The following is a 57,671-nucleotide window of genomic DNA, read 5'->3' on the forward strand; positions in this document are numbered from 1 at the left end:
GTAGAGTTTGCAGGAGCAGTCATAGTTAAACTAATAGCAGCTGTGTTAGCACTGTTGTAAGGTAAAATAGCTGTTTCATCATTTTCAAATGAAGAGGCTTCATTTTCAAAATCCAATTCAGCAGCACCACCAACAACTTTAAAGTGAGTTGTTCCAGAAGGAGCAGCAATTCTAACAGTTGGAGCAAAAGCTGCTAAATCAATAGAAACATCTCCTGAAGCTCTTTCGTAAGTTGTCGAGAATGGAGCAAACAATGTAGAACCTAACTTTCCATTTAAGTTAAACTCAAACCCTTCCAAAGCGCTCATATTTCCATCTTGAATGGTTCTTAATCCACGTTCATTCGTTGCATCCGTTTTAACAACTTTTAAAAGGTCGGTTGTTAATCTACTAACCACTCTTTTATCTTTTGCATTCTGCAAAAGAATACGAATTGCATTACGTAGTACTTTACCACCTTTACCTGCTCTTCCAAATTCAGAACCATTTTCACGCGTTCTTTGGAACGCAGGATCATTAGCAATTCTAGATTTGTCTACACCACCTTTTTCGCGAGCTAGGTGTCCATCACTCGTTTTGTAAAAGGAAATTCCACCAATGGTTCCCTTTAATTTAATAATACCGGTTTGTTTAGCCATAATGTTATAAATTTTAAATTCTCAACAAATGAAGCTATCTTTATAAAAGAATTAAAAAACAGGAATCCATTTAATCCATAAACAACTTTTAATACCGAAATAGGGTATAGGTTCAGTTAGGATACTAGTAGGTTAAAGTATAGATAGTGTATGAAAATTGTTAGAACGTGTATATATCCAAAAGACATTCAGTGTATAACTGGACGTAGTGAACGGTATGGACGTAAACTATTAAATACAATGAAACTTCACTTTGGGAAACAAAAGCATCAATTTATTACTTCAGAAGAGTTTGCAGAGTATAGTGGTATTAAACTTGAAATTGTGAATGAATACTTGAGAAAAGTATCATAGACCTTTTTTACATAATTTTAATTTGTATACATATTTCTCTTATTTATATGCAAAAACATATAAATAAAAACTATTTGTATAGATTATACGCTTTTACATATAATTTGCTATATTTGTTAAAAATTATATTTAATTACATATAATGAAGACAATAAAACAGTTTGTAAAGGATCGTAGAAAAGAAGTGAATTTAACTCAGGAAGAGTTTGCGGATAGGGCAGGTGTTGCTTTAACTGTAATTAGAAAAATAGAACAAGGGAAAACAAATTTAAATCTTGAAAAAGTAAATCAAGTTTTAAAAATGTTTGGACATACCTTGGTACCAATAAGTGAAAAAGAACTAAATAGTAAGCTAGATGAGACAAGCTAATATTTTTTATGATGAGGTTTATTGCGGGCTTTTAACCGAAACAAATGATGGTGATTATACCTTTCAGTATGATAGTGATTATGTGAAAAAATATCCAAAGCAATTTATCACATTTACAATGCCAGTTTCAAATACTATATACAGAGATAAAAGACTATTTTCTTTTTTTGAAGGCCTAATACCTGAAGGTTGGTTGTTAAATATTGCTTCCAAAAGTTGGAAAATAAATCGAAATGATAGAATGGGCTTATTATTGGCTTGTTGTAAAAATTGTATTGGAGCTGTAAGTGTTGAACCAAAAATTACAAGTGATGAAGAATAAATGTCTGTATTGCTATAAAGAACTTAAAGGAGAAGAAGACTTTCATTCTAAATGTAGCTTAGCTTTTTTTGGAACTGAAGTACCTCCTAAGTTACTTTATTCATTAGATCAAATGTCTGAATTAGCAAAAAGCGTAATTGAAAGAAGTGTTGCTGTTCCAGGAGTGCAACCCAAATTATCTATGACATTGATTGATGAAGAAAAGGAGAAGTCTGATAAAAGGTTAACAGTTGTTGGAGCATTAGGTGGAAACTATATTTTTAAGCCACCTTCTAAAGATTTTGTTGAAATGCCTGAAAATGAGCATTTAACTATGAGAATGGCTGAATTATGTGGAATTACAGTAGTTCCTTCGTCTTTGATTAAATTAGAATCTGGGGAATTATCCTATATAACTAAAAGGGTTGATAGAAGAGAAGATAGTAGCAAAATACATATGATTGATATGTTTCAGGTTACTGAAGCTTTTGATAAATATAAAGGCTCTATGGAGAAAATAGGGAAAGCTTTAAATGAATATTCAAGTAATACGTTATTAGATAAATTGTTCTTTTTTGAAATAACCATTTTTAGTTTTCTAACAGGGAACAACGATATGCATTTAAAAAACTTCTCAATGATTGAAGGTGCATCTGGTTGGATTTTAGCTCCTGCCTACGATTTATTAAATGTGGCAATTGTAAATCCAAAGGACACTGAAGAATTAGCTTTAACATTAGGTGGAAAAAAGAAAAAATTTACAAAAGAGGTTTTTGTTCAATTTGGAGAAATTCTTGGTTTAACATCAAAACAAATTGATAGTGTTTTTAAGCGATTTCAAAAGAATAAAAAAGGAATGAATGATTTAATTAAAAATTCATTTTTATCAAAAGAAATGCAAATGAACTACATAGAAACATTAGAAGAAAGATATTCAAGATTGTAGATTTTACATAATATTTGATATGATTTGATGTCATTTTTAGAATTGAAAGTCGTATCTTTATTCTTAGACCGAAGGTCAAAATCGATTGAATTAGTGTCAAATACTATGGTAGCTAATCGGTCAACAAAACGAAAAAGGAAAAGGAATCCCCATATTTATAGGGTTTCTATAACAAGGTTCGAATCCTGTCGCGATCACTACAACACTTATCAAACGGTGGTAAAACCTTGTAAATCCTATGATTTACAAGGTTTTGTAGTTTTAGGGCTATCATATAATTTGAGATAAAATGTCAACAAAGCGGTCAACAAAATAATATGTGGTCAACACTGTTGACCAGGTGACCAAAAAACATAGTTGATTTGACTTTCGCCTTGAACAAAGTTTAATATTAAAAAGACGTCAACTATGAAAACTTCAACCATATTTTCAATCCTTATTTGAGGTAACACTATACGTGTAAAAGATAATTTTTATCAGAAGAAGATTTACAAACATTAAAAGGTTAGAACTGGTAAGAGATTTATTTGTTTTAGCTGTTATACAGGTATTGCATATATAGATATAATGCAAATAACATCAAACCATATTTCTAAAGGTATAGTAAGAGAATGTTAAAGCGACTAGATATTGCAGAAAAGCATGTAAAATTATAAAGTAAATATTTTGAATACAATGTATGAATAGAAATATTTGATTATCTAATTTAGAATATAAAGTTTTTAAACTAGTGTTAGCTAATTAGTAAACTAAAGTGTTCTGAAATAAAAAAGTATTTTTACATTTCTTTGAATAAAAATTAGTGAAATTATTATTCAAAAAACAACTAATAAATTTTTTAAATTGTGGATTATATAGAAATAAAAAAACTTACAGTTAATGATTTTATTGAAATTTTAGGTGAAGAGCCTCAATCAGAAGGTCTGTTTGTTTATATTTCTAAAAATAATGAGGAAATTCCATTTACATTTCCATTTAAATCACCCGATTATAGCATACTACAAATTATTAAAGGTACTATAAAATTAAGAATAAACTTAATTACAAAAACCCTTTCAAAAAATGAAACCATATCTATATCTCCTAAAGATGTAATTCAAATTTTGGAAATGAGTACAGCATTACAATTTATAAATATTAATTTTTCAACTGATTTTATTTTGAAAAATTTCTTATCTAAAACAGGTGTTGAAGCTTTTGATTTTTTCACAGTTAATAATACACCAAAACTAAAACTAACCAAAAAGGAAGCAGAAACTTTTCAAACACTTACAAGGTTACTTCGCCGTTTTAACAAGTTAGAAAGCGCTATTTTTAAAAATGAAATTGTAAAAAACACTTTTGGAACTATTATGTATAGTTATGCTGAGTTGTTCAAAAGAAATTACCCTAACCTTAAAGTTGAACTTACGAGGCAAGAAGAACTAGCAGTTAGATTTTGGAATATTTTAGAAGAAAATGTTACAACCGAAAGAACAGTTCAATTTTATGCAGATGCATTATGCATAACCACTGGTCACCTTTCAAAAACCTTAAAACAATTAACGGGTAAAACTGCTTCTCAATTAATTGATGACTCGGTAATTATGGAAGCACGTATATTACTGGAAAGTCCTCAATACACTATAACCCAAATTGCAGAAAAGTTAAATTTTAGTGACCAATCTTTCTTTGGTAAATATTTTAAAAAGCATATTGGTTTATCCCCTTCTGAATATAGAAAAGAGAAAAGAAAGCAATAATTATTGTATTCGGTTTATTAAATAGAATAAAAAAAGTGAATTAGTTTCCAACATAATTAAGAATTGTTTTGTTACTTCATTTTTCTTAGCAATACATAAAAAGACCAAAAAAACAATATCGCTTGTGCTTTATATCCAAATTCTTACATAAAATAACCGATTTAGACCAATTATAGCGTATTTTGAACCTGTTGAGAAATTTAAAATAGATGGAGTTTTGCATCTTAAATTTTAAGATAATACTCAAAGGAAAATGAAAATTACAAATCTATTAGTTATAACAAGTCTTATATTTTTTATCAGTTGTTCTGAAAAAAAGAAAGAAACCAAAGAAAAGAAAATTCACAAAGTTGAAATCACCAAAATAACTTCCAACACTCAAAAAGAAATATTAACTTATAGTGGAACTATTGAAGCTGACAACACGGTTTCTTTAGGTTTTATGACATCTGGAAGAGTCTCGAACATTTTAGTTCAGGAAGGTGTAAAAGTTAGAAAAGGTCAATTATTAGCAAATATTGATGCTACTTCTTATAAAAATGCCTTTGATATTGCCAATGCAGGTTTAGAATTGGCTAACGATAACTTTAACCGTCTAAAACAATTATATGATAAAGGTAGTTTACCAGAGCGTGATTTTATTGCTGTAAAAGTAGCTGTTGCTCAAGCAAACGCTAATAAAAATTTAGCAGCTAAAAACTTAACAGACACTAAATTATACGCACCATTTTCTGGAATGATTACCCAAAAGCTTACTGAAGTCGGAGCAATTGCAGCTCCAGGTGTTCCGGCATTTACCATTATGAAAACTGATAAAGTGTATGCAACAGCATCTATCAGCGAATCAGAAATTTCAAAATTAAAAATTGATTCTGACGCAATGGTTGAAATTCCTTCAATGAAAAAAACTTTTCAAGGAAAAGTAGCCATAATCAATCACAGTGCTGATGCTTTAACACGAACATTTACGGTAAAAATTCGTTTAGACAATTCAGAAAGTCAACTACTTCCAGGAATGATTTCAAACATAAACATTAACACTAACAATATGCAAAACATTATTGCAATTCCAGCAAATACAGTGTTAAGAGATGCTAACAATATTTCGTATGTGTATGTGGTTCAAAATAATACAGCGATTAAAAAACGTGTAACAATCGGAAACTTTACAGGTAACAATGTAATTGTAACTGATGGTTTATCAACTAATGATGTGTTGGTTTCCAAAGGCTATACGAATATTAAAGATGGACAGGAAGTAACTTTCTAAATAGTGTCCTCCTTACTGTCACTCCTGCGAAGGCAGTAGTCCACAAATACTTGTGAATAAAATGGATTCCAGCCTTCGCAGGAATGACAAAAAGACAAATTAAGTAGAATTAAAAAGATACTCGCTGCCGCGAGCATAAAAATGAAAAAACATAAAATAAACTTTATAGAAGCAGCAATGAAAAACCGTCAGGTTACCATTACATTCACTGTTTTAATAATGTTCTTTGGCTTGTATGCTGTTCTTACAATGCCTAGAAGTGAAGATCCTGAAATTGTATTTAATCAAGCATTAATAGTTGCTGCATATCCAGGCGCAGACGAAATACAAGTAGAAGAACAGGTAACCGATAAAATTGAACAGTTTTTATTCAGCTATGAAGAAGTAAGAAAAGCAAATACGTATTCCAGAACTAAGGCAGGGCAAGTTGTTATTACCGTAGAATTAAACGATAATGTAAAAGACAGAGATTTATTTTGGGCAACACTTCAACACGGTTTAAACACCACTTTCAGAATGAATTACAAGTTGCCTTCAACTATGATTGGCCCAATTGTAAATAGTAATTTTGGTGATGTTTCTGCTCAAATGATTACAGTTGCTGCACCAGGAAGAAGTTACGCTGAAATTAAAACCTATTTAGACAAGTTAGAAGATGGAATTAAATTAATTCCTGAAACTTCTAAAATAAATTGTTACGGTGAACAAGAAGAACAGATTTATGTAACACTTAATAACGAAAAATTAAAGCAATATGGTTTTGACATTACAACCATTGCGCAAATAATTAGCACACAAAATTCAACATCGTATTCTGGAAATATCACTTTAAAAGACAATGATGTTTCAGTATTTGCTAAAAACCAATATAAAACGGTTGCTGAAATTGAAAACCAGATTATTTACAGTCATCCAAACGGAAAAGTAGTTCGTTTAAAAGATTTTGCAAAAGTTGAACGCAGATACGAAGAGGAAAATAGCTTTATTCAAGTTGATAATCAGCGTGTAACAATGCTTTCTGTTGAAATGCAACCTGGAAATAATATTGTAAGATTCGGAGAAAAAGTTGAAGAAACTATTGCTAATGTAGAGCAAGATTTACCAAGTGATGTTCAAATAATCACAATAGTAAATCAGCCACAAATGGTAAAAGAAAGTGTGAATAATTTTATGATAGAATTAATCATTGCAATTTTTGCAGTAATCTTTGTAGTAATTATTCTACTACCCTTTAGAGTAGCAATTGTATCGGCATTGGCTTGTCCAATAGCAATTATTATTACTTTCGGAATTTTAAATATGATGGGAATTCAAATCCATCAGGTAACATTAGCAGCTTTAATTATTGCACTTGGAATGATTGTAGACAACGCTATTGTTGTCGTAGATAATTATATTGAAAAATTAGATGAAGGAACTGACCATTGGACTGCTGCATGGCAAGCTGCTACACAGTTAATGATTCCTATCTTTTCAGCAACAACAGCTATTATTTTAGCCTTTGTTCCGCTAGCAATTTTCTTAACAGGTTTGGCTGGAGATTTTATTTTTTCATTACCAATAGCAGTAGCGGTAGCTTTATTTACATCAATGTTAGTTGCTGTTTTTTTAACACCTTATATGTGTTATGTAGTAATAAAAAAAGGATTAAAACATAAGGTAACCGATAGGCCTCCAAAACTTTCAATTTTGGACCGTTTGCAAAAACAATTTAACAACTGGTTAGATTTTAGTTTTAGATGGCCAAAAACCACCTTATTTCTTGGTGCATTATCAATAATCGCGGCTATATTTTTGGCAAGGTCTACCGAGCAAGAATTGTTTCCATTTGCAGAAAGAAATCAGTTTAATCTAGAAGTTTGGCTACCAAACGGAGCTAGTTTAGAGGAAACAGAAAAAGTAGTAAACAAAATTGAAACAAAGATTAAAGATGATGAACGGATTACTAAAATTGCCAGTTTTGTAGGTACAAGTTCGCCTCGTTTTCACGTAACTTATGCTCCTGAAGTTCCTCGAAAAAACTTTGCACAAATATTTGTAACCACTATTAATAAAGAAGCTACTATTGAATTGGCTGAGGAATATATTAAAGAGTTTGAAGGTTTTATTCCAGATGGCTATGTAAGAATTCGACAAATATCTATGAAAAGTGCATTAGCACCTGTTGAAGTTAGAATTGTTGGCGATAATATTCAAGACCAAAAAAGAGTTGCAGAACAAGTTGAAAGCATTCTTGAAAATGCTGAAGGTACCAATTGGGTTCGTACAACCTATCAAGATGATTATTATGGTGTAAAAGTCAATTTGAATGATGCTAAAGCTAACCGAGTTGGTGTAACAAACGAAATGGTAGCGCAAACTCTTGGAGCAGGATTAACTGGTTTTCCAGTTTCAACTTTGTACGAAGGTGATAAGCCAATTGATATTTTATTGCGTTTAGATGCTGAAAACCGTAACAATATTCAGGATATTGGAGAAATTTCTATTTCAACAATGTATGGAACAAAAGTACCTTTAAAAGAAATTGCAGAGATTACACCTGAATGGCATACTGGAGTTATTGCCCGTAGAAATGGATTACGAACGCTAACCGTTCAGTGTGAAGCACAAAAAGGTTTAAAAGCAGCCACTATTTTAAATAATATAGATTCAGAAATTCAGGATTTGAACTTACCAAACGGAATATCTATTCACTATGGTGGAGAGCATGAAAAATCTGAAGAAACGATGCCTCAAATGGCAATGTCATTAATGGTTAGTATAATTTTAATCTTTATGATTTTATTATTCCAATTTAAAAATTTCACAAAAGTAATGATTATCCTAACAACATTCCCTTTGAGTTTGTTAGGTTCATTCCTTGGATTAAAATTAACAGGAAATCCATTTGGTTTTACATCCTTTATGGGAATTGTAAGTTTAATTGGAATTGTGGTTAGAAACGGAATTATTTTGGTTGATTATGCTGATGAACTAGCAATTAAACACAATTATTCATTAAAAGGTGCTGCGAAAGCTGCTGGAAAAAGAAGAATGCGACCTATTTTCTTAACCTCTGCAGCCACAGCTGTTGGTGTATTACCTATGATTGTTGGTAAATCACCACTTTGGGCTCCTTTGGGAAGTGTTTTGGCTGTAGGATTACTAGTTTCAATGGTATTAACCTTATTTATAGTACCTGTTATGTATTTTAAATTTACAAAGAAGGAGTATCCTAAAAAATATCCAAAACCAGAAGACAAAGAAATTTTATACAAACCAAAAGGGCGACTTGAAAAATTAAAAATGAAGTTAGCAAAATTAACTCCTTTATTCTTTATGTTGTTTGTAATTCAATTTGCAAATGCTCAAGAATATAGTTATAGTTTGAATGATGTGAAAGCTTTAGCAAAAGAAAACAATAAACAAATTGTACAAGCACAACATAATTTAGATGCTGCAAAAGCTGCTAAAAAATCGGCTAAAACACTAGATAAACCAACTTTAGACGCTAATGTTTATGGAATTTATATAGATGAAATTCCAATGGATATTATTCCGAATTCCAATATGTATTCCTCATTAGGTGTTACTCAAGTTTTGTATGCTGGAGGAAGAATTAATTCAGGAAAAAAAATGGCTTCTAAAGCTGTGGATATTCAAACATCTCAAAAAGAATTGACAGACAGCGAAGTATTATTAAATGTTGAAACTACGTATTGGCAGTTAGTAAACATAAAAGGTCAAGTTGAATTGGCTAAAAAATATCAGAGTTTATTGAATGAATTGTTGACAGATTTAACCAATTTATACGAAGCTGGAATTATTTATAAAAACGATTTATTAGAAGTTCAAGTAGAAGCAAATCAAGCTGAATTGAACCTGACAACAGCCAATGATGCCTTCAAAATTTTAAAATTGAGTTTAGCGCAACAAACTGGATTAAAAACAATTGCTTTTGATGTTGAAGATTCTATTGATGAAGCTTCACTTTTAGTTGAAGAAAAACTGTTGGAAAGTGCAGTTAACAATCGTCCAGAAATTACAATGCTTGAAAATGCTGTTGAAATTGGTGACTTACAAACCGATTTATTAAAAGCAGAACGCAAACCTACATTAGGTGTTAATTTATCAGGTACATATATGTATGGCGACAATTTGAATGCGGCCAGTGCTGAAGACCATTTAACCAATTTTGTAGGAATAGCAAGTTTAAGCATTCCCATTTTTGATTGGGGCGGACGCAAGCAAAAAGTAAAAGAACAGCAATACAAAGTAGAAGCTCAAAAAGCGCAATTGGAAGAAACCAAAGAGTTGGTAGCAATTGAAATTCAGAATGCATATTTGGAGTTAAATCAAGCTGTAAAACGTGTTGAAATCGCTCAAAAATCGTTAGAGCAAGCGGATGAGAACCTAAAACTACATCAAGATAGATTTGATGCAGGCACTGTAAAAGGTAGTGATGTGTTAGAAGCACAAGTACTTTGGCAACAAGCAAATGCTAATTTAATTGATGCTAAAGGAAATTACCATATTAAGAAAGCTACTTATTTAAAAACAATTGGAGAACTTAAATAATTTGGATAATGACTACCGATAAAAAAAAATTAATTTTAGAAACGGCTTCTCAATTGTTTTTGAGTTATGGCATTCAACATTTGACAATGGATGATATTGCAAATGATTGTGGTATTTCAAAAAAAACAATCTATAAACATTTTCAAAATAAATCAGATTTAATTTTACAAATTATAGAAATTAAAATAACTACTTTTAGTGAAAATTTATCAGAGTTAAATTCGGTTTCTGAAAATGCAGTAAATGAACTATACTGTTTTTTCAATATTATAAATGATTTAGTTCGTTCGTTTTCACCAACCGTATTAAAAGATTTAAGGAAATTCCATTTAACTTTCTATTTGAAATACGAACAACTAAAAACAGATATTATCTTGCCTTTCCTTATAGCTAATATTAAAAAAGGAATACAAGAAAACTTGTATAAGAGTGATTTAAATATTGAAGAAACAACTCATTCAATTTTAAACATTTTAAACGTTTGGTTTAAAGAAGATTTTATTGCAGATAAAGCGTCTTTTAAATCCCTAGAGTTTTTACAAAACATATTACTCCACAGATTAATTACTTTAAAAGGTCTTAAGAAATTAAGCAAAGTAACTCAAAATTAATACAACCTGTTTATTATGCCAGTTATTAGATTTTCTATTAACTGGCATTTTAACAACACCAGATTATAATAATTACATTTGAGAATAGGTAAATTAGCTAGTTATTAGATAAATTCAATTTGTAATTAGGTATTTTTTTGCCAGTGATTTTGTGTATTCTACAATAAATTTACCGTTACATACATTTTCTAAACTTAAAGAAACAAATAATCTTAATTAATAAAGCATTTTTACATTGTAGAAATTGTTTGTGTTTTTTGAGTAAAGAAAAAATAGAATTATTTATAACCTAGTAGAATATCTAATGAATTTAAAAAAAGCATTTTTAGTAGTACTTGTCGTTTTTGGAGTAATCCCTTTTGTAGCTTGTAAAGAACAAGAAAAAAAGCAAGTTGAAGTAGTTGAAAAAACTGAAAAACCAAATATAGTTTTATTATTTGTAGATGATTGGGGTTGGGCAGATGTTGGTTATAGAAATTCGCTGTTTGAAACTCCAAATATTGATAAACTAAAAAGTGATGGTATAGATTTTACCAGAGCTTATATTCCAACACCAACTTGTAGCCCAAGTAGAGCTGCCATTTTAACTGGTAAAGAATCAATTCGAATGGAAATGCCTCGCCATATTTCAGGAAATCCAGAAGAGGAAAAATACAACTTTTGGCCAAAAGATCCAGTGCAAATGCCTTCTATAAATTATTTGCCTTTGGAAGAGATTACTTACGCTGAAAGACTGAAAGAATTTGGTTACTACAATGCATTTATTGGTAAGTGGCATTTAGGTCATGAAGCTCATTATCCAGATCAACAAGGCTTTGATGAAGTATATGGTACTACAAATTCTGGACATCCAAAAAATTATTATTTCCCATTCTTCAAACCTAAAGATGATCCAAAAGGTTTCTTAAAATCTGGTGTAAAAGAAGGAGATTATTTAACAGAGGTTTTAACGGAAAACGCTACTCATTTTATCAAAAACTACGATAAAAAAGAGCCATTTATGCTTTCTTTTTGGTATTACACGGTTCACGGACCTTCAATAGCTAAAAAAGACTTGCTAAAAAAATACCAAGATAAAGGTATGGAAGGTAAATATGCGCATCACGGAGCAATGGTTGAAGCGCTAGATAATTCTGTTGGGAAAGTTAGAAAGGCGCTAGAAGAAAAAGGAATTGCAGATAATACGGTAATTATTTTAATATCAGATCAAGGAGGAGCTTATTCAAATTTACCATTAAGTGGAGGTAAAAAAGGTGGTAATACTTTGGGTGAAGGTGGAGCCCGTGTTCCATTTATGATGGTAATTCCTGGTGTTACAAAAGCAGGAACAGAAACAAGTATTCCAGTACAGTCATTAGATTTATACCCAACGTTAATTGAAATTGCCTCAGGTAAAAAATGTGAAGATAATTGGATTCAGGGTAAAAGTTTGTTGCCAATTGTTAAAGAACAAAAGTTTGATGATAGAAAATTGTATTTCTTCAGAAGTTATGAAGATCAATATGCTGCTGTTATTGAAGGTGATTGGAAATTAGTAAAATATCACAGTGGTAAATTCCAATTGTTTAATGTTGCTAAAGATATAAGTGAGAAAAACGATTTAATTGGTACAGGTTTAGAAATTGAAAAAACATTAAAAGAAGCAATTGTTACTTGGGAAAAAGAAGCAGTGCCTGTTTATAAAAAATAAAGTATACATTATGAAAGTATTTCAGCAGAATTTATTTTTAGTATTATTTTTACTTTTAGTTTTAAGTGTTAATTCGCAAACATTGCCTGTTGATAATACTTTTTTTAATCCAACCTATGGTTTAGGTACAGCAACAATATCTGAATCTGCTGGAACAGGAGATGATACACAGTTATTTCAAAATGCTATTGATGCAGTAAACACTGCTGGTGGAGGAAAAGTAACTGTAAATCCAGGAACTTATAGGATTTTAGAAGTAGATTTAAAATCTAATGTTCATTTAGAAATTAATTCAGGTGTTACAATTCTTCCAATTAATGCTTTAGTAGGATCAAATAACACACTGTTTAATGCAGATTTAAATGCTGGAGTTGAAAATTTCAGTATAATTGGTGTTGGAGGTAAGTTTAATGTTGATATGAGTAGTCTTGCCACAACAATTCGTATTAGAGTTGTTGGCTTTGGATTTTGTAGTAATTTCAAAGTTTCTAATTTTCATATAATTGATGGAGTAACAGAGTTTTCTTCGCTGGCTTTTGGTGGTAATTTTGTTAAAACAACTATAGACGGAAATAAAAGAATTACTTCAGTTAGAGGTATTCCAAATCAAGGAATAATTGAAAATATTTCGATGGTTAACGGGCATTATGGTTATGGATTGGTACAAGTTCAAGGAGGAAAAAATATATTGTTTAGAAATTTAGATTGTACCGGTGGAGTAGCACTAAGATTAGAAACAGGTTACGATTTAATTCAATACACCGAAGCTTACGATTTTAACCTTATAAAATTGGAAAATATTTGGGGTAGAAATATAGAATGCACCAATGGACAAAGTGCATTGCAATTATCTCCGCATACATTAGATCAAGGTTATTTTAATGTTGAAGGTGTTATAGGAAATAGTTGTGAAGCTGCGGTTGTTTGGTCGTCTGGGTTTACTACAGACGATCAAGAAGCAAATGGTTTAACTCCAGGATCTTTCGATAGTACATCAAAAATTAGAAATGTTACTTCAACGTTTGGGCAAAATGCACAGCTTCATCATGTAAAAAGATTAAGATACATTCCTTGTGCTTTAAGAGTGGAACGTGTAGGAGGAATTGGTGTTTCAACAACATTAAATGTTGATGGAGAAAGTAGAATGGGACCAGCAATTGGTTCAGTAATAAGGCAAGCCGATACTCCGGGAGATTATAATTTAGATTTTCCTATTTCTGAAGTTACAGCAACAGGTTATAATATTGATGCTTATTATTTACCTCCAAAAGCATTTATTATTGATAGTTATGATGATTATGAGGTTTGTAATGAAACTATTGATGGTATTAATTTTTGGATTGCTAGTGATTATAGAAACACACCAAACCCAAGAAACCCTTTAGAAAATGGAAGCTTATCTATAAGCGATTTTAATAATTCAGAATTTAAAGTTTATCCTAATCCTTCAAATGGAATTTTAACAATTAATCTTTTAAATCCTTCAGAAGAGAGAGAAGTTAAAATAGTTAATTTATTAGGGAAAGTAGTAGCAAATTATAGCGTAAGAGAAAAACAAGAACTTAATTTAAGTCACTTAACAAAAGGTATTTACTTTTTACATGTTGAAAATGAAATTAGTAAAAAAATAGTACTTTATTAAACATAGAAATTTAGTAGAAATAATTATATAATGAGAATAATAAAGGTATTACAAATTGCAGTTATCCTATTTGCGTTGGGTTCTTGTAATGAAGTAAAAAAGGAAACAAGTGAAGTGAAAACTTCAAAAAAAGCTAAAAAATTAGACAAGCCAAATATCATTTTTTTATTAGCAGATGATATGGGTTATGGAGAGTTAGGTTCGTATGGACAAAAAACTATAAAAACTCCATTTTTAGATGATTTAGCAAGCAAAGGTTTACGTTTTACAGATTTTTATGCAGGTACTTCGGTTTGTTCGCCTTCGCGTGCGGTTTTAATGACGGGTAAACACACAGGTCATTTAAGTATTCGTGGAAATAAAGGAGATATAGATAACAAATGGGATCGTGTTCCTTTAAAAAAATCAGAAATTATTATTCCTGAATTATTGAAAAAAGCAGGGTATCAATCGGCAATGATTGGAAAATGGCATTTAGGTGTTCCAGAAGATGTGAGTACTTGGGCAAAAGGACGTGGTTTTGATTATGCCGTTCAAGAACAATGGGGAGAAGATAAAAATGGAAAAGAAATAGATGAACGTGTACATTGGGTAAACAATAATCAAGATTCTATTTTCTATAATTACAATAATTATAAGTGTTTAGATGAATTTAGAACCAATTTTGCATTGGATTATTTAGATGAAAAGGATGAAGACAAACCTTTCTTTTTGTATATGTCGTATAGAATTCCACACGCACACGAGTATTTTTTAAGCAAGAATAACTTATACGAAGATAAAATTCAAGAATGGCCAGAAATTGAACGCCGTCACGCTGCTAGAATTACAATGCTAGATACGCAAATTAAGCGATTGTTTGATAAGCTTGAAGAAAGAGGAGAGCTAGAAAACACCTTAATTATTTATTCTAGTGATAACGGACCAACAAACGAAAATCACCATAGTTATAAGTTTTTCAATAGCTCAGGAAGTTTAAAAGGGTTTAAAAGAGATGTGTATGAAGGTGGAGTAAGAGTACCAATGATTGCATATTGGAAAAATATAATTAAGCCAGGAGTTTCTAATCATCCTTCTACTTTTTACGATATAATGCCAACTTTTGCTGAAGTTGCAGGTATTGAAGCTCCAAAAAATATTGATGGAATTTCAATTTTACCTGAACTTTTAGGGAAAGAGCAAAAAAAGCATGACCATTTATATTGGGAAATTCAAGAAGGTAGAAGTGTAAAAGGTTTCCGTCAAGCTACACGTTTTGGAAAATGGAAAGCTGTTAGATATGGAAATAATTATCATACTGAAATTTACGATTTAGAAAAGGATTTATACGAACAAAATGATATTTCGGCTAAGTATCCAGAAATTGTAAAAAAAGCAAACGAAATTTTAAAGAAACAAAGTGTTAAAGATCCTCACTGGCCAAATTCTGGTGGAGTGTTCAAAAAATAATAAAAATGAAAAATAATGTATTAGCATACTCATTGCTTGTTGTCTTAGCAGTTAGCGCATTTAGTTGTAAATCTCAAGAAAAGGAAAAAGTTGAAGCTAAAAAACCAAATATAATTTGGATAATGGCTGAAGATATGAGTACCGATTTAGAGTGCTATGGAATGCCAGCAGTAAAAACACCAAACCTTAATAAAATGGCTGCTGAAGGAGTTCTTTTTGAAAATTGTTTTGTTACCAATTCAATTTGTTCTCCAAGTCGTTCAGCAATGATGATTGGTACACACCAAGTAAAAACGAACTCTCATAACCACAGAAGTAACAGAAATGTTCCACTAGATGAGCAATTTACTCCGTTTACTCAAAAATTAAGAGAAGCTGGTTATACTACCATTTTAGGGAACCATTCAGTAATGAAAAAGGGGCGGAAAATTGATGTAAACTTTAAGCACGAACCTTTAGGTGAATGGGATGGAAAAACAAAATTTGGATTATTTGATAAATACGATACTATTGAAAAAGCAGATGAGCCATTTTTTGCTCAAATTCAATTGGTGGTAACACATAGAGGTGAATGGTGGGATGACGTTAGAGAGAAATCTACACATTCAGTTGATCCAAACAAAGTTGAGTTGCCAGAATATTACGCCGATCATCCAGCAATTAGATTGGATTGGGCCAAGTATTTAGATCAGGTGGAGTATATGGACAATGAAGTTGGAATGATTTTTAAAGAATTAGAAGATAAAGGTGTTGCAGATAATACCATTGTTATTTTTATTGGAGATAACGGTCGTTGTAACATAAAAGGTAAAGGTTATTTGCACGATCCTGGGTTGAGAATTCCATACATTATTCACTATCCAAAAGGGTTAAAAGGTGGTCAAGTTAGAAATGATGTAGTTAGTTCAACAGATATTACGGCTACTATTTTAGATTTTGCAGGTGTTGAGATTCCTGAATATATGACAGGAAAACCAATGTTTGCAGAAAATTTTAAAAGAGAATATGTGTATGCTGCTCGTGATTTATGGGATGAAATTCCAGAAAAAATGAGAGCAATTACTTCTAACGAATGGAAATATATTAGAAACGATAAGCCAGAAATTCCTTTTGATGCGGGTCAGGCGTATTTAGAATTTTATCGTCCAGCAGTTCATGTAATGAGAACGCTTAAAAAAGAAGGTAAACTAACTAAAAACCAACAATTCTTTTTTGAAGATTCTAAACCTTCAGAAGAATTATACAATTTAAAAAACGATCCTCTTGAATTGGTGAATTTAGCAAATGATCCAGAGTATGCTGCTGTATTGAAAGATTTAAGAGCAAAAACTGTTGGGTTTGATAATGATTTCAAACCTGTTAGTGATATTTATGAGCCAACATCAGTTCAAAAAACAGTTGATTTGGTACAATGGATTAAGGATGAACACCCAGAAGTTCGTAAACAAATGGAAGTAGGTGTAGAAGTTGGGTTTAAAAAATGGGGAAAAGAATTTAAGAAATTTCAAAAGTTAAAAAAGTAGAAAATATGATAACATCAAATTTAAAAAGGATATTGAAAGTAGCTGCATTAGCTTGTTTTGTATTGTTGTTAAATGCTTGTGAAGAAGGTGAAGTAGGTAAGGTTAAAATTAGTTCAGATTGGAAGTTTAAATTATTGGATGAGTCATCAAATTCAGAAGATAAGTTTCACAAAATAGATTTTGACGATTCTAATTGGAATTCTGTTAGTTTACCACACACTGCAAATATTGAACCTTTAACAGTAAATGATCAATGGCAAGGAATCTGCTGGTACCGTAAATCAATAGAAGTTCCAAAAGCAAATGCCGATAAAAAAATAATATTGGAGTTTGAAGCCGCTATGAATTATTCTGAAGTATGGATAAATGGTCTACAGGTTTCAAAACATAACGGAGGTTATTTACCTGTAGTTATTGATGCTACAAAGTATTTAAGAGCTGGAGAAAATAACCTAATAGCTGTTAGATTAAATAATACAGATAATAAAGTTACAGGGCCAAAACCATTAAAAAGATTAGATTTTAATATGTATGGTGGTTTGTACAGAAATGCTTGGATTACTTATAAAGAAAAAGTTCATATTTCGCATCCTATTTTAGCAAATAAAGTAGCTGGAGGTGGTGTTTTTGTTACTTTCCCTGAGGTTTCAGCAAAAGAATCTAAGGTTAATATTAAAACAAATATTGTTAACGAAACAAGTAATACAAAATCTGTTGAGGTTGTAAATTCAATATTTTTTAATGGAGCAATAGTTCAAGAAATAAAATCTTCAGCAATAACAATTGAACCAGGTAAAGATGTAGATTTTACTGAGGTATTTGTAGTTTCTAACGCAAAGTTGTGGTCTCCTAAAAACCCTAATTTATACAATTTAGAAACAGTTGTATTGGTTGATGGTAAACCTACTGATATTGAGTCAAACCGATTTGGAATTAGAGAGTTTACGTTTAAAAATAACGACTTATATATTAATGGCGAAAAAACGTTCTTACGTGGTGTAAATCGTCATCAAGAGTATCCTTATGTTGGATATGCTTTATCTGATAATGCGCAATACAGAGATGCTAAAAAAATAAAAGATGGTGGGTTTAACTATATAAGATTGTCGCATTATCCACATTCACCTGCATTTATGGATGCGTGTGATGAGTTAGGTTTAGTGGTGATTGATGCAATTATGGGATGGCAATATTATGGAGATTCAGATGCTTTTAGAAACTACTGTTACCGTTCAGCAACTGAATTAATTAGAAGAGATAGAAACAGACCTTCAGTTTTAGCTTGGGAAGTTTCGTTAAACGAAACAAAAATGCCTATCTTTTTTATGGAAGAATTAAATAAAATTGTTCACCAAGAATATCCTGGAGAAAATGTGTATTCTTGTGGTTGGATGAACGATGTGTATGATATTTATTTACAAGCACGCCAGCATAGAATATTGCATCCAGATGATAATGATGGAACAAAACCATACTCGGTTTCTGAATACGGAGATTGGGAATATCATTCTAAAAATGCAGGATTAAATCAAGATAAGTTACCAAATGATTTAAGAGCAGAATTAAGTAGTCGTCAGGCTAGAGGTTTTGGAGAAGAAAGACTATTAAATCAAGCATATAATTTACAAGAATCGCATAACGAAAATTTAGGAATAGTTGCTTATTCAGATAGTTATTGGGTAATGTATGATTACAATCGTGGTTATCATGATGATATTGAATATTCTGGAATTATGGATATTTTTAGATTACCAAAATTTGGATATTATTTTTATCAAAGTCAACGTGATGTTGAAGATGGAACGGTTTTAAAATTGGCAACTTATTGGAATGAAAAATCACCAACCAATGTAAAAGTATTTTCAAACTGTGATGAGGTTAAATTATTTTTGAATGATAAATTAATTGCAACTCAAAAACCAGATTCAGATAAAAACTCTACAAATTTAAGTCATCCACCATTTACGTTTAAAATTCCATCTTTTGAAGCTGGAGAGTTAAAGGCTGTAGGTATTATTAACGGAAAAGAAGTTATAGAAGATGTTGTAAAAACACCTAAAAAAGCAACTAAATTAAAAGTTTGGTTAGATGAAAGTGGAAAAACTGCTGAAGCAGGGGTAAACGATGTACTATTCCTGTATATAGCTGCTGTTGATGATAATGGAACTATAATTCCAGATTTTTCTGATGAAATTGAGTTGAATTTTGGAGGAAATGTAGAAGTTATGAATGTTGAAAAAATTAAAGCTGAAGCTGGTATTGCAACTGCTTTAGTTAGAGTTGGAGAATCTTCAGGTAAAGTAAGTGTCTCAGCTACATCAAAAGAATTAAAAGGGAATTTTAACTTTAACGTTCAATAGAATAAAAGTTAAATTTTGAAAAAATACATTTTAATATTAATCTCATTAGTTTGTTTGAATACTATTCATTCTCAATCTAATGAGATTTTTTTTGCAAAAAGTTCATTCCTTTAATAAATAAAATAATGAAAAATTTAAAACTAATTCAATTTGTAATAATTGCTTTTTTTACCATCAATTTAATAGGGCAAAACGCAGCTGAAGTTCAAATTAGAAAAAAAGAAAATTTCAATAATAATTGGAAATTTAAACTAGATGAAAAAGCCACATATAGTGACGCTGATTTTGATGATGCTAATTGGAGAACGTTAAGTTTACCTCACGATTGGAGTGTTGAGAGTGATTTCAGTAAAGAGTATTCAGGTAGAAATGCTTGGCTTCCAGGAGGAATTGGTTGGTATAGAAAGAATTTTTCATTAGCAGAATCAGATAAAAATAAACATATTGAAATTCAATTTGATGGAGTTTACAGACATTCTCAAATATGGGTGAATGGTGTACATGTTGGAATTCAGTATGATGGTTATACAAGTTTTTATTTTGATATAACACCTTTTGTGCATTTTGATCAAGAAAATGTAATTGTGGTGAAAGTAGATAACTCGGTACAACCAAATTGCCGTTGGTATTCAGGTTCCGGAATTTATAGAAATGTTTGGCTCACAGTTACGGACCCTTTGCATGTTAAAAATTGGGGAACGTATATAACAACACCACAAATTTCAAAGGAAAAAGCTGTAGTAAACATTAAAACTACTCTAGAAAATTTTAGAAAGTTGCCAAGTAATGCTATAATAAGCACAGAGATATTTAATACTGAAGGGAAAAAAATCTCCTCGAATTCAGCAGAAATTAAAGCTGATTTATTAAAAGATTATGAAATAAATCAAAATTTAGAAATTTATGCTCCAAAGCTATGGAGTGTTGCTAGTCCAACTTTATATACAGCAATTACTAAAGTAGTTGTTGATGAAAAGGTTGTGGATGATTATAAAAGTACATTTGGAATTAGAACTATAGAATTTAATGCAGAAAAAGGATTTTTCTTAAACGGAAAAAATATGAAAATGAAAGGTGTTTGTTTACACCACGATGCAGGTGTGTTGGGCGCGGCTGTACCAATTGAAGTATGGAAACGTCGTTTAAAAACGCTGAAAGAAATAGGTTGTAATGCTATTAGAACAGCACACAATCCAACGGCGCCAGAATTTATGGATTTATGTGATGAAATGGGGTTTTTGGTAATGGATGAATTTGTTGATAAATGGACCAATCACGGTGATTCTTATATGAAAAAGAATGACCCAAACAATTTCTTTAACCCACAAGGTTTTGCAGATCCTTATTTTGAAATGGAATGGGAAAAGAATTATAGCGAAACTGTTAAACGAGATAGAAATCACCCAAGTGTAATAATTTGGAGCGTTGGAAACGAAAATCATAGTCCAGGCTCTGTTCAGCAAAATGTAGGATTAAAAAAATATACATCGTTTGTACGTTCATTGGATCCAACACGCCCAGTAATTTCTGGAATGGAAAGAGGTAAAGATGGTGATCCAATAAAAAAGGTTTCAGACATTATTGAATCTTGTTCGTATATGGATTTAATAGCTATGAATTATGGAGAGCAGTGGTGTAAAGCAATTGGTGAACGTAAACCAGGAAAACCTTATGTTAGTACTGAAAGTTATGTGTATTTTAATAGTACACCTGAAAAAAGGTTTCCAAATATTGAGCGTTCTCCTTGGTTAGATGTGTTGGAAAATGACCATAATATGGGCTTGTTTTTATGGGCAGGAATCGATTATTTAGGAGAGTCTAAAAAGTTTTCAAAATTAGGAACAGATTGTGCATTAATGGATATGGCAGGTTTTAGAAAAGAGCGTTCATATTTATATCAATCTTTTTGGTCAGAAAAACCAATGGTTAGAATTGCTGTGTATGAAGGTGATGCAGATGATTTTTCTACTTCTGGAAAATGGGGAACACCTCCAATGCATTCATCTTGGAATTTAGAAAAAGGAAGTAAGGTTGATATAGTTACTTATACCAATTGCGAATCGGTGAACCTTTATTTAAACGATAAAAAAATAGGAAGCAAAAATTTAGCTGATTTTTCTAACTATATAATGAAATGGAAGAAGCTACCTTATAAGCCTGGAATTTTAAAGGCTAAAGGAGTAATTAAAGGAAAAGAAGTATGTGAGTTTACCTTAAAATCTACAGGTAAAGAGCATCATTTTAATTTAAAAGTTGATAATACTTCTGTTCAAAAAGAAGGAGTTGCAATAGTTGAAGTTGAGGTAGTTGACAAAAAAGGAAACTTAATAAGTCACAAAGAAATGGATTTAACTTTTAAAGTTGAAGGTTTAGGAGAAATACTTGGAGTTTCTAATGGTAATATGTCTGACGCTACTCCATTTGCTAACAAAACTTCACGTAAAACAAATAGAGGGAAATGTTTGGTTATTGTAAAGGCTAAAGAAGCAGCAGAAAAAATTAGTTTAAAGGTAAATTCTAATACTATTAAAGAGGCTGTTATAGACTTAAATGTAAAGTAGAGTTAAAAAAAATAATCTTTTTTAAAAAGTTTTTAAAGTATAAACGTTGTTTTTTATAAAAGAGCAATGTTGGTTAAGTGTTTGAAAAACAGGTTTCTGGGTGGGGATTTACTTGTGAGTACATTTTATTTACTGCTGTATACAAATTAAACACGTAAATAAGAGAATTTTATGGTTATAAAAAATTAACCAAAATTTAACAATCGTGCTTAAACTAAAATCTAACACCTTATTTAATTACATTGCTTTTGCAATTGTTGCAGTTTCAGTTTTATCTAGCTGTTCAAAAGAAGCGACAAAGCAAGGGGAAAATGTGGTTTTCAGTTTAAATATTGCTGAAGACGCAACTCCTGAAGTTCTATCAAGAGTCTTAAAAGCTCAAGAGAAGCCTATTTCAGAAATTAAATTTGAAAAAGGTACGTACCATTTTTATCCAGATAAAGGTTTAGAGTCGTTTGAATTTATTTCTAACCATTGCGATGTAATGGTTAAAACAGCTTTTCCATTAAGAGGTTTTAAAAATATTACTATTGATGGTCAGGGTTCTACATTTATTTTTCACGGTGTAATGATTCCTTTTTTAATTGATAAAAGTAGCAATGTAACGGTTAAAAATTTATCAATAGATTGGCACGAAGCTTTTCATAGCGAAGGTTTAATTGTAGCTAATGATAAAAAGAATAAAACATTCGATATGCAAATTTCGGATGAGTATCCTTACGATATTAGAAACGGGCAAATTTACTTTGTAAAAGAATATTATGAGCATAGTTTAGGTCAGTCTATTTTATACGACCCAGAAAGAAAAGCAATTAGTTTTGATACAGAATCATATACTAATATTACTACCGTAGCAAATACTTCAATAAAAAATAATACTAATAAAATACAGTATAAATACGAAGTAGATACCAGAGAGCCTAGAATAAGACAAGTTGGAAGAGAAAGTAAAATAAGAGTAGAGCAATTAAAACCAGGTTTGGTTAGAGTTTTTGGGCATACTAAAAAAATGCCTCCAGTTGGACATATTTTAACAATGAAAGGTGGACAAGGGTTTAATAGAGTTGCACCTGCTTTTAGAGTAACACATACTACAGGATTTAACGGAACAAATGTAAATATTCACCACGCTGGTGGAATGGGAATTATTGCTGAAAATTCAGCAGATTTAATTTTAGATAATTTTAATGTTACGCCTTCAAAAGGACGTATGGTTTCAACAACTGCAGATGCTACACATTTTGTTGGTTGCAGAGGTAAAGTGGTGCTGAAAAATTGTACGTTCCAAAATCAATTAGATGATGCTTCGAACATACACGGAACTTACCAAAAAATTGTTGATGTATTAGATGAGTATAGAGTAGGTGTTAGAATGGGACACGAGCAACAACAAGGTTTTGTAGTTGGACAGTCTGGAGATAACTTAGGGTTGGTTAGATTAAGTGATTCTTTCTTTCCATACAATAAATTAACTATTAAAAGTATTCAATACTTAAATAGTAGGTACCAAATTATAACATTTAACGAAAAATTACCAAAAGAAGTTCAACCAGGAGATTTAGTGGAAAACTTAGATGGGTATCCTGATTTATTGATTCAGAATTGTAACATAAGTAATAACAGAGCACGTGGTTTACTAATTTCTAACCCTGTAAATACTGTTATAGAAAACAACTTTTTTAGTACAGAAATGGAAGCGTTGTTAATTCCTGTTGAAAGTGGACATTGGTATGAGTCTGGAAATGCTACTAATGTTGTAATAAGAAATAATACTTTTCAAGATTGCCAACACAGTGGGTTTGATAGAGGTGTAATTCGTTTTGATACTGATGATGATAATGAAAATACTGCTTTTAAAAATATTGAAATAACAGGAAATACTTTCAATCAGTTCGATAATTTAATTATAGAAATAACAAATGCAGACGGTGTAAAAATAGAAGGGAATAAAATAACAAATTCAGGTACTTTCCCACAATTACACGCTAAAAATCCAGCATTTAGAATTCTACATTCTAAAAATGTAACCTTCGATAAAAATAATTATTTAGGTAAAGCTTCAAAAGTATTAGAAGCTGATAAATCAATGCCTAATATAGTATTTAAATAAACTTAAACTCAAAATAATCAATTATGAATGAAGACCAATTTGTATTTAAAAATTCAACTTAAAAATGAAGACATTCTCTTTATTGAGAATAAGTAATATGATTTTCAAAAATTAAAATAAACTAAAGTTAACCAAATGATTTTTAAAGAATTAAATATTTCAAACAAAGTATTGAGTAAGTATTTGCTCTTTACTTTAATTGCGTTATTGCATTTTAGTGTAGATGCTCAAGCGCAAAAAATGAATGTAAAAGGAACTGTTACAGGTGCTGAGGATGGAATGCCTATTCCAGGTGCAACGGTTTTAATTAAAGGAACTACCAAAGGTGTATCTACAGATTTTGATGGTAATTATGCTATTAAGGCAAATACTGGAGATGTACTTGTGTATAGTTTTTTAGGAATGAAAAGTAAAAGTGTTTCAGTTACAAAAGCTGTTATAAACGTTTCATTAACTTCAGATGTTGCAGCTTTAGAAGAAGTTGTTGTTGTAGGTTACGGTACTGTTCGTAAAAAAGAATTGACAGGTTCTGTAGCTCAAGTAAAGGCAGATCAAATTGAAGAGTTTTCTACGCCAGATTTAGCTTCTGCGTTACAGGGGCAAATATCAGGGGTAAACATTGCAGCGTCAAGTGGTGAGCCAGGTGAAGCAGCAAGTGTACAAATTAGAGGTTTATCATCATTATTAGGGTCGAATGAACCATTATATGTTGTTGATGGTATTGCGCAAACTGGTAATCCAGGTTTAAGTCCAAATGAAATTGAAACTATTGATGTATTAAAAGATGCGGCTTCTGCTGCAGTATATGGTTCATCTGCAGCTGCAGGTGTAATTTTAATTACAACAAAAAGAGGTGAGGAAGGAAGAATGAATGTTTCAATTAACTCTAAATATGGTATTCAAACATTAGGTGATGGTATTGAATTAATGAATACAGCAGAAGAATTATTTTTTGCAACAACGCAATTAGATAATGGAGCTTCATCATATATTCCAGGTCCAGTAAAATACCCAGAATGGTTAAATAATAACAATACGTTTGATGATTTTGTTTTGGTTGATAACGCAGCTACAAATCAACATACTGTTAATATTTCTGGAGGAACAAAAAAATTCTCATACAATGCAGTTGGTGGTTATTTTAACCAACAAGGAGCAATTATAAATTCTGGATTTACAAGAATAAATGGTCGTATTACAACTTCTTATAATTCTGATAATTGGAAATTTAATACGAGTCTTGCGTTTACAACGGAAGATAGACAAAGAGTTGGAACTAATTTAATTGCAAATGCACAACGTTATTCTCCATCATATCCAATAGTTGATACAAGTTCAGATATTATTTATTCTACCGAAGATGGTGGAGATGGAGGTGTAAGAACTCCATTAGAATTACTAGCTAGAGCTTTAAAAAAGCAAGATAACAGTAAAAGAGATCGTATAAATGCTAGTTTAAGTGTTACTAGAAAAATTACAGAAGACTTAAGTTTTATTGGTAATATTGGTACTGCTATAACGGATGATTATAGAAATCAATTTCAACCAAAATATACCATTGTATTTTTAAATGGAGATCCTTCAGAAACAGATCCAGTTAAAAGTAGTGTAACTGTTACTTCTTCAAGAGCAACAACATTATCTGCCGATGGAACTTTAAGGTTTAAGAAAAAAATTGATGATCATAATTTTGGAGCACAAGCTACATTTGCTGTTAAAGAAGGAACTTACGAAGGTTTTTTAGCAAGTAAACAAGGTGTTTTAAATAACTCTGTTGAAACTTTAGATGGAACAAGTATAAACCCAGTTGTCGACGCTTTAAATAATTATAAGTATACTGAAGTTGGTATTTTAGGAAGGTTTACATATGATTATAAAGGAAAATATTTAATTTCTTCATTATTTAGAAGAGATGGATCTTCAAGATTTAGTGATAATGATAAATGGGGTATATTTCCATCTATTTCAGCTGCTTGGAATGTTTCAGACGAAGACTTTTGGAGCCCTTTAAAAGGAACAGTTAATAACTTTAAAATTAGAGCGAGTAGAGGTTCTGTTGGTAATAATCGATTTTCGGATTATGCTGCACAAAGTACTATACAAACAAATGCTAATTATATATTTGATACAACAGACGCTCAATTATCTCAGGGTACTGCTATTTATAGTTATGCAAACCCTAATGTAAAATGGGAAACTAAAACAGAAAATAATATTGGTGTAGATTTAGGTTTCTTTAAGAATAAAATTTCTTTAACGGTAGATTATTATAAGTCTACAAATGAAGATATGTTATTCCCTGTTAGAGTACCTGGTTCTGCAGGAGCTTATGATGGTGGTAATGTAAACACTATATTAAATGTTGGTAATATGGAAAACGAAGGTTTTGAAATTGCAGCAAAATATAGAACAGATATAGGTAAAAGTAAATTAAATACGAGTTTAACTTTTTCTAAAAATAAAAACAAAGTAACAAGTACTAACGGGCAGTCTATTATTTATAACACATCATCAAGAATTAATTCTCAAGATATGACAGTGTTTGCTGAAGGTTATGAAGCTGGAGCTTTTTGGTTGTATCAAGCAAATGGAGCTATTAATACAGATGAAAGACTAGCAGCTTACCAATTATTAAATCCTGCAGCCAAAATGGGTGATATGGAATATCTGGATGTTAATAACGATGGAAAGTTAGATACTAATGATAGAAAATATTCAGGTAGTGGTATGCCAGACTTTGAAGCTGGTTTTAATTTAAATTGGCGTTATAAAGGTTTCGATTTTGGTATGAACTGGTTTGCATCTATTGGAGCTGAAATTATTAATGGTAATAAAATTCAAGCTTATACATATGGTAGACACAGAGATTTATTAAATATGTGGTCTGCAGATAATCCAAATTCAAACATTCCTATTCATAGAGATGTTGGTACAAATAATTTTGAAGCAAATTCTAATTTTTGGGTTGAAAATGGAGATTATATCCGTTTAAAATTGGTTTCATTAGGGTATACAATTCCTAAAAAGTCTGTTCAAAAATTAGGGCTAAGTAATTTAAGAGTTTATTTAACGGCTCAAAACCCACTTACAATTACAGATTACACAGGGTACGATCCTGAAATTGGAGGTAGTGTAATGCGTAGAGGTTTAGATACGTCGAGATACCCAGTATCAGCTTTGTATACTGTAGGTTTAAATGTTAAATTTTAAAAAGTAATAAAATGAAAAATTATAAAAGTTATATAATAGGTTTGATTGCTTTAGTTGGTGCTTTGCAATCTTGCGTAAAAGATTCTTATCTAGAAGAGGTAAATCCAAATGCTGTGTCTTCAGATAATTATTGGTCTAATTTAACAGAGTCAGAAGAGAATCTAACATCTGTATATGGAGGTTTGTTAAATCAATACCTTTGGAATTCAGAAGTTGAAGCTTTAAGAAGCGATTTAGCATTTCCAAGAGAGCGTACAAGACCTCTTAATTATGGGTATGAGTGGCATAGTCAAAGTTTTACAAATACAATTTCAACACATTATTTTAAAAGTTGGAATGCATTGTATAGAGTTATTTGGAGAGCTAATCAGGTAATTGATGGATTAAATGGTATGGATGAAACTTTTAAAAGTCAAGAGCGTTGGACAACTCAAATGGCTGAAGCTAGATTTATGAGAGGGTTAATGCATTTTTATGCACATTCTACATATAATCATGGTGAAATTATTATACGAGATAAAATACCTACAAGTTCTGAAGAATTTTCTAAACCACTTTCAACTTCAGAAGAAGCAATTGAGTTTTTTAGAACAGATTTACAATTTGCGTATGATAACTTACCAAATACTCAAACTCAAAAAACAAGAGTATCAAAAGGTACAGCAGCAACAGTTTTAGGTAAAAGTTATTTATATACTGAAGAATATGATTTAGCAATGCCTTTATTAAAAGATGTAATTGAAGGTCCTTACGGTTATAGTTTGTTAACGGGAGATGATGTAAGCTTATTATTTACACATGCTGGAGATTATAATGCTGAATCTATTTTAGAAATTAATTATACCGATCAACACGCTAGACTTATTCAAACAACTGATTCTTGGGATGAAGAAGCTTATACTACAAGATGGGCAAGATATACTGCGCCAACCAATTTAGGTGGTGGTGGAACAAGTTATTTTGTACCTACATCATGGTTAACATATGAATATTCTAATGAACCTGTAAACCCAAATGATAGTCGTAATTATATTAGTGGAACTAATATTGCTAAAAGTGTGCCTTTACGTTGTGCGCAAATGATTGCTGTAGTTAATGATGAAGAGTCTACCTATTATAATAAAACACCAGGATATGAGGCAACAACCTTTAGTGGTACAGTATTTTCACACTTTAAAAAATTAACCAATCATGATATTGTAGGTCATGAAGATGAAGTGTTATCAACAAGTTGGGCATCAGGTAAAAATATGATTGTGTACCGCTTAGCAGATGTTTACTTAATGTTAGCTGAATGTTTAATTCAAAAAAATGATATTGATGGAGCTTTAGGTTATATCAATGCAATTAGAAATAGATGGGGATTAATGCTTTTAGGTGCAGATGATGGTACAGGAACTTTTAACGATGTAACTTATACAAAAGAAACTTTAATGGATCATTTAATGTATTTAGAAAGACCTTTAGAAATTGGATTAGAAGGGTATGCAGAAAGAGCAAATGATTTAAGAAGATGGGGTGTTACTAAGCAACGTTTTGAAGCTTTAGCAGCAAAAGAATATAATGTTGTAAATTACAATTATACAAAAGCAGATGGTACTACTGGAAAAGGTAGTTTAATTCAAGAAGGACCAACTGTAAATGTAAAAACCGACGTTAATACAGAATTTGATGATGCAGCTGTAAACTTTATAGAATCTGTACATGCTTACTTACCGTTGCCAACGGATGAATATTTATACAACCAAGAAGTAAACTAAAAAATGAGAATTATGAAGACTAAAATAAAATTACTAGCAATTATGTTGTTAAGCTGTATTGCTTTTACAACAAGTTGTACTGAAGATGATGTTGCGTTGGCAGAAGATTATTTAGGTGTAAATAACAACTTTTCAAGTTTTAAATGGTACACGAGTGGATCAAGAACTACCTATGCAGATAGTGCTAAATATATTAATTTAAATAGTTATTTAGCTTTTTATGATATATCTCAAAATGTATTAACTCGCAAATGGAGTATTCCAGCATCAGGGAAATTTTTAAATAAAGAATTTACTGAAACAGATTCTATTTACGATGCTTTTATCATTCCAGGTGATGCAGTATCATCAGAAGATGATTTAATAAATGTACTTTTTACTGAAGCTGGTTTAAAAGAGGTGTATTTGACTGATACATTTAAGGACTCTGTTAAAGGAGGAGTAAAAATGGGTGACGTATGGCAAGTAGAGCAATTATTTTCTATCGATGTTTTTGCAAATACAAATCCAGAAGCTAAAGTTTTTAAATATGATTATAGCGTAGATCCAGACAACCCAACATTAGAAGAGGTTTTAAGCTTAACTGCTGCAGATATGCCTTCAGAAGAAAATATGGCATCTTGGCCAACAGTTTCTATTGAAGCGGGTGAAGAGTTAGTTTATGTAGATAAAAGTTCTTTAGGTAGACCAACAGCAGTAAAATGGTACTTAGAAGGAGGAAAACCAGATGTTAGTAATAAAGATACAGCTATAATTAAGTACAATAAATTAGGAGATTTCACGGCATTTATGCAGTCTTCAAGATCTGGAGGAGATACAATTCCTACTTACTTTAGTACAAAATTAATCCCTTTAAATATTGAAGTTTTACCTTCAACTAAGCCTTTTGAATTAACGGGTAAAGCTACTCTAGAGGATGGAGTTATATCATTTGCTGTAACTGGTGAAGCAGAGCAAGCTGTAAATCAAAAAGGTTTCTTTACAGTTCACGTTACAAATACAGCAGCAGGTTTTGATCAAAATATTGCTATAGATAATGTTTCAATTAATAGTGCCGATGCTACAATTATTGAAATAAAGTTAGGTGAGCCTACTTATAATACAGATGAAATTGAAATTTCTTTTGCAGGAGGTAATATTGTATCTGTAGATTCTAGAGTATTACAAGATTTTGATGCTATTCCGGTTAATTTTGATATTGGTGAAAACATATTAAGTGCAAATTGGGCTGGTTTTGAAGATTCTACTACAAATTGGAAAGGCGCATTTTTAAGTGGTTACTGGGTTGGACCAACAAATGATGATAATGGCTCAACAACATCACCTATATTTATGCAAAGTGATGAACAAGTTCACCCAACTCTTGGAGGTAAGTATAGTTTAAGATATCAATTCGACTTAGCAAAAACTATGAAATTACAAGGTTCAAGTTTTTCTAAACCAAATGGTATTGCAGCTGGAACTTACAGGGTTTCTTATATGATTTATTTAGAGCCAGGAAATACAATGAAGAATTTTAGAAGTATTCTACAAGCTCCATATCAAAGAATAGAATGGGATATTGAATCTTTAGAAAGAGGTAAATGGATAACAATTAGCCAAGATATTACAACAGGTGCTATAGCTTCAGGTAAACGATTAGATGTTAGTGTTGAACCTGGTGTTAATACAGGAGTTTCTGGTACTCAAACAATGTATTTAGATAACTTAAGTTGGATAGAGTTAGTTCCAAGAAATTAAATCTAAATTATATAATTATATGAAGTCTGAAGTTGAGAATTTAATTTTTAACTTCAGACTTCTGTTTTAAACTAATTTCAAAATAAAATTATTATGAATAGAATTGTTGTAATTCTAATTGTTTCACTCTTGTTTTTAGGGTGTAAAAATGAACAAAAACCAGTTGTAAATACAAATCAAAAACCAAATATAATATACATTTTGGCAGATGATATGGGTATAGGAGATTTAGGAGCTTATGGTCAAGAAATTATTAAAACTCCAAATCTTGATGCATTGGCAGCTAAAGGAATGAAGTTTACACAACATTATAGTGGTTCTGCAGTTTGTGCACCATCTCGTTCAACATTAATGACAGGAAAGCATACAGGACATACACCAATTAGAGGTAATAAAGAAGCAGGTAAAGGTCTTGAAGGTCAAGTTCCGTTGCCAGCAGAAACAATAACTTTAGCAGAAATGTTAAAAGAGCAAGGGTATGCAACAGGTATGTTTGGTAAGTGGGGATTAGGTTTTGAAGAAGGAGATCCAAACAGTCAAGGTTTTGATGAGTTTTATGGGTATAATTGTCAAAAATTGGCACATCGCTATTATCCGCCTTATTTAAATCATAATCAAAAAAGAGATTCTTTAAAAGGAAATGACGGAACAAATACAGCTATTTATTCTCAAGATAAAATACAAGATCATACTATAAAATTTATAGATGATAATAAGGATAAGCCTTTTTTTGCATATGTGCCATTAGCATTACCTCACGCAGAAATTATTTCACCAAAAGATTCTATTTTTAAAATGTATGATGGCAAATTTAAAGAAACACCATATACAGAGGATAATAAATATACATCAGATTATGGACCAAATATGGTTTGGTACGAGTATTGTTCTGTTGAAAAGCCTAAAGCTACTTATGCAGCTATGATAACTAGAATTGACGCTTATGTTGGTCAAATTTTAGCAAAGGTTAAAGAATTAGGCTTGGAAGAAAATACCGTTATTATGTTTGCAAGTGATAATGGTCCTTCTCCTGAAGGAGGAGCAAGCCCAGATTTTTTTAAAAGTAATAGTCATTTTAGAGGTTATAAAAGAGATTTGTATGAAGGTGGTCTAAGAGCTCCTTTTATTGCTGTTTGGCCAAATAAAATTAAAGCAGGTAGTGAGTCTAATCATATTTCTGCCTTTTGGGATATTGTTCCAACAATTTCAGAAATAACTTCAGCTAAAACACCAAATAACATTGATGGTATTTCATTTTTGCCAACACTAATGGGTAAAAAAGAACAAAAACAACACGATTATTTGTATTGGGAGTTTAATATAAAAACAGGTAGAAAAGCCATTCGAAAAGACGTTTGGAAAGGTGTTTGGTACAATATAAATAATAAGAAAAAACCAGGGAGTTTTGAACTATATAATTTATCTACAGATATTGCTGAAGAAACTAATATTGCAAATGAGAATCCTGAAATTGTAAAAGAATTAAAACAATTGATGAAAGAAGCTTCAATACCTTCTGAATTATTTCCAATTTAACAAAAAAGCACTTCTAATTGAAGTGCTTTTTTTGTTATGTTTTTTTATTTATTCTTTTGGAAAACTCATTTTTTCATCCATTTCTTTTTTTAAATCTATAGCTTGTATGTATAGTGACAATTTGCTTCTTAAATAATATAGAATTAATAGTATTATTAAAGCAATTGGAATAGTATAAATAAATTCATTTTCAGCAAAAGTGTCTTCATTACTGTTTATTGCAGAAATAAATTGAAATAAATAAACAGTAATTGGTATTACCAATGCATGTACCCACCAATTTTTATTTGTTAGAAACCATAAAATTAAAAGTAAAAGCGGAGTTGCTTTTTCAAAAATAATATAAATAAAAATTTGAACATCTAAATACCCTCCTGCTTTTATTGTACCAAAATAAGTTTTGTATTCTAGAACTTCACTCGGAATACTCCTATGTATATATAGAAGGTATGGAGTGAAAATGATTAATATCATTATAAAGCTACTAATAAATAGCGAGAATTTTTTTTTATTTTTCAATTTTCTGGGGTTTTGGAATTATATATAAAAGTAATAAAAAAAATTAATTCTCAAAATAAAAAAAAACCACAATGAAACATTGTGGTGTGTGTAAAAAAATCCTAAAAAAGGTACAATAAATTATTGTTTTTTAATATCTAGGAAGTTGTACTCTGTCTTTTCTGATAGCTTGCTCATCTGATACATTGTAGCTTAAAACTGTTACTGCAACAAAAGCAGATACCATAAGTAATCCGAAAATTAATTTTAATTTTTTCATTTTTTTTATAAGAATTAAATGATTAGTAAGAGCATCAAAGCTAAAAAATTCTTAAAAAATAAGCAAAGAAATACCGCATTAATTTTAAAAATTTTTAAAAAAAATGGATACGTGAAGCTGTTTTTTCTTGTTTTACTAGCTGTATAGCTAATTTTCAAAATTTAAACACTTCAAATTTTATTGAATAAAATTCCTATTTTGGAGATTTTAAAAGCAGTTTTGTTAAATAAACAATCAGTAAAATTTTATAAACTGATAAAAATTACAAATCCTCTCCGTAAAAATTTGCAATATTAGGGACTAGCTTTTACACTGCAAATATAAATGTATTTTTATTAAAAACAAATTAAAGTTTAGGTTTGTTTATCCGTTTGTTTATTAAATCGAACCGTTTGTTTATTTGTTAGGTGTTTTTGTTTGTTTTTTGCAAATTACTACTATGTGTTTGTTGTTGCAGTCTGTTGTAAAAAATAAATATAGATTACCTCCATCTTTTATTTTGGTTTTCTTTCTTATTTCGTTAACTGTTTGCGGAAAGTTTCTTGTGGTTATGTTTGCTTTCTTATTAGGGATTAATTTGTTGATAAGTTTTTTATCGTAAGAAATACAATGTTGCACTTCAAAAGATCTACCAGGGAAATCAATTAATTTTTCTGAAGTATATAAATGAGAGTTCTGTTGAAGTTTATCAATTTTTAACTGTTTAGATACTTGTTCAAATGCTCCAGCTTTTAAAATAGCTGCATTTGGCTCGTAAAGGTATTTTTTAGGTAGAGAGTAGGTTGCTGTACTTTGTTCATTTAAAGTGAAGTCAAAATGTTGATTATTAGTTTTACCAATATTTACAGTTTTAACTTTAATGGTTGAATTGTAATTTTTTTCAAGAATAAAAAGCAATTCTTTTACTTCATTATTAATTGCAATGGTATGGATTTCTTTTACAAATTTTAATTCCGAAATAGCACTCGATATATCTAATAATGGTGAAACTTTTATTAGAATATTTGAAGTTTTTTCAAAAAGTAAATCTATATTTTTAGGAATATTTGGTAAACAGTCGGCTAGTAGAAAAACTTTTCCTTTTTTATCGTTTCTTCTAGATGGATCTGTGTAAATCCAATCAATAGCATCTATGTTGTTTAACAACTCTAAACCATCACCCAAATACGTTTGAACGTTTTTTGTATTTAATTCTTTTAGGTTATGTGTTACTATATTAGAAAGGTTTTCATTTATTTCACAATGTGTAACGTTTTTAATATTTTTAGAAAAGTAGTAAGTATCAATACCAAAACCTCCTGTAATGTCTACTAACAACTCTCCTGAGACTAGATTTGCTTTATATTTAGCCGTAATTTCAGAAGATGTTTGTTCTATATTTAATTTATTTGGGTAATAAATATTTTTTGTTGAAAACCAATTAGGCAATTTTAGTTTGCATTTATTTTTTGAAGTAATTTGTTCTGCAAGTTCTTGAATTGTAACGTTTTCAAAAGGAGAACCTTTTAAAACTAGTTTGGTAATATCAGTTTTTAAATTACTAGTTATAAATTCTTGAACTTCGGTATTTAAAATGGATAGATTCAATTGATGGTATTGCTTAATTCTACTAATTTGGTTATTGTTTTCCAGTTTCTAGAAGTAGCTGGACTTTTTAACTTTTTTTCAAAAATATTATTTGTTAGCTTAGTTTTACCATAACTATTTGGGCAGTAAATGTAAGCTGTTTTATTGTCAATAATAAACTCATCCGTATTTGAAATGTTTTCTAAATATTCCGTTTCACTTAAATCTGGTGTGCTATTAAAAAGGGTTGCATAAAGTTTGGAAATATCAACACTGTTATTTTTTTTTATAAACGGATTAGATTCAAATATTGTTGTAAGTTCTTTTTTGGAAATAACTAACGTATTGATAGTGTATCCATATTTATCAAAAATACTTTTGCTAATATTTTGTTGAATAGTTTCTTTATTCACTTTTTTTGAATTAAAAATAATATTCCCACTTTGTATATAAGTAATAACATTTTCGAAAGAAATATTTTCTAATAGCTCTTTTAATTCTGCCATTTTTATACGGTTTTTACCACCAACATTAATTCCTCGCAATAATGCTATATAAGTTATCATTATTATAAATCTTTAGTAAGAGATTTAACAATTTTATTGTCTGCTAAAAATGCTTTTAAAATAACTTTTATCGCTGTGTAAGTTGGTATTGCTACTACCATACCAACAACTCCAAAAATAGTTCCTGAAATTAAAATAATTAAGAAAATTTCGAGCGGATGAGATTTTACACTTTTCGAAAAAATTAAAGGTTGACTTATAAAATTATCGATTAGTTGAGCAAATATATAGCCAATCATTACATAAATAGTAGTAGGTAGAATTTCTGTTTGAAAGTCTAATCCTAGATTACTGCTCATAGATAAAAATAGCATCAAAACACCACCAATTAGTGGTCCTATGTATGGAATTAAATTTAGCAGAGCACATAAAAATGCAATTACTATGCTATTTTCAATTCCGAAGGAAGCTAGAACAATTGCATAAATAATAAATAGGATACTAATTTGAAAAACTAGACCAATAAAATATCTAGAAAGTAAATTATTTATTGTTCCCAAAGAGTTTTTAAGTTTACTTTCACTTTTGTCACTTACTAAAACATATACGGATTTCTCCATAATATGTGTGTCTTTCATTAAAAAGAAGGTGATAAATATTACTGAAAACAAGCCTATGCTTAAGTTTCCGAGTGTTCCAATTACAGAGTTTAATAGGTTTGGAATTGCTTTAGCATTTTTAAACAAATCTGCATTTTTTAATTCATTTAAAACATCAATATTATGAGCTAAAAAATAATCGTTTATTTGAACTAATAAATGTTCAATGGTGCTTTGTAGTTTTTCAATATTTAATAAAGATAGGTTTTCACCTTGTTTAATAATTAAAGGAATAAACATACTTATTAAGCCAAAAAATACTCCTAAAAACAATGTCATTGTAACTAAAACTGCCATTGAATTTGGCATTTTTAATTTTTTTCTGAAGAATTTTAAAATGGGACTAGCAATTAAAGCAATAACAGCAGCAATGGCAACATAAACTAAAATGCTTTGAATTTGATATAAAAAGAATAGGAGTAACGCAATTCCAATTAGCATTCCTATTGCTTTAAGTATTCCATTAGTAATTGTGTTTGAAGTCATATATTATTTTTTTATTTCAACAATTGCTCCGTTAGGCGGATTCCAAATATCTAAATTCTTAGGTATTTCAAATCTAGTATTATTGTTTAATTCACCAACTAAGCTAGCGTTATCGGTTTTTATGGTTCTTGTAATAATAGATTTTTTAGAAACAAATATCCATTTAAATTGATTAAACATTCCAGAGTCTCTAGTCCAAGATTTGTTATCATCATTTTTTCTAATTGGAGCTCCCCAACAACCTTCTCCAACATAAACATTTCCGTTTTTATTATCTCTAATAAAACCTTCTTCGCTTCCTTTTTTTGTTGAAGGTTTAATTGGCCAAGTAGATTTTACGGTATGCGCATCACATTCTACAATAAGGTCTATATTTTCATTATAGAATAATTGTGCCCAGTTTAAGTATTGAAAATTACCTTCTCTTTTTCGTGAAACATGTGGTCTCATAGGTTTGTGGTATTGTACAATTTTCCAATAATCTTTTTTGTTTGATAAAAGTTCATTTTTCAACCAATTTGTTTGTCCACCCGGAATAGAAATTTCAGTATTTAAAGTGTAAATTCTTAAATAATTTTTACCAACGGGAATACTGTAATAAATTTTTTCATGAGGCGTATCAAATAAATTGTAAATGGATTTGTTTTCCTTTTCATGATTACCTCGTGCAGCAATTAATGGAAATATTCTATTGTCTTTTGCAATTGTTAATTGCCAATCGTCCATCCATTCAATCCATTGTTTATCAGTGTCTCCAGAAGTCATGTCGCCACCAAACATAACAATATTTGGCTTTAGTTTTGATACAAGTTTGTTGGCATTTTGTCTAGATTTTCTATTGTTTCTAGAATCTCCGCCCGATATTATTGAAATTTTATCTTTATTATTTGGAGCGGTTGTAAACCAAAAACGTTCGCTAACACCTTCGCTATCTTTAATTACAAAGTAATAAGCAGTGTTTGGAGATAAATTTATTAAACGTACAAAATGATTATTCATACCTCTAAATTCAACAATTCTATCTGGAGATTTTTTTGTTGAATAGTTGCTGAAGTTTGTTTTATGATCCTTTTTGCCATAGTAAACAATTGGGTTTGTTCCGCTAATTTGATTCCAGCCAATTACAACTGAAGTAGATGCATTATTTCTAAGCATTAACCTATATTTATCATTTGAAGCGTAGCTAGTTAGAACTCCAATAAAAAATACAATCAATATTTTTTTCATACTTAATTTTAAAATTAAAATGTAGACTACAATATTACAAAATATTCAACTAAGGAATTTGTTAAAAATTACAATTAAAACAAGTAATATTTGGATAGTTTCTCTAGAATAGAATATTTTTACTCATATTTTTTAATCTTATGAAAAGCGAACAGGTTTATTCAACTAAATCATTCAATTTATTAAAACTATCGGTAATTTTAGTATTTATTGGTAGAGCATATCAGCATTTATTTTGGGATGCGCCAGTTAGAGCTTTTTTCTGGGATGAAAATTTAATAAAACCACTTATTGAAAATTTATTCAATGTTGAATGGCAAACTTATGTTACAAGCGTAACATTAGATTTGTTTTTAGATAATTTAGTAGTTGGTTTTGGTTTACTTTATTCCTTATGTTTTTTAGCTGTTATTTTTTATAAACCTTCCAAAAAAGTATTAAAATATTTAATTTTAGTTGGTAGTATTGGATTGGTGTTTTTAGCTTTTTTATTAATGAAAGAACGCTTTTATCAATTTGCACAGTTTTTTGAGTATAGCTTGCAGTTTGCCATTCCTGTTATTTTTGTGTTTTCTTATAAAGGTTGGGTATACAATAATTTAATATTAATTTTAAAAGTACTTGTTGCAATTGTATTTGTAGCTCACGGTTTGTATGCGGTAGGTTATTATCCGGTTCCTGGTTATTTTTTAGGAATGGTAATTAATATTTTTGGTTTTTCTGAAGAAGTTTCAAAAACATTTCTTTTAGTAGCCGGAGTATTAGATTTTGTTGTTTCGATCTTAATATTTATCCCAAAGACAGCTAAAATAGCTTTGTTGTATGCATTTGTATGGGGAACCTTAACAGCTTTGGCTAGGGTAGTAGCAGGATTATCTGTAGATTTTTTCTGGGAATCAATTCATTTAAATTTGTTTCAAACTATATATAGATTACCACACGGCTTAATACCGTTGTATTTGTTTTTTAGAATGAAGAATGAAAAACTAAACGAGTTTTAAATTTCTGAAGTACTCATTAGTTCTGTTGTTTTTTTATCGCAAAAATCTATTAATTCTTGAAAGTAAGAAGTGAAATCTTCTTCAAATTCTTTGTAATTTTCTTTTAAATCGTTTATGGCTAAATCCATTTGCGATATTCCTTTTGTTTTTCTGTTCATACCTTTTAAAACAGTTTCCATTCCTTCTAAAGAGGCATAGTTAACAAGCCAATTATACTCTATCATAAAGGGAAGCATTTTTTGAAGTTCTTCTGGAAAACTATCAATATTTTTATTTAAAAAAGAATAAACATTCTCTGCATATATTTCTAAAGGAATTTCAGAATACTTGCTCCAGTTTTTAGCTAAATAATGATCGTATATAATATCTATTATAACACCATTAAAATGCCTGTACCTAGAATGTAACCTACGCATACTTTTTTTAACAGTTGGGTGAGTATCCGTAAAGCTATCAATATGTCTATGTAAAATTATACCAACTTGAATTTCTTTTGGATATGTTTTGTAGCTTTTACCTTTTATTGCGTCAGAAATAAAATTTCCGATTAGTACATTTTTATTGCTTTTAGAAAGGTAAAGGTGTGCTAAAAAATTCATAGAATAATTTTAAACAATGATACAAAAAAAAATCCGCTAAAAAAGCGGATTTTTTATAGTTGATGTTTTTGTGTTTAGCTATTCAGCATAACTGGCATAACAAGCATTGTAACAAACTCGCCATCTTCAACGCCATCTACAGGAGTTAAAATACCAGCACGGTTTGGTAAGCTCATTTCAATTAACACATCGTTAGAGCTTAAGTTGCTTAACATTTCAGTTAAAAAACGAGAGTTAAATCCAATTTGCATATCATCTCCTTGATATTCACAAACTAAACGCTCTTCAGCTTTGTTTGAATAATCTATATCTTCAGCAGAAATATTTAATTCTGTTCCTGCCATTTTTAATCTTATTTGGTGTGTAGTTTTACTAGAGAAAATAGATACACGTTTTACTGAGTTTAAGAAAGTACCTCTATCAACAGTTAATTTGTTAGGGTTTTCTTTTGGAATTACAGCATCGTAATTTGGATATTTTCCATCAATTAATCTACAAACTAATACAACATTGTCAAAAGTAAATTTTGCATTAGCATCGTTATATTCAATAGTTACATCGCTATCTGCACCACCTAAAATTCCTTTTAATAAGTTTAAAGGTTTTCTTGGCATAATAAATTCAGCAGTATCATTTGCTGTAACATCAGTTCTAGTATACTTTACTAATTTATGAGCGTCTGTAGCAACAAATGTTAAGTTTTCTGTACTAAATTGAAAAAATACACCACTCATTACTGGTCTTAAATCATCGTTTCCAGCAGCAAAAATTGTTTTCGAAATTGCGGTTGCTAAAATGTTTCCAGGTATAACCGTTGTACTTGGAGATTCTATAGAAACTGCTTTCGGAAATTCACTTCCATCAAAATAAGCCATATCATATTTACCTTGGCTAGAACTAATTTCAATAGTGTTATTTTCTTCAGTTTTAAAGGTTAATGGCTGATTTGGAAATGTTTTAAGTGTGTCTAATAATAAACGTGCAGAAATTGCAATAGAACCTTCAGAGTCACTTTCAACATCAATTGTTGTGCTCATAGTTGTTTCTAAATCAGAGGCAGAAATTTTTAATTCGTTTTGGTTTAATTCGAATAAAAAATTATCTAAAATTGGCAATGTATTACTGCTATTTATAACTCCACCCAATACTTGAAGTTGCTTTAATAATTGACTACTTGATACTATAAATTTCATTTACGGTTATTTTATTAATATAATTACAAATATATTCTAAATATGTTGTTATAAAAATATTATTTATTAACAGTTCATATTGTAGTTTGCTAATGTAAAGTAAAGATATTTAACAAATTAAAAATAGCAGCATAAAAAAGTTATAATTATGTTAATATAGTTGTGTTAAAACAAGTGGATTGTATTAAAATTTTATATTTGTTCAACTACTAAACAATTAAACTTTACATGAGAAAATTAGTTTCTTTTTTTACATTATTACTAATATTTACATCTTCAATATTTTCGCAAGCTCCAAAAAAACCTAGTTCAGGAGAAATTTATGAGGCAATTCAAAAGTTAAACTTTTTGGGGTCGGTTTTGTATTTAGCTGCGCATCCAGATGATGAAAATACACGGTTAATATCATATTTTGCAAACGATGTTAAGGCTAGAACTGCTTATTTAAGTTTAACACGTGGAGATGGTGGACAAAATTTAATTGGTCCAGAAATTAGAGAGTTGCTAGGAGTTATTAGAACTCAAGAACTATTAGCGGCTAGAAGAACTGATGGAGGAGAACAATTTTTTACACGAGCAAACGATTTTGGATATTCTAAACATCCAGATGAAACACTTGAAATTTGGAACGAAAAGGAAGTGTTAAATGATGTAGTTGCGGTTATTAGAAAGTTTAAACCAGATATTATTATTAATAGGTTCGATCATAGAACACCTGGATCTACGCACGGACATCATACCTCTTCAGCAATTTTAAGTGCAGAAGCTTTTGATTTGTCTGCAAATAATACATACAAAACGCATTTAGAAAACGATGCAATTTGGCAACCAAAACGATTGTTTTTTAATACATCGTGGTGGTTTTATGGTAGTGAAAAAAAGTTTGATGAGGCTGATAAGTCTAAAATGATAGGTATAGATATTGGTACTTTTTATTCTCAAAAAGGACTATCTAATAGCGAAATTGCTTCATTAAGTAGAAGTAAACATCAATCGCAAGGTTTTGGAAGTACTGGTACTCGTGGAAAATTAAAAGAATATTTAGAGTTTTTGAAAGGAGATTTTCCTAAGAGTAAAACCCCTTTTTCTGGAATTAACACAACTTGGAGTAGAGTAGAAGGTGGCGAGGAAATTGGAGCTATTCTTAAAAATGTTGAAAGTAATTATGATTTTAAAAATCCTTCAGCAAGTATTAAACAATTAGTAAAAGCGTACGGTTTAATTTTAAATATTAAAAATGAACATTGGAAAGCAATTAAATCTAAAGAAATAAAAAATATAATTTCGGCTTGCGCAGGTTTGTATATGGAGGCTACATCGAGTAGCTCAACCGTTACTCCTGGTTCTACGAGTAAAATTAAAATAGAAGCTATAAATAGAAGCAGTTTTTCTATGAATTTGAAATCTGTAACTATAAACCCTTTAGGGTTAAAAAAAGATTATAACGCTAGGTTGGCAAATAATAATTCTCAAAAATTCTCTTTAGATGTTGAAATTCCAATCACAATTTCTTCTACTTCCCCTTATTGGTTAGATAAAAAAGGAAGTTTAGGAATGTACAGTGTTGCTAATTCAAAACTAATTGGAAAACCAGAAACTCCAAGAGCTGTTACTGCAGAATTTACAGTTAATTTTAATGGTGTTTTAATACCATTTACAAAAGAAGTAGTGTATAAATATAACGATCCTGTTAAAGGTGAGGTTTATAAGCCTTTTGAAATTTTACCTGAAGTATCTGCTTCATTTGAAGAGAAAGTATACATTTTTTCTAATGATGATGCTCAAAAAATTTCAATTAAAGTTAAATCTCAAAAAAAGGATTTAAAAGGTAAATTAATTTTTTGTTTACCTAATGATTGGAAAGTAGTGCCAGAGTCTTATTCAATAGAAATTGCTGATAAAGGCGATGAACAGAGTTTTGATTTTGAAGTATTTCCACCTAAAAAACAATCTGAGGGTTTAATTTCTCCTATTGTTGAAGTAGATGGTAAAAGTTATACAAGCGAGTTGGTAGAAATTGATTACAATCACATTCCTTTTCAATCTGTTGTTATGCCTTCTGAAGCTAAAGTTGTTAGGTTAAATATTGATAAAAAAGGTCAATTAATAGGGTATATTCACGGAGCAGGAGATTTAATACCAACTAGTTTACGCCAAATTGGTTATACCGTTGTTGAAATAAATGAAAATGATATTACACCAGATAAATTAAAAAACTTTGATGCTATTATTCTAGGAATTAGAGCTTACAATACAAACGAACGTTCAAAGTTTTACCAAAAACATTTACACAATTATGTAGAAAATGGTGGAACATTAATTGCGCAATACAATACAAGTCATAGAGTAAAGGTTGCAAATGTAGGGCCTTACCCAATTCAATTATCTCGAGATAGAGTTACAGACGAACATTCTGAAGTGAAAATTTTAAATCCAAATCACGAATTATTAAATTTTCCGAATAAAATAACAAAGGGTGATTTTAATGGTTGGGTGCAAGAAAGAGGTTTGTATTTTCCTAATAAGTGGGACGATAAATATGAAACTATTTTTGGTATGAACGATAAAGATGAAACCGAAAAAACAGGAAGTCTTTTAGTTACAAAATATGGTTCAGGTAATTTTATTTATACAGGTTTAAGCTTTTTTAGAGAGCTACCAGCAGGAGTTCCTGGAGCTTATAAATTATTTGCTAATATGTTGTCTGTTGGTAAAAATGAAATTGAAAAGCCAATTAAAAACTAAAATATGTCTAAGCCAAAATATAGTTGGAAAAAATCATATTCTGCTGTTTTAATAGCAAATGCCATTTATGTGGTGTTGTTTTATATTTTAATGAAAACCTTAGCATAAAATGGAACAAATTGATTGGATTATACTTATTGGAACTTTATTGTTTATTGTTTCATATGGAGCTTACAAAACAAAAGGAAGTAAAAACGTAACAGATTATATTAAGGGTGGAAGTGAAGCTAAATGGTGGACTATTGGGTTGTCAGTAATGGCAACACAAGCAAGTGCTATTACTTTTTTATCTACACCAGGGCAAGCTTTTCATAGTGGTATGGGTTTTGTGCAATTCTACTTTGGGTTGCCAATAGCTATGGTTATTATTTGTTTGGTGTTTATACCTATTTATCATAGATTAAAAGTATTTACTGCTTATGAATATTTAGAATCTCGTTTCGATTTAAAAACTAGAAGCTTAGCAGCAATTTTATTTCTAATTCAACGTGGTTTGGCTGCAGGAATTACAATTTTTGCTCCTGCTATTATCTTATCCGCAGTTTTAGGTTGGAATCTAACAATGCTAAATATAATAATTGGTACATTAGTTATTATTTATACAGTTTCTGGTGGTACAAAAGCTGTTAGTGTTACTCAAAAACAACAAATGGCCGTAATATTTGCGGGTATGTTTGCAGCATTTTTCTTAATTATAAGTTATTTGCCAGAAGGTATTACATTTACAAAAGCGCTAGAAATTGCTGGTGTAAGTGGTAAAATGGATGTGCTAGATTTTTCTTTTAATTTTGAAAATAGATATACTTTTTGGAGTGGAATTATTGGAGGAACTTTTTTAGCCTTGTCGTATTTTGGAACAGATCAAAGTCAGGTACAACGTTATTTATCGGGTAAATCTATTAAAGAAATGCAACTTGGCTTGGTGTTTAACGGTTTGTTAAAAGTACCAATGCAGTTTTTTATTTTACTGGTTGGAGTAATGGTTTTTGTTTTTTATCAATTTAATGCTTCACCATTAAATTTTAATCCAGCAGCAACTGAAGGTGTAAAAAAATCTGAATTTGCTTCAGAATATAAAATTTTAGAAAAAAAACATAAAGAAATTGAACAATTAAAATCTATTGCCAGCTTAAGTTATGCAACTACTAGCAATGCTGGATTTATTAATAATACTGAAATTAAAAATCAGCTTCAAAAAATAAATAAATTAGAAGCTGAAAATAGAGTAAAAGCAAAAGAAGTTATTGAAAAAGCAAACCTGTCTGTAGAAACAAATGATAAAGATTATGTGTTTATTCATTTTATTTTGAATAATTTACCTCGTGGTTTAATTGGGTTATTATTAGCAGTTATTTTATCTGCAGCAATGTCTAGTACAGCTTCCGAATTAAACGCATTGGCAAGTACAACTGCAATAGACTTATATAAAAGAAACGTTAGGGTAGAAAAATCTTCAGGGCATTATGTAAATGCCTCAAAATGGTTTACGCTAGCTTGGGGTTTAATTGCTATAACTGTTGCTTGTGTTGCTAATTTGTTCGATAATTTAATTCAGTTGGTAAATATAATTGGATCAATTTTTTATGGAAATGTTTTGGGTATATTTTTACTTGCATTCTTTATAAAATATGTAAAGAGTAACGCAGTTTTTATTGCCGCAATTATAACACAAGCAATTGTAATAGTAGGTTGGTGGTATAATTGGATGCCTTATTTATGGCTAAATTTATTTGGTTGTGGATTGGTAATGGGAATTGCAATATTAATTCAAAGCTTAACAAAAAGATAATAAAAAAACACCTCCATTTCAGGAGGTGTTTTTTGTGAAAACTAAATACTAGTTTTTATTTTGTCCACTCAGCAATAGAGTCTTTGTTCATTTTAACATAGTCAGCATTTCCAGCTTTTTCAGCAGCAGCTAAAGATTTTTTAGCGGTTGCAATAGCTCCTTTTTTATCACCTAAATCTGCTTGAATTAAACTCATTCTACGTAAGTGCCAAAATTTAGCGTCTTTACCAGCAGTTGCTTTTTCCATCCATTTTAAAGCTTTTTGTAAATCTTTTCCAGATGTATGGTAATAAGTTGCAGCTTGAAAATAATCATTTCCAGAAGGTCCAGCCATTACATTTTTAATGCTTTTTGAAGCAATTTTATCTGTTGGCACTTCAAATTTAACACCTACATATACGTTTTCCCAAAGCATACCTAAAACAGCAGAATTTGCAGTTAAATCATCAAAAGTCATAGTAAAAGATTCTATTTTCATAGGCATTTCTTCTATTTGAGCTGTTGTTTTTAGAGCAACTTTACTTTCGTCCCATTTTTGTGGAACACCCCAGTTTTTTGTGTCTTTATAAAAAATAACATCCCAACTTTTTTTGTTTGGCACAGTGTAAATAGCATAAGAACCTTTTTTTAATTCTTTACCGTTAATTACAACGTTATTTCCAAAAGTAATTTTTGTGTTTGCATTAGCTCCAGTTCTCCAAGTTTTACCGTAAGGTACAAGATCCCCAAAAATAGTTCTACCTCTCATAGCTGGTCTAGAATATTCTAAAGAAACATCTGTAAGCCCAACAACTTGCTCCATTTTTGCAGCAGGGCTAGGTTGTGGTGTTTTAATTTGTGCATTTGCTGTAGCTACTGTTGCTACTAATACAAATATGATTGATAATTTTTTAAGCATAATAGTTTTATTTAAGTTATGTAACAAATATAGCATATATAGTAGCTTGCTAGTTTTACCAGTTTAACTTTAACAAATATTTAAGATGTGTAAAGAAGAGGTTTATTTGTATTTTTTTCTTCTATAATAATTAAAAGTCCCCCCCAAAATAGCAAGTATTATTAATGGTATTATAATATTTATAAGTTGCCATTTGCTAGATTCTTCAAAAGCCTTTTGTTTGTTTAAAAAATCTATTTGTATTTTTTTAGACCTAACATTTATTAAGCCCGTATCGTCTAACAAGTAATTTACAGCATTTAAAAGGAATTCTTTGTTTCCATAACGTTGTTTACTCCATTTGTCTACACCTAATTCTAGAGGTTTTCCTTGTGAAATAGGGTTGGAAATAATATCACCATCAGCAATAACAATCATTTTTGTTGAAGCTCCAATCTCTTTTGTATTAGTATATAAAAATGGCTTAACTCTATCGTTGTAAACAGATTTAAATTTACCTTCCAATAAAACACCTAAAGCCTTATTTCCTTTAGCATAATCTTTAGGGTTTGGCTGCTGTGTAATGCCTTTTAATGAAACTAGAAAAGGAGTTCCATTTGTTTTTGAAAGTTTAGAACTTTGTAATAAAACTGTTTTTGAAATGTTATTTTTTAACGTATCAATACTGTTTGCAAACTTTAAACTTACAGCTTCAGTATTTATATTTATTGGGTGATTATTGGTTGAATTAACAAGCGGGTAATATTCCCAATTAAAAGCACTAAATTGAGTGTTATTACCTACATTTCCAGTAGCTAAAGGTATTTGAGAACTGTATAAATCGGTTACCAAATCTAAATTTACACGAATGCCATAGTTAAAAAAGAAATCAGTTAGCCCTAAATCTCTAGGGTAGGCTAGTGCTTCGCCAGTATTCATTAAACTATCTAACTCTGCTTGAACATTATCTAATAACCAAAGCGATTTTCCGCCATTCATTGTAAATTGATCGAGTGTGAATTTTTCTTGCTCAGTAAATTTTACGGTAGGTTTTGCAATAATAGCTAAATCGAAATTATTTAATTTATCTAGTGTGTTTTGAGGTTGTGTAGCAACAGAATCTAATGTAAAAGGAGCTAATAAATAATATTCACCAAGTTTTTTTAATAAGTCAGCTATATAAATATCGTTTAACTCGCCATTACCTTTTAAAATTGCAATTGTTTTAGATTTTTTCGAACTTATTTTATGAATAGCATTCGCGAAAGCATATTCCAAATTTTGTATGGAGCTTTCTAATTGTTCGTTTTGAGAGTTGGTTATAATATCTTTTAATAGTGAAATGTTTTCACGTTTATTTTGGTACTCAATAACCGCCCACGGAAAAATAACTAATTCAGACATTTTTCCATTTTCTTGAACTTGAAGTCTACTAGGTTCAAGATCTTCAGAAATAAGTTGTTTTGCTATTTTTTTTGGGTTAATAAAACGATAGTTAATATTGTTGTTTACTGCTTTTAGTTCTTCTAAATGAAGTTTAGTTTCTGTTTCTAAACGTTTAAATTCCGCAGGAAAATCTCCATTTAAATATACTTTTACAGTAACAATATCTTCTATGTTTTTTGCTATTTGTTTTGTTGCTTCAGAGAGTGTATATCTACCGTCTTCAGTTAAATCAAAACGTTTGTATAGCTTAGAGCTAACAAAATTAATTGCTACTAAAGCTACAATAATTACCAATATGCTAGAATACTTATTTTTCATTTTGTATTCTAATTTTAGTAATGAATAAAAATAATGTAGTTATCGAAATAAAATAGATTAAATCACGAGTATCTATTACACCTTTGCTAATACTATCAAAATGATTTTTAATGCCAATATTTTTAATAAAAGAATCGTTATTTCCAAATAAATTATAGTTTGCTAGTGCTTCAAAACCGTAATAAAAAAAGAAACAAATAAATACAGCAATAATAAAAGCTACAATTTGATTTTTTGAAATTGTTGATGTAAAAACACCAATGGCAGTATAAGAACTTGCCAAAAATAGTAAGCCAAGAAAAGAGCCAATTGTAGTTCCAATTTTTAAATTACCGATAGGGTTTCCTAATTGATAAACACTGTAAGCGTAAATTATAGTAGGTATAATTGCTAATAAAACCAACAAAAGTGCTCCTATATATTTACCCAAAATTATTTGAGTAATAGAAATTGGTTTTGTTTTTAATATTTCGATGGTTCCTGTATTAATTTCATCAGAAAAACTGCGCATTGTAATTGCTGGAATTAAGAAAATAAACACCCAAGGAGCTAAAAAAAAGTAACTATTTAAATCGGCAAATCCGGCGTGTAAAATGTTGAAATCTCCTTCAAAAACCCATAAGAAAAGACCGTTAATTATCAAATACACACCAATAACCAAATAGCCAATAGGCGAGGAGAAGAATGAATTAAGTTCTTTTTTTAAAATGCTTATCATTTTAGTTGTTGGCTTCTATAATTAATAATTTTTTTGATTACAACTACTTTCCAATTTATCAACGCTCCAGGCTTCTGGTTTGTCTGCAAATAAAATTTTTGTTTTTGCCCAGACAGATTTAAATAATTTGGAAGTTCTATAGGTTTCTAAATCTTCTTCATTTTCCCAATAACTATATGTGAAAAAGATATTTTTATTAGTTTTATCTCTATATAACTCTAATAAACGACAACCATTAAAATTTCGTATTTTATGTTTGCTGTTTTCAAAAATATCTAAAAAAACATCAACTTTAGTTGGTTGAAAAGTAAGTTTTACAATACGTACAAACATTTAGTTAAATTTTATGGTAATTACCTTTCTATATTTTAAACCTAATAATGTAGATGCACCACCAACGGTATTTAAATTACTTCTAAATACGGCAATTTCTAAATAGTTAGCAGAATTAAATAAAGCTAGTTTTGTACCGTCTTTTTGGCGTTGCTCTTTTGGTAAAGAAAAGTCGATAAAATCGCTATACTTATTATATATTTTTTTGAAACTATAGTTGTTTGCAATAACTTCAAAATCGCGACCTCTACCAATTTCTTGAAATAATTTTTGATTAATATTACTTATTGTATTTCCGTAATTATCTATGTAAATAATATTTCCAGAAATAGTCGATTTGTCAGCAGAAATAGTTGGCTGTACTTCAACAAGTTTTTTGTAATCTGGAATTATTTTTCCTATAACTTCTAAAGTTCCACCTCTAGATATGTGGCAAGCAACTTTAACAAAAACATCTAATACTGGAAAAACAGATTCGAACCTGTCGTGTATATTAATTTCAACAATTTTTTCTGGTTTAACTTCTGAAGCTAATAACGATATTACACCATTATCTGGACAAATAAAATAATGATTGTCTAATTTTATAGCAATATGTTTATTATCGTCATTTAATTCAGAATCTACACCAATAATGTGTATACTTCCTTCAGGAAAACTTTTATAAGCGTTTCTTAAAATATACGCAGTTTCTGTAATGTTAAAAGGTGAAATTTCGTGTGTTATATCTACAATACGAGCATCTGGAAGCTCACTATAGATAGTGCCTTTTATTGCACCTACAAAGTGGTCTTTCGTTCCAAAATCTGTGGTTAAAGTAATAATAGACATAAATCTTTAGCTCAATTTTTTTTCACATTAATAACCTTTTTAAATCCTTAATAAAATGTTTAAAACTTCTTTTAAAGAAATGAAATTAGTTATTTGATATTGTTAAATTTGTTATGCAAAGCTAAACATTTATTCTATTTATTAAGATAGAAATTTATTAATAAACTTAACAATTTTCACAATTTGAACGAACGCATTATTGAGTTGACAGAAATTAATCCAAACGATTTGTTTGGGCCTCAAAATTCTAACTTAGATATTTTAAGAAAATTTTTTCCGAAATTAAAACTTGTAGCAAGAGGAACAAAGCTAAAAGCTTATGGAGAACCAGAGGTTTTAGACCAGTTTGAAAAAAAAATAAGCAGCTTAATTAAGTATTTTAATAGGTATAATAGTTTAGATGAAAATAGCATTGAACGTATTTTAATGTCTAACGGAAAAGAGCATAAAAGTTCTAAAGTTGCAGATGGCGTTATAGTTCACGGTGTTGGAGGTAGATTAATAAAAGCTCAAACCGAGAATCAACGTAGAATGGTTGAGCGAATGGAAAAAAACGATATGCTTTTTGCTATTGGTCCAGCTGGTACAGGTAAAACGTATACGGCGGTTGCATTAGCTGTTAGGGCTTTAAAAGAAAAAGAAGTTAAACGTATTATTTTAACACGGCCAGCAGTTGAATCTGGTGAAAATCTTGGGTTTTTACCGGGTGATTTAAAAGAAAAACTAGATCCTTATATGCAACCTTTATATGATGGGTTACGTGATATGATTCCTGCAGAACGCTTGGAGTCTTATATTGAAAAAGGAATTATTCAAATAGCGCCTTTAGCATTTATGCGTGGTAGAACATTAGACAATGCTTTTGTAATTTTAGATGAAGCACAAAATACTACACATAGTCAAATGAAAATGTTTTTAACACGTATGGGTAAAAGCGCTAAATTTATTATTAATGGAGATCCTGGTCAAATAGATTTACCTAGAAGGCAAGTTTCTGGTTTAAAAGAAGCTATGCTAACATTAAAAGAGGTAAAAGGAATTGCATTTGTACATTTAGATGATAAGGATGTAATTAGGCATAGATTAGTTAAAAAAATACTTTCAGCTTATAAAAGTATTGAAGTAGGGAATGAATAGTTAAAAGAGCAACAACGCACTATTAAATAAAAAAATATAATGAGTAATACAATTAACAATACTGAGTTTAATTTTCCTAAACAAAAATCGGTTTATAAAGGAAAAGTAAGAGAAGTTTACAATATTAATGATGAAACTTTGGTAATGATTGCTTCAGATAGACTTTCAGCATTTGATGTTGTTATGCCTAAGCAGATTCCTTACAAAGGTCAAATTTTAAATCAAATTGCAGCTAAAATGTTAGATGCAACTAGTGATATTGTTCCAAATTGGATTTTAGGAATTCCAGATCCAAACGTAGCAGTAGGGCATATGTGTGAGCCTTTTAAAGTTGAAATGGTAATTAGAGGTTATATGAGTGGGCACGCAGCTCGTGAATATAAAGCAGGTAGAAGATTACTTTGTGGCGTTTCAATGCCAGAAGGTATGAAAGAAAATGATAAATTTCCAGAACCAATAATTACACCTGCAACAAAAGCAGAAGATGGAGATCACGATGAAGATATTTCAAAAGAAGATATTATTGCTAAAGGAATTGTTTCTGCTGAAGATTATGAGGTATTAGAAAAATACACAAAAGCATTATTTCAAAGAGGATCTGAAATAGCAGCAGAACGTGGTTTAATTTTAGTGGATACCAAATATGAGTTTGGAAAAACTAAAGATGGTAAAATTTTATTAATAGACGAAATACATACACCAGACTCGTCTCGTTATTTTTATGCTGAAGGTTATAAAGAAAGACAAGCTAAAGGTGAAGCTCAAAAACAATTATCTAAAGAGTTTGTTCGTCAATGGTTAATTGCAAATAACTTTCAAGGTTTAGAAGGGCAAACTGTTCCTGAGATGAGTGATGAAAAAATTAATGAAATTTCAGATAGATATATAGAATTATATGAGAATATTACTGGAGAAACTTTTGTTAAATCAGACGTTAGTAATATAAACGAAAGAATAGAGAAAAACGTTAATACTTTTTTAAATAAGTAGCAAATAACAGCATAAAAAAAGGGTTGTATTATTTTAAGACAACCCTTTTTTTATGTGTAAAATTATTGGTATTTAAAGTATTTCGAATAGTTAGTAAAATTTACAGGTTCAGAGTTGTTATTTAAATAGTTTATAACTGTTTCAGCTGTTGTGTAATTTTTTACCGAAGGAATAGTTGTAAAATAATTTTTAAAAACTATTGGAATAAAATCATTTATTCCAATAGTTATTGAGGTGTTATTGCTTAAAATATTTCCATTTTTATCTTTAATAAGAATATTATTTCCACTTTGTTCAATAGTTAAACCTGCGTAGTGAAAGCCATCACCATTTTCTTTTAAGAAGGTTTTTACTTCTTTAATTGTCATGCTATAAGTAACACTTCCGTTATTAAATGGATCAATGGAGTATATTTCTCTTATAGTAATATCTCCTTTATCTAAAGTATTTCTTATTCCTCCCGAGTTATGAAAAGTTAGGTCGGCATTTAATTCTTTTAGTAAAGCTTCCGTATAAAAATTTCCAACTTCATTTCTGTTGTGAGAAGCTTCTGCATAACCAATAACTACGTCAAGCTCAGGTTGATGATTATAGGTCTCAATATCTTCTTGTACACTTTGGTTTAGGTTTGTTGCATCCGATAAATTAATTAATTCGTATTTGGTACTTATAGCTCCATTTTTATCAATTGTAACTTTAATTTTTCCAATATTTTTTAATTTCGAACCAGCTTGATAAATGTATGTTCCGTTTTCCTCTCTATAATCTGAAGTGTGAGAGTGTCCACCAATAATTATATCAAAATAAGGGTATTTTCTAGCAAGCGAAATGTCTGAGCTATACCCCAAGTGTGTCAAAGCTATGTAAAGGTCGGAGTTTTCATCATTTTTTAAATTAGCATAATCTGAAATAATTTCAGCATAGTTAGTAAATGTAAAATTTTTAACTCTTAAAGGGTGGGTAGATGGAATTGTACCATTGTTTCCTTCTTTAGTTTGAATTAAGCCAAGAATAGTAACTGTAACTCCATTAATAGTAATGGTTTTGTATGCTTTTGGTTGTTTAATTGAAGAGTTTTTAGTGTTAATGTTTGCGCAAAGCCAATCAAAATTTGATTGTTCTAATCTATTTTTTAAAACAGCTTCACCATAATCAAACTCATGATTTCCAATTGCTGCAGCATTAATTCCAACTTTATTCATTAAATCAATCATTGGGTAACCTTTTTCTGCATGATTATCTACAACAGGGTTTCCTGAAAAAGTATCTCCACCGCATACAAATAAAACGTTATTGTTTTTTCTTTCTTCGTCTACAATATATTTTATTTTTGAAAAATTATCTATACTTCCATGTATATCATTAATATGGAAAATTGTTAGCTCTTTGTTTCCATCTTCTTGTTCATTTAGTATGGTAGGATTGTCGTTTTGATTAGAGCAAGAAAAAGTGATTATTACTAAAAGTAATAGGTAAAATTCTTTTTTGAAAAACATAGTAATATGGGGTTAGTATTGTAATTACTAATTTACAACTATTTTTTTTATTAAATGTTTATCAAAAATTAGAATAGCCTTAGAGCTCAGCTAAAACTTCTTTATATCTAGCTTGTGTTATAGGTTCAGTTATAAGCCAGCTTAACGCCTTTTCGTTTGTAGAAAAAATTTCTATATCCTGATTGTGATTACTAAGTAGTGATTTGTATATTGTTGTTGATACTACTTGGCTGGGAGTGTCTGTAACTAATGCTATTTTTCTTCTTTCGCTAAAAGATGGACGTTGATTATTAAAATCAGCAAATTTTTCAATATCCTTAGTTGGCGCGTCGAAATTCACTTTTTTCAGATTTATAAAATAATTCATTCCAGATTTAAACTCTTTATGAGTAAATAATTTTTTTTTAAAATTTAAATATGAAGTTAAATTAAGAGTTCCGCTATGAAGCTCAATTACTAAATTATATTCTGGGTAAATTTTAAACTTATTTGTTGAGGAAACCATTAGCTCTTTTTTTATAAAAATAAATAAAAAAGCCCTTTAGTAAAAACTAAAGGGCTATAAATATATAAATGGTATGGTTTACCTTTTCTTTTGTTGATTTTTTTGTTGTTCCTGTGCTTGTTTCATTGCATCATTCAAACGTTGTCTAAACTTACTCTCTTTTTTTGGTTTCTTTTTATTCTCTTGAATTTTTGCATGAATCTTATCTTCATCAATAATATAGTTTTTAATAACTAACATAATTGTTATTGTAAGTAAATTTGATACAAAATAGTATAAACTTAATCCACTAGCATACATATTAAAGAAGATTAACATCATAACAGGAGAGAAGTACATCATCATTTTCATCATCTTCTGCATATCAGGCATTCCTTCTTGGGTTGGTTGTTGCATATTCATTTGTTGACTCTGACTCATTCTCATATAGAAGAAAATGGCAACAGAAGCTAAAATTGGAAATAAACTAATATGATCTCCATACATTGGTATGTTGAAAGGTAGTTTAAATACACTATCATATGCAGATAAATCATCTGCCCATAAAAATCCTTTTTGACGAATATCTATGTTTGAAGGGAAAAATCTAAATAAAGCAAAGAATACTGGCATTTGTAATAATGCTGGAATACACCCAGAAAGTGGGCTAACTCCGGCTTTACTTTGTACGGCCATAGTTTCTTGTTGACGCTTCATAGCGTTTTCTTTACCTGGTAAACGTTTATTAATCTCTTCCATTTCAGGTTTAAGAACCTTCATTTTTGCACTAGATAAATAAGATTTGTATACCAATGGAGACATTATAATTCTAACAATAATTGTTAATAGAATAATAATAAGTCCATAATTTCCAATAAAACCTTGCAAAAAGTTAAATACAGGAACAAATACTAAGCGGTTAATATAACCAAAAATACCCCAACCTAAGTTTACAACTTCTTTAATATTACGATCGTATTTTTTTAATATTTGGTAATCATTTGGTCCAATGTACCAATTCATATTGTAATTAAATTCACCACCTTCTAACTTTAATGGTGTTTTTAATGAAAATGCTTTTGTGTAAACACTATCTATATCTTCGTCTTTAAAAATTGAAGTAGAATTTAATTGTGCTTTATTAAACCCTTTATCTGAAATTAAAATAGAAGAAAAGAAGTGTTGTTTAAAAGCAACCCAGTTTACATCATCTTCAAGCGCATCATCATCTCCACCTACAGATAAGTAATCTATATCTTCATCCTCTTTTTCATAATACATTTCTGTTTGTTGGTTCTCGTACTTAATACTTTTTTCGTGACGGTAACCTTCTAAATTCCAATCTAAATTAATTTGTTGAGAAGAGTTTAAAGCAGAACTTAAACCTTGAGAACGGATAGAGAAATCTACCATATATTCATCTGGTTTAATTTCGTAACGGTATTCTAAAAATTTAGAGTTAGAAACTTTAAGTTTCATAGACAATACTTGGTTGTCTCCATTTTTAGTTAAAGTTGGTTCAAAAAGTAAATCTTTAGTATTTAAAGTTCTATTATCTGCAGTGCCAAAATTAATGTTGAAAGAAGCATTTTTATCCTTTATCATATACAAAGGAAGCGAGTCGTAAGTAACGTACTTTTTTATAAGAGCTTCTTTAATTTGCCCACCTTTATTAGCAATGGTTAATTTTAATAAAGCATTTTCAATAACTGTTTCTTCATCTGCAACTGTTGCAGATTGAGCAAAAACACCTAAAGATTTTTGAGCGTTAACTAACGCAAGCGAATCGTTTGCTTGAAAAACAGTTTCTGGAGCAGTATCTGCTAAATTAGTTTCTACAGTTTTTTGTTTTTCAACTTCTTCAATTTTATTCTTTTCAGCTTCTAATTCTTCAGGAGTTGGTTGGTTGGTATACATCCACCAAAGCATAATACCACCTAAAAGTACAAAACCAATTAGCGTATTAATATCAAATTTTTTTTCTTCCATTGTAAAATATAAATGTCAAATTGTCATTAATGCTTTTAAAAATTATTAAAAAGCCCGACAAATGTACTAAAAGTACAGTTATAAACTAGTTTTTAATAGTGATTGTATGTTAGTTCAAATAGTGTTCCAAAGAAGCTTTAATAAATCCAACAAATAATGGGTGCGGATTTAAAACAGTACTTTTATATTCTGGATGATATTGTACACCTACAAACCAAGGGTGATTAGGTATTTCAACCACTTCTACAAGATCTGTTTTTGGGTTTTTACCGGTAGCAATCATTCCGGCTTCTTCGATTTTAGTTAAATAATCGCTATTAAACTCATATCTATGTCTGTGACGTTCGCTAATTAGTTCTTTTTGGTAAATGTCTTTTATTTTACTGCCTTCTTTTAGTTTACAATCCCAAGCACCTAAACGCATTGTACCACCATAATTTGTAATACTTTTTTGTTCTTCCATTAAATCAATAACTGGGTACTTTGTTTTCTTGTTCATTTCAGCAGAATTCGCATCGCTAAAACCTAAAACATTTCTAGAAAATTCTATAACAGCCATTTGCATACCTAAACATATACCTAAAAACGGAATATTATTTTCACGAGCGTATTTAACAGCTTCAATTTTACCTTCAATACCACGTTCTCCAAAACCAGGAGCTACCAAAATACCATTTAAGCCTTTTAATAAGTTAGGTACATCTTCAACAGTTAATTCTTCTGAATGAATCCATTGAACTTCTACTTTAACTTCGTTTGTTGCACCTGCATGAATAAATGCTTCGGTAATCGATTTATATGCATCTTTTAATTCAACATATTTACCAATTAAACCAATTTTAACAGTGTTTTTTGGGTTTTTATGACGTTTAACAAAGTTGTTCCAAATTTTTAATTCTGGTTTAACTTTATCAGTTAAATTTAATTTTTTTAATACTACTTTGTCTAAACCTTCATCTAACATAAGGTTTGGTACATCGTAAATTGTTTCAGCATCTATAGATTGTATAACGTCTTCTTTTTTAACATTACAAAATAATGCCAATTTACGTTTAATATCTTCTGAAATTTGGTGCTCAGTTCTACATACTAAAACATCTGGACTAACTCCACTTTGCATTAGCATTTTTACCGAGTGCTGTGTTGGTTTAGTTTTTAATTCACCAGCAGCAGCTAAATAAGGTATTAGCGTTAAATGAATAACAATGGCATTTTCTTCACCTAATTCCCAAGTTAATTGACGAACAGATTCTACATATGGTAAAGATTCAATATCACCAACAGTACCACCAATTTCAGTAATTACAATGTCAAATTTTCCAGTTTTACCTAAAATTTGAATTCTACGTTTAATTTCATTAGTAATATGTGGTATTACTTGAACCGTTTTACCTAAAAATTCTCCTTTACGTTCTTTATCTATAACACTTTGGTAAATTCTACCAGTTGTTACATTGTTAGCCTGTGAGGTAGGTATGTTTAAAAAACGTTCGTAATGACCTAAATCTAAGTCAGTTTCTGCACCGTCGTCAGTTACGTAACACTCACCATGTTCATATGGGTTTAACGTTCCTGGGTCTATATTAATATATGGGTCTAATTTTTGTATGGTTACCGAGTATCCTCTAGCTTGTAATAGTTTAGCTAAAGAGGCAGCAATAATTCCTTTTCCTAGTGATGAGGTAACACCACCTGTTACAAAAACATATTTTGTATTTTTCATTATCCGTAGGTTTGCGCAAAAGTACTAACTCTATTTTAGTTGGCAAAAAGTAAAAAGCTAAATTTTTAAACATTTATTTTGATAGCAAAATATGAGGTTTATAATATAGAGTTGTGTGTTTTGAAGCTTCAGAAAAGAATGATTTAGAAACTGGAAGAATAAAATATTGATTATTATTTCATTATAAATAGGTTAGAGTGATAAAATAAACCTATTTTTGCAATTGTAAAGTTAACAAAACCTTGATTTTCCTAGAGAAAATTATTTTTTTGTTTTTTTTTAAAATTCTATTTGTCAAACACAAAAGGATTTGTATATTTGCCAACGCTTTTAAAGAGATTTTAAAAGAAGCAAATTATAAGAAACACAATTTAAAATATACAAGTAATGCCAAAAAGAACTTATCAGCC

General features: G+C 30.0%; 43 protein-coding genes (1 of these 43 running past the window's edge). 25 read left to right on the forward strand and 18 right to left on the reverse strand.

Going from position 1 to position 57,671, the window contains the following annotated elements:
* A partial coding sequence (locus tag BLU40_RS09345) for a hypothetical protein (protein ID WP_090122728.1) occupies window positions 1-638 on the reverse strand: 638 nt, incomplete at its 3' end.
* 150 nt (window positions 639-788) lie between these two features.
* On the opposite strand from BLU40_RS09345, the gene BLU40_RS09350 reads away from it, so the two are divergent.
* From BLU40_RS09350 to BLU40_RS09440, 19 genes are all read left to right on the forward strand, one after another.
* Window positions 789-992, forward strand: a complete 204-nt coding sequence (locus tag BLU40_RS09350) for a hypothetical protein (protein WP_090122730.1) — start codon at window positions 789-791, stop codon at window positions 990-992.
* Window positions 993-1,134: 142 nt separating this feature from the next.
* Window positions 1,135-1,362, forward strand: coding sequence for a type II toxin-antitoxin system Y4mF family antitoxin (locus tag BLU40_RS09355; protein ID WP_090122731.1), 228 nt, complete (start codon window positions 1,135-1,137; stop codon window positions 1,360-1,362).
* Window positions 1,349-1,684: a HipA N-terminal domain-containing protein gene (locus tag BLU40_RS09360; RefSeq protein WP_090122733.1), complete on the forward strand. Its 336-nt coding sequence runs from the start codon at window positions 1,349-1,351 to the stop codon at window positions 1,682-1,684. The genes BLU40_RS09355 and BLU40_RS09360 overlap by 14 nt, the downstream gene beginning before the upstream one ends.
* Window positions 1,674-2,609 carry a HipA domain-containing protein gene (locus BLU40_RS09365; protein WP_090122735.1) on the forward strand — a complete coding sequence of 312 codons (936 nt, stop codon included), beginning with the start codon at window positions 1,674-1,676 and terminating at the stop codon, window positions 2,607-2,609. The genes BLU40_RS09360 and BLU40_RS09365 overlap by 11 nt, the downstream gene beginning before the upstream one ends.
* Window positions 2,610-3,454: 845 nt before the next feature.
* Window positions 3,455-4,351 carry a helix-turn-helix domain-containing protein gene (locus BLU40_RS09370; protein ID WP_090122737.1) on the forward strand — a complete coding sequence of 299 codons (897 nt, stop codon included), beginning with the start codon at window positions 3,455-3,457 and terminating at the stop codon, window positions 4,349-4,351.
* A 253-nt stretch (window positions 4,352-4,604) separates the two neighbouring features.
* Window positions 4,605-5,621, forward strand: coding sequence for an efflux RND transporter periplasmic adaptor subunit (locus BLU40_RS09375; RefSeq protein ID WP_090122739.1), 1,017 nt, complete (start codon window positions 4,605-4,607; stop codon window positions 5,619-5,621).
* A gap of 141 nt (window positions 5,622-5,762) precedes the next feature.
* A complete protein-coding gene (locus BLU40_RS09380) occupies window positions 5,763-10,178 on the forward strand; it encodes an efflux RND transporter permease subunit (RefSeq protein WP_090122741.1) in 4,416 nt (1,471 codons plus the stop codon).
* An 8-nt stretch (window positions 10,179-10,186) separates the two neighbouring features.
* Window positions 10,187-10,789: a TetR/AcrR family transcriptional regulator gene (locus BLU40_RS09385; RefSeq protein WP_090122743.1), complete on the forward strand. Its 603-nt coding sequence runs from the start codon at window positions 10,187-10,189 to the stop codon at window positions 10,787-10,789.
* A 304-nt stretch (window positions 10,790-11,093) separates the two neighbouring features.
* On the forward strand, window positions 11,094-12,479 hold the full coding sequence (locus BLU40_RS09390; RefSeq protein ID WP_090122745.1) for a sulfatase: 1,386 nt from the start codon (window positions 11,094-11,096) through the stop codon (window positions 12,477-12,479).
* Between the two features lie 10 nt (window positions 12,480-12,489).
* On the forward strand, window positions 12,490-14,121 hold the full coding sequence (locus BLU40_RS09395) for a T9SS type A sorting domain-containing protein (RefSeq protein ID WP_090122747.1): 1,632 nt from the start codon (window positions 12,490-12,492) through the stop codon (window positions 14,119-14,121).
* Window positions 14,122-14,151: 30 nt separating this feature from the next.
* Window positions 14,152-15,570: an arylsulfatase gene (locus BLU40_RS09400; RefSeq protein ID WP_090122749.1), complete on the forward strand. Its 1,419-nt coding sequence runs from the start codon at window positions 14,152-14,154 to the stop codon at window positions 15,568-15,570.
* Between the two features lie 5 nt (window positions 15,571-15,575).
* Window positions 15,576-17,093: a sulfatase family protein gene (locus tag BLU40_RS09405; protein WP_090122751.1), complete on the forward strand. Its 1,518-nt coding sequence runs from the start codon at window positions 15,576-15,578 to the stop codon at window positions 17,091-17,093.
* A 5-nt stretch (window positions 17,094-17,098) separates the two neighbouring features.
* Complete coding sequence (locus BLU40_RS09410) at window positions 17,099-19,453, forward strand: glycoside hydrolase family 2 TIM barrel-domain containing protein (protein WP_090122753.1); 2,355 nt, start codon at window positions 17,099-17,101, stop codon at window positions 19,451-19,453.
* A 125-nt stretch (window positions 19,454-19,578) separates the two neighbouring features.
* Window positions 19,579-22,014: a glycoside hydrolase family 2 TIM barrel-domain containing protein gene (locus BLU40_RS09415; protein ID WP_090122756.1), complete on the forward strand. Its 2,436-nt coding sequence runs from the start codon at window positions 19,579-19,581 to the stop codon at window positions 22,012-22,014.
* A gap of 205 nt (window positions 22,015-22,219) precedes the next feature.
* Complete coding sequence (locus tag BLU40_RS09420) at window positions 22,220-24,124, forward strand: alpha-1,3-galactosidase-related protein (protein ID WP_090122758.1); 1,905 nt, start codon at window positions 22,220-22,222, stop codon at window positions 24,122-24,124.
* A 135-nt stretch (window positions 24,125-24,259) separates the two neighbouring features.
* Entirely contained in the window at window positions 24,260-27,334 is a 3,075-nt protein-coding gene (locus BLU40_RS09425) for a SusC/RagA family TonB-linked outer membrane protein (protein WP_245729923.1), read from the forward strand.
* An 11-nt stretch (window positions 27,335-27,345) separates the two neighbouring features.
* A complete protein-coding gene (locus BLU40_RS09430; protein ID WP_245729924.1) occupies window positions 27,346-29,094 on the forward strand; it encodes a RagB/SusD family nutrient uptake outer membrane protein in 1,749 nt (582 codons plus the stop codon).
* A gap of 12 nt (window positions 29,095-29,106) precedes the next feature.
* Complete coding sequence (locus BLU40_RS09435; RefSeq protein ID WP_139170939.1) at window positions 29,107-30,834, forward strand: hypothetical protein; 1,728 nt, start codon at window positions 29,107-29,109, stop codon at window positions 30,832-30,834.
* A 93-nt stretch (window positions 30,835-30,927) separates the two neighbouring features.
* Complete coding sequence (locus tag BLU40_RS09440) at window positions 30,928-32,370, forward strand: arylsulfatase (RefSeq protein ID WP_090122765.1); 1,443 nt, start codon at window positions 30,928-30,930, stop codon at window positions 32,368-32,370.
* A 48-nt stretch (window positions 32,371-32,418) separates the two neighbouring features.
* Here BLU40_RS09440 and BLU40_RS09445 read toward each other — a convergent pair whose 3' ends face one another.
* The 6 genes from BLU40_RS09445 to BLU40_RS09465 form a co-directional block, all read right to left on the reverse strand.
* Window positions 32,419-32,889 carry a hypothetical protein gene (locus BLU40_RS09445; RefSeq protein ID WP_175454767.1) on the reverse strand — a complete coding sequence of 157 codons (471 nt, stop codon included), beginning with the start codon at window positions 32,887-32,889 and terminating at the stop codon, window positions 32,419-32,421.
* A 130-nt stretch (window positions 32,890-33,019) separates the two neighbouring features.
* A complete protein-coding gene (locus tag BLU40_RS17840) occupies window positions 33,020-33,148 on the reverse strand; it encodes a hypothetical protein (protein ID WP_262493709.1) in 129 nt (42 codons plus the stop codon).
* Between the two features lie 396 nt (window positions 33,149-33,544).
* Window positions 33,545-34,735, reverse strand: a complete 1,191-nt coding sequence (locus tag BLU40_RS09450) for a THUMP-like domain-containing protein (protein ID WP_090122768.1) — start codon at window positions 34,733-34,735, stop codon at window positions 33,545-33,547.
* Complete coding sequence (locus tag BLU40_RS09455) at window positions 34,732-35,280, reverse strand: DUF1697 domain-containing protein (RefSeq protein ID WP_090122770.1); 549 nt, start codon at window positions 35,278-35,280, stop codon at window positions 34,732-34,734. The genes BLU40_RS09450 and BLU40_RS09455 overlap by 4 nt, the downstream gene beginning before the upstream one ends.
* A 2-nt stretch (window positions 35,281-35,282) precedes the next feature.
* The gene (locus BLU40_RS09460; RefSeq protein WP_090122772.1) at window positions 35,283-36,365 is read right to left on the reverse strand and encodes an AI-2E family transporter; all 1,083 of its coding nucleotides are present in this window, start codon (window positions 36,363-36,365) and stop codon (window positions 35,283-35,285) included.
* 3 nt (window positions 36,366-36,368) lie between these two features.
* Window positions 36,369-37,592 carry a purple acid phosphatase family protein gene (locus BLU40_RS09465; protein WP_090122774.1) on the reverse strand — a complete coding sequence of 408 codons (1,224 nt, stop codon included), beginning with the start codon at window positions 37,590-37,592 and terminating at the stop codon, window positions 36,369-36,371.
* Window positions 37,593-37,732: 140 nt separating this feature from the next.
* Here BLU40_RS09465 and BLU40_RS09470 point away from each other — a divergent pair, with 140 nt between their 5' ends.
* On the forward strand, window positions 37,733-38,593 hold the full coding sequence (locus BLU40_RS09470) for a hypothetical protein (RefSeq protein WP_090122776.1): 861 nt from the start codon (window positions 37,733-37,735) through the stop codon (window positions 38,591-38,593).
* Here the strand turns inward: BLU40_RS09470 and BLU40_RS09475 are convergent.
* Both BLU40_RS09475 and dnaN read right to left on the reverse strand, forming a co-directional pair.
* Window positions 38,590-39,192 carry an acyl carrier protein phosphodiesterase gene (locus BLU40_RS09475; RefSeq protein ID WP_090122778.1) on the reverse strand — a complete coding sequence of 201 codons (603 nt, stop codon included), beginning with the start codon at window positions 39,190-39,192 and terminating at the stop codon, window positions 38,590-38,592. The two genes, BLU40_RS09470 and BLU40_RS09475, sit on opposite strands and share 4 nt — an antisense overlap.
* A gap of 74 nt (window positions 39,193-39,266) precedes the next feature.
* Window positions 39,267-40,385: a DNA polymerase III subunit beta gene (gene dnaN / locus BLU40_RS09480; RefSeq protein WP_090122780.1), complete on the reverse strand. Its 1,119-nt coding sequence runs from the start codon at window positions 40,383-40,385 to the stop codon at window positions 39,267-39,269.
* Between the two features lie 228 nt (window positions 40,386-40,613).
* On the opposite strand from dnaN, the gene BLU40_RS09485 reads away from it, so the two are divergent.
* Together BLU40_RS09485 and BLU40_RS09490 are read left to right on the forward strand one after the other, a co-directional pair.
* Complete coding sequence (locus BLU40_RS09485; protein ID WP_090122782.1) at window positions 40,614-43,130, forward strand: PIG-L family deacetylase; 2,517 nt, start codon at window positions 40,614-40,616, stop codon at window positions 43,128-43,130.
* A gap of 109 nt (window positions 43,131-43,239) precedes the next feature.
* Window positions 43,240-44,919 (forward strand): sodium:solute symporter family protein, encoded by a 1,680-nt coding sequence (locus BLU40_RS09490; RefSeq protein ID WP_090122784.1) that lies wholly within the window; start codon window positions 43,240-43,242, stop codon window positions 44,917-44,919.
* A 55-nt stretch (window positions 44,920-44,974) separates the two neighbouring features.
* On the opposite strand, the gene BLU40_RS09495 is transcribed toward BLU40_RS09490, so the two are convergent.
* From BLU40_RS09495 to BLU40_RS09515, 5 genes are all read right to left on the reverse strand, one after another.
* On the reverse strand, window positions 44,975-45,817 hold the full coding sequence (locus BLU40_RS09495; RefSeq protein ID WP_090122785.1) for a DUF2911 domain-containing protein: 843 nt from the start codon (window positions 45,815-45,817) through the stop codon (window positions 44,975-44,977).
* A 102-nt stretch (window positions 45,818-45,919) separates the two neighbouring features.
* Window positions 45,920-47,560: a gliding motility-associated ABC transporter substrate-binding protein GldG gene (gene gldG / locus BLU40_RS09500; RefSeq protein ID WP_090122786.1), complete on the reverse strand. Its 1,641-nt coding sequence runs from the start codon at window positions 47,558-47,560 to the stop codon at window positions 45,920-45,922.
* Window positions 47,550-48,278 carry a gliding motility-associated ABC transporter permease subunit GldF gene (gene gldF / locus BLU40_RS09505; protein WP_090122787.1) on the reverse strand — a complete coding sequence of 243 codons (729 nt, stop codon included), beginning with the start codon at window positions 48,276-48,278 and terminating at the stop codon, window positions 47,550-47,552. The genes gldG and gldF overlap by 11 nt, the downstream gene beginning before the upstream one ends.
* 21 nt (window positions 48,279-48,299) lie before the next feature.
* Window positions 48,300-48,611: a putative quinol monooxygenase gene (locus tag BLU40_RS09510; RefSeq protein WP_090122789.1), complete on the reverse strand. Its 312-nt coding sequence runs from the start codon at window positions 48,609-48,611 to the stop codon at window positions 48,300-48,302.
* Window positions 48,612-49,442: an SAM hydrolase/SAM-dependent halogenase family protein gene (locus BLU40_RS09515; protein WP_090122791.1), complete on the reverse strand. Its 831-nt coding sequence runs from the start codon at window positions 49,440-49,442 to the stop codon at window positions 48,612-48,614. It abuts the gene before it with no gap.
* A 183-nt stretch (window positions 49,443-49,625) separates the two neighbouring features.
* Here BLU40_RS09515 and BLU40_RS09520 point away from each other — a divergent pair, with 183 nt between their 5' ends.
* Both BLU40_RS09520 and BLU40_RS09525 read left to right on the forward strand, forming a co-directional pair.
* A complete protein-coding gene (locus BLU40_RS09520) occupies window positions 49,626-50,579 on the forward strand; it encodes a PhoH family protein (RefSeq protein ID WP_090122793.1) in 954 nt (317 codons plus the stop codon).
* 39 nt (window positions 50,580-50,618) lie between these two features.
* Window positions 50,619-51,569: a phosphoribosylaminoimidazolesuccinocarboxamide synthase gene (locus tag BLU40_RS09525; protein WP_090122795.1), complete on the forward strand. Its 951-nt coding sequence runs from the start codon at window positions 50,619-50,621 to the stop codon at window positions 51,567-51,569.
* Window positions 51,570-51,631: 62 nt separating this feature from the next.
* On the opposite strand, the gene BLU40_RS09530 is transcribed toward BLU40_RS09525, so the two are convergent.
* The 4 genes from BLU40_RS09530 to BLU40_RS09545 form a co-directional block, all read right to left on the reverse strand.
* Window positions 51,632-53,065, reverse strand: a complete 1,434-nt coding sequence (locus BLU40_RS09530) for a bifunctional metallophosphatase/5'-nucleotidase (protein WP_090122797.1) — start codon at window positions 53,063-53,065, stop codon at window positions 51,632-51,634.
* Window positions 53,066-53,144: 79 nt separating this feature from the next.
* Window positions 53,145-53,570, reverse strand: coding sequence for a hypothetical protein (locus tag BLU40_RS09535; protein WP_090122799.1), 426 nt, complete (start codon window positions 53,568-53,570; stop codon window positions 53,145-53,147).
* A 78-nt stretch (window positions 53,571-53,648) separates the two neighbouring features.
* On the reverse strand, window positions 53,649-55,538 hold the full coding sequence (yidC, locus tag BLU40_RS09540; protein ID WP_090122801.1) for a membrane protein insertase YidC: 1,890 nt from the start codon (window positions 55,536-55,538) through the stop codon (window positions 53,649-53,651).
* A 109-nt stretch (window positions 55,539-55,647) separates the two neighbouring features.
* Complete coding sequence (locus tag BLU40_RS09545) at window positions 55,648-57,261, reverse strand: CTP synthase (protein ID WP_090122803.1); 1,614 nt, start codon at window positions 57,259-57,261, stop codon at window positions 55,648-55,650.
* 387 nt (window positions 57,262-57,648) lie between these two features.
* Here BLU40_RS09545 and rpmH point away from each other — a divergent pair, with 387 nt between their 5' ends.
* Window positions 57,649-57,671: the beginning of a 50S ribosomal protein L34 gene (gene rpmH, locus BLU40_RS09550; RefSeq protein WP_070235330.1), read on the forward strand. 139 nt of this gene lie beyond the right edge of the window; 23 of the gene's 162 nt are visible here — the first part of the coding sequence; it begins with the start codon at window positions 57,649-57,651; its stop codon lies off the right edge, out of view.

This window comes from Lutibacter oricola (assembly GCF_900106565.1).
Lineage (GTDB): Bacteria > Bacteroidota > Bacteroidia > Flavobacteriales > Flavobacteriaceae > Lutibacter > Lutibacter oricola.

Excerpts from the sequence above, each read along its gene's own strand:
- BLU40_RS09350 (WP_090122730.1), top strand. The coding sequence starts at position 789 with ATGAAAATTGTTAGAACGTGTATATATCCAAAAGACATTCAGTGTATA.
- BLU40_RS09355 (WP_090122731.1), top strand. The coding sequence starts at position 1,135 with ATGAAGACAATAAAACAGTTTGTAAAGGATCGTAGAAAAGAAGTGAAT.
- BLU40_RS09360 (WP_090122733.1), top strand. The coding sequence starts at position 1,349 with ATGAGACAAGCTAATATTTTTTATGATGAGGTTTATTGCGGGCTTTTA.
- BLU40_RS09365 (WP_090122735.1), top strand. The coding sequence starts at position 1,674 with ATGAAGAATAAATGTCTGTATTGCTATAAAGAACTTAAAGGAGAAGAA.
- BLU40_RS09375 (WP_090122739.1), top strand. The coding sequence starts at position 4,605 with ATGAAAATTACAAATCTATTAGTTATAACAAGTCTTATATTTTTTATC.
- BLU40_RS09380 (WP_090122741.1), top strand. The coding sequence starts at position 5,763 with ATGAAAAAACATAAAATAAACTTTATAGAAGCAGCAATGAAAAACCGT.
- BLU40_RS09385 (WP_090122743.1), top strand. The coding sequence starts at position 10,187 with ATGACTACCGATAAAAAAAAATTAATTTTAGAAACGGCTTCTCAATTG.
- BLU40_RS09390 (WP_090122745.1), top strand. The coding sequence starts at position 11,094 with ATGAATTTAAAAAAAGCATTTTTAGTAGTACTTGTCGTTTTTGGAGTA.
- BLU40_RS09395 (WP_090122747.1), top strand. The coding sequence starts at position 12,490 with ATGAAAGTATTTCAGCAGAATTTATTTTTAGTATTATTTTTACTTTTA.
- BLU40_RS09400 (WP_090122749.1), top strand. The coding sequence starts at position 14,152 with ATGAGAATAATAAAGGTATTACAAATTGCAGTTATCCTATTTGCGTTG.
- BLU40_RS09405 (WP_090122751.1), top strand. The coding sequence starts at position 15,576 with ATGAAAAATAATGTATTAGCATACTCATTGCTTGTTGTCTTAGCAGTT.
- BLU40_RS09410 (WP_090122753.1), top strand. The coding sequence starts at position 17,099 with ATGATAACATCAAATTTAAAAAGGATATTGAAAGTAGCTGCATTAGCT.
- BLU40_RS09415 (WP_090122756.1), top strand. The coding sequence starts at position 19,579 with ATGAAAAATTTAAAACTAATTCAATTTGTAATAATTGCTTTTTTTACC.
- BLU40_RS09425 (WP_245729923.1), top strand. The coding sequence starts at position 24,260 with ATGATTTTTAAAGAATTAAATATTTCAAACAAAGTATTGAGTAAGTAT.
- BLU40_RS09430 (WP_245729924.1), top strand. The coding sequence starts at position 27,346 with ATGAAAAATTATAAAAGTTATATAATAGGTTTGATTGCTTTAGTTGGT.
- BLU40_RS09435 (WP_139170939.1), top strand. The coding sequence starts at position 29,107 with ATGAAGACTAAAATAAAATTACTAGCAATTATGTTGTTAAGCTGTATT.
- BLU40_RS09440 (WP_090122765.1), top strand. The coding sequence starts at position 30,928 with ATGAATAGAATTGTTGTAATTCTAATTGTTTCACTCTTGTTTTTAGGG.
- BLU40_RS17840 (WP_262493709.1), bottom strand. The coding sequence starts at position 33,148 with ATGAAAAAATTAAAATTAATTTTCGGATTACTTATGGTATCTGCTTTT.
- BLU40_RS09455 (WP_090122770.1), bottom strand. The coding sequence starts at position 35,280 with ATGATAACTTATATAGCATTATTGCGAGGAATTAATGTTGGTGGTAAA.
- BLU40_RS09460 (WP_090122772.1), bottom strand. The coding sequence starts at position 36,365 with ATGACTTCAAACACAATTACTAATGGAATACTTAAAGCAATAGGAATG.
- BLU40_RS09465 (WP_090122774.1), bottom strand. The coding sequence starts at position 37,592 with ATGAAAAAAATATTGATTGTATTTTTTATTGGAGTTCTAACTAGCTAC.
- BLU40_RS09470 (WP_090122776.1), top strand. The coding sequence starts at position 37,733 with ATGAAAAGCGAACAGGTTTATTCAACTAAATCATTCAATTTATTAAAA.
- BLU40_RS09475 (WP_090122778.1), bottom strand. The coding sequence starts at position 39,192 with ATGAATTTTTTAGCACACCTTTACCTTTCTAAAAGCAATAAAAATGTA.
- dnaN (WP_090122780.1), bottom strand. The coding sequence starts at position 40,385 with ATGAAATTTATAGTATCAAGTAGTCAATTATTAAAGCAACTTCAAGTA.
- BLU40_RS09485 (WP_090122782.1), top strand. The coding sequence starts at position 40,614 with ATGAGAAAATTAGTTTCTTTTTTTACATTATTACTAATATTTACATCT.
- BLU40_RS09490 (WP_090122784.1), top strand. The coding sequence starts at position 43,240 with ATGGAACAAATTGATTGGATTATACTTATTGGAACTTTATTGTTTATT.
- BLU40_RS09495 (WP_090122785.1), bottom strand. The coding sequence starts at position 45,817 with ATGCTTAAAAAATTATCAATCATATTTGTATTAGTAGCAACAGTAGCT.
- gldG (WP_090122786.1), bottom strand. The coding sequence starts at position 47,560 with ATGAAAAATAAGTATTCTAGCATATTGGTAATTATTGTAGCTTTAGTA.
- gldF (WP_090122787.1), bottom strand. The coding sequence starts at position 48,278 with ATGATAAGCATTTTAAAAAAAGAACTTAATTCATTCTTCTCCTCGCCT.
- BLU40_RS09510 (WP_090122789.1), bottom strand. The coding sequence starts at position 48,611 with ATGTTTGTACGTATTGTAAAACTTACTTTTCAACCAACTAAAGTTGAT.
- BLU40_RS09515 (WP_090122791.1), bottom strand. The coding sequence starts at position 49,442 with ATGTCTATTATTACTTTAACCACAGATTTTGGAACGAAAGACCACTTT.
- BLU40_RS09525 (WP_090122795.1), top strand. The coding sequence starts at position 50,619 with ATGAGTAATACAATTAACAATACTGAGTTTAATTTTCCTAAACAAAAA.
- BLU40_RS09530 (WP_090122797.1), bottom strand. The coding sequence starts at position 53,065 with ATGTTTTTCAAAAAAGAATTTTACCTATTACTTTTAGTAATAATCACT.
- BLU40_RS09535 (WP_090122799.1), bottom strand. The coding sequence starts at position 53,570 with ATGGTTTCCTCAACAAATAAGTTTAAAATTTACCCAGAATATAATTTA.
- yidC (WP_090122801.1), bottom strand. The coding sequence starts at position 55,538 with ATGGAAGAAAAAAAATTTGATATTAATACGCTAATTGGTTTTGTACTT.
- BLU40_RS09545 (WP_090122803.1), bottom strand. The coding sequence starts at position 57,261 with ATGAAAAATACAAAATATGTTTTTGTAACAGGTGGTGTTACCTCATCA.